The sequence below is a fragment of the Prevotella mikamonis genome (assembly GCF_055381405.1).
In genome coordinates this window covers 115,343-173,013 of sequence record NZ_AP035785.1, presented here as the reverse complement: position 1 = coordinate 173,013, position 57,671 = coordinate 115,343, and the positions used below count along the sequence as shown (strand labels likewise).

The window sequence follows — 57,671 nt, the reverse complement described above, 5'->3', positions numbered from 1 at the left end:
GCACCCTGTTGTCATCGTCGTCCATATCGCACGAAGACACCAGCATCGACGCCATTACCACCGCCAATAAAGATAACAATCCTGTTACTTTCATCCCATTAGCCTTCTTGATTAGTCTGAAGACAGTATTAGTCGTTTTCATATCCATTCTGTTTTTTGCGTTAATACTTATTTGTAGGTGAGTACTCAAACAGTAAATGCACAAACTACAGAACCTTGCATCTTAAAAACCTAAAGCATGTTAAATCTCTGTCTTACAGGCAGTAACAGCCTTATCTCATCCCAGCTCCATCAATTTTTGCAGCGACGACTCCTCGCCTACCACCCAGACCACATCGCCCACTTCGAAAACATGAGTCGGATTGACAACCGTCAGTGCCTGCTGGCCTTGCTCAGCTCCCACCACCATGCAGTTGTAACGGTCGCGGATACCGCTTTCCTTCAAGGTTTTCCCAGCCAGACAGCTGTTTTTCCCTATCACCAGTTGGCGCAGTTTCATCTCGCGTTTCTCTATCTCGACATCTTCGGGCACCACTTCGCCTTTCATCGCCGCAGAGAAATTGTGCAACTGCTCGTCGTTGCCAATCACCTGAATCTTGTCGCCAGGGAAGATTATCATGTCACCGTTAGGGATATTCAGTCGCTGCCTACCACGCAAGATACTGCTCACGTGTACGCCAAACCGATTGCGAAACTGTAATTGGCGAAGCGACCGGCCGGCCCATATCGAATCTTCAGGCACGACAACGTCGCCAATATGAATATCACGGTCTAGCAGATGACCCTCGAAGAGCGGACGCTTGCGTCCCTGTACACGGGCTTCTATGTCGCGCGACTGCAAGTTTTGGATGAACAGTCGTTCCAGTCTGATGCTGCGATGCTTCAACGATCGCGACAATATCATGAAAATAATCACAGACACGGCAATCGTTATCATCAGCGCGTCTGTAAATCTCGTCAGGTAGTTACAGATATAGAAGATGAAGCTCGATGCGATAATCACCTTCACCAGACTCGTGAACAGCAACGGCAAGCGATTGATTCGGTTCTCGGTCCACAGCAACTTGAACTCGTCGCTATGAAAGTGTCGCATCACCAACGCACGCAAGAAAGGCGAAATCAGGGCCACCGTCAGCACACCGCACACCCCGTTTGCCCACCAGTGGGGCAACAGCTGGCGTACAAAAGGCAAGAAAAAAGTGAGCATCATAGCGGTCAATGCGGCCGACAGCGTGCCATAGATGACGGTACTCACAAACTGTTTCCGCAGCAGTCGTTTCCATGTTCCAGTCTCATTAGTCGCATGACTGCCTGCACTCAAGTGGTCCAGACGTCGCAACCAACGCTTGGGCAGTCGTCTTTCTATCAGCGCATAGCAGGGTTCGGCAGCCCGCATCATATACGGCGTAAGGAAAGTTGTAATCACTGATACAGCCACCACCACCGGATAGAGGAATTTGCTTATCACACCTAGCGACAGTCCCAGCGAAGCGATAATGAAGGCAAATTCACCTATCTGCGCCATAGAGAAACCGCATCGCATGGCCGTTTTCAGCGACTGACCGCTAAGCAGAAAGCCAAATGTACCGAAAACGCCCTGACCAATGAGAATGGCCAGCACCAACACCACGATTGGAACGGCATATTTCATCATCACCACGGGGTCTACCAGCATGCCCACGGAGACGAAGAATATAGCTCCGAAGAGGTTTTTGATGGGTTCTACCACGCGGATAATCTTATCGGCTTCTACCGTCTCAGCCAAGATACTGCCCATCACGAATGCACCAAACGCACTACTGAACCCCACCTGTGTAGAGATGACAGCCATCAGGCAGCACAGTCCCAAAGCCACAATGACCAGTGTCTCACCATTCATCAGCTTGCGCGTCTTGCGCAGGAAACTGGGTATGACAAACAACCCCACTACAAACCAAAGTACCAGGAAATAACCAATACGGAACAACGAGCCGAACAGCTCTTCCCCATCGGGATTGCTACCGCTGGCCAACGTGCTCAGCATCACCATCAATACGATGGCCAATACATCCTCCAAAATGAGCACACTCATCACCAGTCCGGCAAATTTCTGCTGCCGAAATCCCAAATCATCGAATGCCTTATATATAATGGTGGTAGACGACATGGCCAGCATTCCGCCCAAGAAGATACAGTCCATCTTATCCCACCCGAAGGCATGACCGACGTTGATACCCAGCAACATCATACAGAAGATGATGGTGAGCGAGGCTATCACCGGCGCCAGCCCCATCTTCAGGATTTTCTTCACAGAGAAGTCCAATCCCAAAGCAAACAGGAGGAACAATACTCCGATGTCGGCCCAGGTCTGTATGTCGGCCTTGTCCACCACCGACATGGTGTAGGGCATATGGGGCGAGACGAGGAATCCGGCAAGAATATAGCCCAACACGAGGGGTTGGCGCAACTTCTTGAACAGCAGTATAACAAAGCCGGCTACGACCAATATCAAGGCTAGGTCGGCTATAAGGTGTGGCAGTTCGGCCATAAAAGTTTTCGATATTAAAAGGAGCTGAACAAGCGATACACGCTCATTCAGCTCCTTGCTTGCCTATAAATAGTTCTCTTGATTAATCCTCATAGTTTCCCGTAATCTCGCATATCTTCACGATGACGTCGACAGCCTTCTCCATCACCTGTACAGAGACAAACTCATAAGGACCGTGGAAGTTCACACCGCCGGCAAAGATGTTGGGACATGGCAAGCCCTTGAAGCTAAGCTGTGCACCGTCCGTACCTCCACGTATAGGAGCTACCTTCGGTGCTACACCGCTTTCCTGCATGGCTTTCAGCACAATATCAATGACGTGCATGTTCGGGTCAATCTTCTCCTTCATGTTGTAATACTGGTCTTTCAGCTCTATGCGTACCGTTCCCTCGCCGTATTTCTCGTTCATGCGCTTCACGCAGTCCTCCATGAAATCCTTGCGGTCTTCAAACTTATCGCGGTCGTGGTCGCGGATGATGTAGCTCAGCTTTGCTTCTTCCGTGCGACTCTCTATGCCCAGCAGATGGTAGAAACCCTGATAGCCTTCGGTCGTTTCGGGTAAGTCGGTCTCCGGAATCATGCTGTTAAACTCACAGGCCAATCGGTTGGCATTCACCATCTTGCCCTTGGCATATCCGGTATGCACGCTCACACCCTTGATAAACACCTTGGCGCCGGCCGCATTGAAGTTCTCGTATTCCAAATCGCCCAAATCGCCGCCGTCCATCGTATAGGCCCAGTCGCACCCAAACTTCTCTACATCGAAATGATGAGCACCCATACCGATTTCCTCGTCGGGATTGAAGCCCACACGGATGTCTCCGTGCTTGATTTCATTGTGGTCACGCAGATAGCACATCGCTTGTACTATCTCGGCTATACCGGCCTTGTCGTCAGCTCCCAGCAGCGTAGTTCCGTCGGTGACGATGATGTCTTCTCCCCTATGCTCCAGCAGTTCGGGAAATTTCTCAGTACTTGAGATGATGCCCGGCGACAGCTCTATGTCCTTACCGTCGTAATTCTTGATGACGCGCGCCTTCACTCCGTAGCCACTGGCATCGGGACTTGTATCGTAATGAGAGATGAAACCGATAGTCGGCAGCTTCTTCTTGGTATTGGCTTTCAGCGTGGCATAGATGTACCCCATGTCGTCCATCTCCACATCGCTGAGTCCTTCATTCTCCAATTCCTTTGCCAGATACTTGGCAAACTCTAATTGTTTCGCCGTACTCGGCACGGTCTCTGAATCTTCGGCCGACTGGGTGTCGAACTTGGTGTAATTGATAAATCTTTCGGTTATTTCCATTTGCTAAAATCGTCTTTATACATATATTACTGCAAACATACACAAAAATCTGCTAACTTCAAAACTTAGAAATATAAAAATGGCAAAACCCGATTTACTGCAAAGGCTTCGCAGCATCGCTGCAAGGGCCTAACAGCATTGCTGCCAAGCCCAAACAGCAACACTGCCGAGGCCTTGCAGTAGAATAGGCAAATTGATGAGTTGGCGAGTTTTTGAGTTAGTAAGTTTTTAATATCAGGTTTTTTGCCTAATTTTGCCGACATTATGATACTGAACATTGTTTTTATCCTCGCGGGCATCGTACTGGTGCTGTGGGGAGCCGACCGTCTGACCGACGGCGCAGTGGCGTTGGCCGAGAGAATGAATATACCCCAAATCGTTATCGGACTTACGATTGTGGCTATGGGAACGTCCATGCCAGAGTTTTGCGTGAGCCTGGTGTCGGCCCTGAAGGGTACACCCGACTTGGCTGTAGGCAACATTGTGGGCAGCAATATCTTCAATGCGCTGCTCATCGTGGGCACAGCCGCGATGGTTGCTCCCATGACCATCCTGCACTCTACAGTAAAAAAAGATATCCCGTTTGCCCTCGTGGCATCCGTCGTATTGCTGATGATGTGCATGGACGGCGACATTTCGCGCATCGACGCCATCATCTTACTAGTTCTATTCGGCATTTTCATGTATGCCACACTGAAAGGGGCGAAAACCGAAAACGACGCCGTTGAGCAACTAGCCAAGCAGCCCATGAACGTGTGGAAGGCCGTGGGATTCCTGTTATTGGGCCTGGCTTGCCTTATCGTAGGCAGCAACATTTTCGTCGACGGAGCTACCAATGTGGCACATACATTGGGCGTGAGCGACGCCGTGATAGGATTGACAATCGTGGCAGGCGGTACTTCGCTGCCCGAACTCGCCACCAGTGTGGTGTCGGCACGCAAGGGCCAAAGTGGTATTGCTATCGGCAACGTGCTTGGCAGCAACGTGTTCAACATCCTCGCCATCCTGGGTATCACGGGCATCATATCGCCGATGATGATTCAGGGCATCACCACGACCGATCTATCTGTGATGGTAGTAGCCATGATTATGCTGTGGCTGTTCTCCTTTACCAAATATACCATTGCGCGATGGGAGGGTGCTGTCCTCGCAGCCACGTTCATTGGTTATCTGACTTATCTGCTCTATCAGGTGGTATAAGTCCTCTGCAAGAAAAGGCTACAAAACTATCCATACAGCGACATGCGACAGGTATAGATGCGATAAACGCATTTTTGCTTGTCCATGTCGCTGATTTTAATTAACTTTGCAACCTCTTAAATAAGAACCGAGTGCTTGGTAAACCTCGTAAAAAACAAGAAAATGGAAAAAAAACGTAACATGGTGAGTGTGCTGTTTATGCTTTTCAGCATCCTCTTTTGCGTTTGCCTGATTGCGGCAAACGTACTCGAAACAAAGCAAATTGCATTAGGTCCTTTCACATTACCCGGTGGTTACACCACGGGTGCAATCAGCCTGACCGGCGGACTCATCGTCTTCCCTGTCTCATACATCATCAACGACTGTGTGTGCGAGGTGTGGGGATATGGCAAGGCACGCCTGCTGATATGGATAGGATTTGCCATGAACTTCTTCTTCGTGACGCTCGGCGCACTCTGCGACTGGATTCCCGGCGCTCCTTATTGGACCAATGATGCCGGCTTCCACGCCGTATTCGGCCTGGCACCTCGTATCGCTGCCGCTTCGTTCATCGCTTTCTTATGCGGTTCGTTCGTCAATGCTTATGTGATGAGTCGCATGAAAATATCGTCGAGAGGCAAGAACTTCTCTGCCCGTGCCATCCTAAGTACGGTGTTCGGCGAGAGTGTAGACTCAGTTATCTTCTTCCCCTTGGCCCTCTCAGGCATCGTTCCTACCAATGAACTGCCCGTGCTGATGATAGGACAGGTGATTCTCAAAACGCTGTACGAAGTCGTGGCATTGCCTTTGACCATCCGTATCGTACGTGCCGTCAAACAACATGAGGGCGAAGATGCCTACGATGACGGCATCAACTATAACGTGTTCAAACTGCTGAGTATCTAAAGACAGATTACAGAAGTATGGAAAACCAAGCAATCAAACAACAAGATAAACGCGAAGAAGAGGGGTTGCAGGCACTGGGTGCTGCAACCCACTATCGCATGGACTATGCTCCCGAAGTGCTAGAGACATTTCAAAACAAGCACCCGGAGAACGATTATTGGGTCAGGTTCAACTGCCCTGAGTTCACTTCTTTATGTCCCATCACCGGCCAGCCCGACTTCGCAGAGATTCGAATATCGTATGTGCCAGCCGAAAGGATGGTGGAAAGCAAGAGTCTGAAACTCTATCTCTTCAGCTTCAGAAACCACGGCGACTTCCATGAAGACTGTGTCAACACCATCATGAAAGACCTCATCAAACTGATGGAGCCTAAATATATAGAGGTGACGGGCATCTTCACACCGCGCGGGGGCATCAGTATCTACCCCTATGCCAACTACGGACGACCCGGTACGAAGTACGAACAAATGGCCGAACAACGCTTTGCCACTCACGAATAGCATCATCTAAACCCACCATACCATGCGACGACTCACACTACTTCTGGTCTTGACAACTGCATGCGCTGCCCTATGGGGGCAGCCTGTCAGCAAGAAGCGACCTAAAGTAGCTGTCGTCCTGTCGGGGGGTGGAGCTAAGGGAATGGCCCATATCGGTGCGCTCAAGGTGATAGAAAAGGCCGGCATCCCAGTCGACATCATCACCGGTACATCTATGGGCAGTATCATCGGTGGGCTCTATGCAGTGGGCTACGATGCCCATACGCTCGACTCACTGGTAAGAGAGCAAGACTGGTCGTTCGTACTTTCAGACAAGGTAGACGTCAGCAGTAGCAGCATCGACAACCGAAAGAAACAGAATGTCTACCTCTTGACACGCGACATGATTTTCTCTAAGAGGTCTGCCAATGTCGCAGGAATCATCCGTGGGAAGAATCTTTCAAAACTCTTTGCCCAACTGACATCTGCCTATCGCGACTCCATAGACTTCAACCAACTCCCGATTCCCTTTGCCTGCGTGGCTACGAACATCGTAGACAACACCGAATACGACTTCCATCACGGCGTATTGGCCGAGGCTATGCGTACCAGCATGGCCATTCCAGGGGTATTTTCTCCTGTCAGAAAGGGCAATATGGTATTGGTCGACGGCGGTCTTCGCAATAATTATCCGGTAGATATTGCCCGCCGAATGGGGGCTGACTACGTGATAGGAGTGACCGTACAAGGTGCTCCGAAGACCGCAGACGACCTGACGAACGGAGCTGCCGTGCTCAGTCAGATAGTCGATGTGAACTGCAAGAACAAGTATGATGAGAACATTACCAATACCGATGTGCTTATCAAAGCCAATACCACCGGCTATTCGGCTGCCAGTTTTACCCACGCTGCCATCGACACCTTGATAGCACGAGGCGAAGCCGACGCCATGAGACAGTGGGAACAACTGCTTGCCTTAAAAACCAAACTGGGATTGCCGCCCCACTACCGCCCCACAGCTAAGAACCTGCAACACGCCTCTCCCCTGCCCGACAGGATGAAGCTGGGAAGCATCAGCTTTGAAGGCGTGGACGCATCCGACCGTAATTATCTCGAACGGCAATACAGACTCAACCGGCGCGACAGCATCACAACGGCCGACATGGATGAGATTGTGAACACTATGCGCATGGATTTATACTACGACGATGCTGACGTGGCCTATCAACAAGCCGGCAACAGCTACGACATACACGTCGTGGCAAACACCAAGAAAGCCACAAAACTGAACTTAGGAGTGCGCTTCGATACCGAAGAGATAGTGGCGCTGCAAGCCAATGCGGGCTTCTTCATCAAGAGCAAGAGCATTCCTATGACGGCCGATTTCACCGTGCGGCTCGGCAAACGTATCATGGCAAGGGGCGATTTCTCTATTCATCCCTACTCTTGGGGACGCATGATGCTCTCCTATATCTTCCAACATAACGACATCAACGTGAACGAACGGGGAGACAGGATTTTCAACTTTACCTACAATCAACATTCCGTTCGCCTGAATATCTTTGATTTCAATATCCGTAATTTCAATGTGACCATCGGTCCACACTTTGACTATTACAACATCCACAACATCCTGTCTAACCAGGACATCGTCTCCGGTATCTCCGCCCTTCACCACCTTCATCTTCTAAGCTACCACGCCCACGTGACCTACAACTCCGAGAACAACTGGTATTTTCCTTCCCGTGGTGCCAATATGGAAGCCGGCTATGGATACTATACCGACGACTTCGCACGCTATCAAGGGCATCTGGGCTTCAGCGCACTGAATGCTTCGTGGCGTTGGGCATTCCCCCTGAACAGCCGACTGACCCTGCAACCGATGCTCTATGGGCGACTGTTGTTTGGTTCGGATATACCGGGCGTGAAGCAAAACAGCATCGGTGGCGACTGGGACTCGCATTACTTCGACCGTCAGATGCCCTTTGCCGGCATGGGGTATGTAGAGTTTACCGACAATCAATTCATCGCCTTACAGCTGAAACTACAGCAACGCATAGCCGACAACAACTATGTGATGCTAAAGATAACGGGCGCTCAGCATGCCAAGAAACTGAAAGGGCTGCTCGACCGCGGCCCGATGATGGGCTATCAGGCATCTTATTACTACAACAGTATGCTAGGACCACTCGGTGCAAGCATCGGTTTCTCCAACAAAACAGACCAACTCTACTTCCACATCAACCTGGGTTTTGTGTTTTAATCCCACCTCTTTCCTCACTCATTTTATCCTATCGGCATCTTTATCTCATGGCTTATTGCCGTCTTCTCAGATAAAAAACGTATCTTTGCAAAACACTGTAAAACCTAAAACGAGATGGAAGAATACATCGTTTCGGCGCGTAAATACCGCCCTATGAGCTTCGACTCCGTGGTAGGGCAATCTGCTTTGACCACGACATTGAAGAATGCGGTGAAGAGCGGTAAGCTAGCACACGCCTATTTATTCTGCGGTCCGCGTGGCGTAGGAAAGACCACGTGCGCCCGCATCTTTGCCAAAGCCATCAACTGCGAGCATCCACGTGAGGACGGAGAGGCTTGTAACGAGTGCGAAAGTTGCAGTTCGTTCAACGAACAACGCTCTTACAACATCTTCGAACTGGACGCTGCGAGCAACAACTCCGTCGAAAATATCAAGGCATTGATGGAACAAACACGCATCCCACCGCAAGTAGGACGCTACAAAGTGTTCATCATCGACGAGGTACACATGCTCAGCACCGCAGCTTTCAACGCTTTCCTGAAGACACTGGAAGAGCCTCCTTCGCATGTCATCTTTATTCTCGCAACGACCGAGAAACACAAGATTCTGCCTACTATCCTGAGCCGTTGCCAGATATACGACTTCGAACGAATGAGCGTTTCCAATACCATCGACCACCTGAAGATGGTGGCAGAGAAAGAAGGCATCACCTACGAAGAACGCGCACTGGAGATTATTGCCGAGAAAGCCGACGGCGGTATGCGCGATGCCCTGTCTATCTTCGATCAGGCAGCCAGCTTCTGCATGGGAAACCTGACGTACGAAAAGGTACTCGAAGACTTGAACGTACTCGATACCGAGAATTATTTCAAGGTGATAGACTTGGCCATCGAGAACAAAGTGAGCGACATCATGGTACTGCTCAACAGCGTTATCAGCAAGGGATTCGACGGCGGCAACTTCATCATCGGACTGGCCAGCCACGTACGCAACGTACTCATGGCCAAGGATAATCAGACCATTCCACTGCTCGAAGCAAGCGAACAACAGCGCAGACATTATCAGGAGCAGGCAGCTAAGTGCCCCACCCGATTCCTATACAACGCACTAAAACTGATGAATCAGTGTGACGTCAACTATCGACAGAGCAGCAACAAGCGTCTGCTCGTAGAACTTACGCTGATTCAGGTGGCGCAACTCACCCAGCCGGCCGATGAAGATGCTGGCGCGGGGCGTAGCCCTCACAGATTAAAATCCCTGTTTAAGAAATTGATTTCTTCCACACCTAAACCGGCATCGCAGGTAGCCGGGGTTGGAACGAATACTGGTGGAGCATGGCGAACGGACAGAGCAAAGGTAGCCACACAGCTCCACAACGAGACACCAAAGCCCACGGAGACGGCCCATGCCACCCCCGAAAGTTCACCTACTACTCCGAAGCCGCGCATCAAACTGAACAAATTGGGCTTCACATTCAAGGAGTTGAGAAACGGTCCGGACAAGATAGCCGAACAAGAGATTACCATTACCAATAGCCACGAGCACAACGAGTTCAGCCAAGAAGACCTGGAATTGCAGTGGCTGTCCATGTGCAACCGCATGCCGCAGTCGCTCACGGGCATGGCTTCACGCATGAAAAACATGCGGCCACGTATCACCGACTACCCCAACATCGAGGTAATCGTAGACAACCAGATACTGCTGAACCAGATACAAGACATCAAGTCGCGCATCAAGGTGACGATGGCGCAGGCCTTGCACAATGGAAACATCGAACTCACCCTACGCCTGGCCAAGGCCGAAGAGGTGACAAAGGTACTGACCAAACGCGAAATCTATGACGAGGTGAGACGCAAATACCCGGCTATGGAGAAACTTTGTGCGACCTTGGACCTAGAGTTGACCTAGCCCACTACGATACATACAAAACGCGGACAATCTTCCTACGAGATTGTCCGCGTTCGTTTTATATCCTCAAAGCCTAGATAAGCGGCATTCCCCCCTGCCTACATTCCTCGCGCATAGAGTCTGGCCAGATGCTGGCCTGGATTTCCCCGATATGCGCCTTGTGCAGCATGACCATACAAAGACGGCTCTGTCCGATACCGCCACCGATACTCAACGGCAGCTGGTCGGTCAGCAACTGATGGTGGAAATACAGTTTTTCGCGGTCTTCTTTGCCTTCGAGCGCCAACTGTCTCTTCAGGCTCTCCTTGTCAACACGAATACCCATAGACGACAACTCGAAGCTGCGCCCCAGCACTGGATACCATATCAATATATCGCCATTCAGTCCCGGCTTGCCATCCTCGCCCATTGTCGACCAGTCGTCATAGTCAGGAGCACGCCCATCGTGCTTCTCGCCGTTGCTCAACCGCGCACCGATACCGATGATAAACACCGCTCCATACTTTTCACAGATAGCATCTTCGCGCTCTTTCGGCGTCTTGTCGGGATACATCTGCAACAATTCTTCGCTGTGTACGAAGTGTATCTCTTCAGGCAAGAACGGTTTCAGCTGAGAATAAGTCTCACAAGCCAAATACTCCGTGCGCAAGATGGCCGCATAGATACGGTGCACCACATCCTTCAGGAAAGCTACATTGCGCTGTCCCTGAGTGATAACGGCCTCCCAGTCCCACTGGTCTACATAGAGCGAATGCAAGTTGTCCAGCTCCTCGTCGGCACGAATGGCATTCATATCCGTATAGATGCCGTATCCCGGTTCTATCTTGTATTCGGCCAGAGCCAACCGCTTCCACTTGGCCAATGAGTGTACCACCTCTGCTTGGGCATCTCCCAAATCCTTGACAGGGAATGCCACAGGGCGTTCAACACCGTTCAGGTCGTCGTTGATACCAAGCCCCTTCAGCACGAAAAGCGGTGCTGTGACACGACGCAGACGCAATTCCGTGGCCAGGTTCTGCTGGAAAAACTCTTTAATGAGCTTAATACCCTGCTCGGTCTGTCTCATGTCGAGCAATGCCTTATACCCTTCCGGTTTGATTAATTTAGCCATATTCTTTTCTTTTATCGTCTTCTTTTAGGCCACAAAGATAAGGCTTATATAGCTAAAACACAAGTATTATCCGTACAAAATCTGCAAAAAGACAGGAATACTTTTCTATTCCTATCTTTTTGTATCGACAGAAACCCGCGATTACAGAATTCTGTTAACCATCCATGCCCGCCAACTTCACTTTCTGACACAATCCATCCTGTCTTTCTGCTTTTTCAGTATAGGGATTTGGGTAATTCATTTTTTTTCCCTACTTTTGCAACGCTATCACAACAAGGTCCCGTAGCTTAGCTGAATAGAGCGTCAGATTCCGGTTCTGAAGGTCTTGGGTTTGAATCCCAACGGGATCACTTGTAGCCTCAACGAGGAGTCTTCCGATATGGAGGAATCCTCGTTGTTTTGTTTGAATACACACCGACTTACATTTCGCTTATCCTACACATCAAATACTGCAAAGCCTTGGCAGCGATGCTGTTTGGCCTCCGCAGCAATACTGTTCGGGCTTTGCAGCGATGCTGCCACGCCCTTGCAGTATTTTGAGTGTGAGTTTATTAGTTTTTGAGTTGATGAGTTTGTGAGTTGTAGGGACAAATTGATGATTAAGAGCTGATGATTGACTAGGTAGGAATTGAGAAGATTGTAGGGACGCGGCATGCCACGTCCCTACTGTAACACACTGCATGCTTATATATATTAGGATTGTAGGGGAGAATTGAGAATTGAGAATTGACAATTAAACTCACAAACTTAAAAATTCATAAACATTTGGAACTTATCAATATTTTTCCTATATTCGCATCGTATCATGAAGTAGTATCTTTTCAGGTCATAGACACTATCATATTTCAATAAATATTACGGTCTAATAAAAACAGTAGCCTATGAAACGAGATCTATTCATTTTCATGCTTCTGTGCTTTGCTTTTGCCAGCCAGGCACAGTCTACCATGTCATACGCTTATGACCAGGCAGGCAATCGTGTAAGTCGTGTTATAGTTCTGAAGTCACGGGCTGTGAAGTCGCAGTCTCATCACACTGATTCCATGAGTTTCCGGGAAATGTTGTCAGACCGCCAGATAAAAATCTGGCCCAATCCCGTACAAACAGAATTAACTGTCTCTATCTCTCAGTTTGATTCATCTTCGTCTGCTACCTATTCCCTTTACCATCCAGGAGGTAGCGTTCTTGAAGTGAATAAACCCTTAACACAATCTACTGCCATAGACATGACGAAGTATCCACGAGGTATCTATATCCTGCGGATTACTTTATATGGGCAATCGAGTAGTTGGAAAATCATCAAGCAGTAACCAAAACACCCTGGACTATGAATCATCGTCATTTGCGCTATGTAGGTCTGTCTGTTGGTCTTACATTTATAATACCGTCTTTATATGCGCAACAGACGACTCTGCCGGATAGCAGCTTCGTCATGCCAACCGACACTATAAGGTCTGGCATGGGCAATGATACAGTCTGTTATTATAAAAGCAGACCGTTTGATTTCGGTCCTATTACCTATGAGGGGCCGAAGAAGGTAAACAATGCTCCCGATACGTCTTCCGCTCATCGTAAGTTGAGACCCAGACGGAGTATGCCTTCCGGTCTGGATACCGGCAAACCTGCCACGACGATACATTACGATGCACTGGACCGAGAGATAAGGAAAGGCAGTCAGCGGTTCGACGGGCAATGGCAGTTCGTGGACCGTGTGTACGACCAGCGTGGACGGCTGGAGAAAGTGTCGCTCCCATTCAGAGGAGAGACAGCCAGCCATTGGAATACCTATTCCTATGACGCGTATAACCGCCCGGTCGGCCTGACGGAAGCTTCGGGCAAAACGTCGGCCTGGCACTATGGCAGACTGTGGACGATGGAGACGAAAGACGGAATCACCACTACCAGGACCTTTGACCAGCTGGGAGCTGTGGTGAAGGCGGAAGACCCCGGAGGCATTATCACCTACGAGATCAGGCCAGACGGACAACCATCCAGGATTGTTGCTCCGGGTAACGCCGTGACTTCGTTCAGCTATGACAATTTTGGCCGTCGCCTTATCATAGACGACCCCAGTGTCGGAAAGCAATATTTCTCAGAATCGTATGCTTCGGATGGCAGTCGCACGTTCCTGACCAGGGAGCCAAACGGACATATGATAACATCCAAGTACGACAAGTATGGGCGTCTCCTGGAATCGAAGCGGGATGAGCTGAATACGGAGTATCGGTATAATGCAGGCGGAGATTTGTCTACAGTCAAATCCAATAACGGAACGGCTGTCAGCTATACGTATGATGCCTACGGACGTATAGCCACAGCACGCACGGACGTACCCGACGGTGTGTTCCTCTCAAAGAGCTATAAGTATGCCAACGGCAACCTTGCCAGCATACAATATACTTCGCAAAAGGGTGGCATCTGTACGGAGAATTACGTGTATGCCAATGGGCATAACACAGAAGTGAAACTGAACAATACGACCAGTATATGGAAGCTGACAGAGGAAAACGGTCTGGGACAACCGACAAAGGCCGTAACGGGAGCGTTGGCCCGTACATACAGCTACGATGCTTTTGGGCTACCCACAGGCAGGACAGCCGGTAATATACAGAGTTTCTCCTTTCAGTTCAATGCGAAGATAGGCTCGCTGAGTAGCAGGAAAGACAATCGTCGAAACCTTGAAGAGACGTTTGTCTATGACAATCTGAACAGATTGCAGGTGATGACGGGAAAGGGTATTGATTTCGACGAGAAAGGGAATCTCACGGTGATGCCCAATGCCGGAACATTGGGTTACGGCAATAGCAGCAGGCCTTATCAGGTAACGGCGTTCACTCCGAGTTCGCCGACCGTCACACCGAGGGAGCAACACCTGCATTACAACTCTTTCCAGCGTCCTGACAGTATCGTGGAGAATGGCATCACGGCAACACTCGTCTACAACACCGATGGCAACCGCGTGAAGATGAAGGTAGTGCAGGGCAATCAAGAGTTGCTTACACGCTACTATATTGACGACGAATACGAGTTGGACGGGCCTAAAGGCGTGGAGCGTCTCTACCTGTATGGCGACGCCTACGATGCTCCGGCTGTATATGTAAAGGAGGGCGGTGCGTGGAAGCTCTACTATATCTGTCGAGACTGTCAGGGCAGTATCACCCATATAGCCAATGCCGACGGCACGTTGAAGCAGGAACTGAGTTACGATGCTTGGGGACGCCTGCGCCATCCGCAATCGCAAGAGATATATGAGCAAGGCAAAGAGCCGGAACTGTTTTTAGGTCGTGGCTATACCGGGCATGAACATCTGCGCTGGTTCGGTCTTATCAATATGAATGCCCGCCTGTACGACCCGATGCTGGGCCGATTCCTCAGTCCCGCCCCCTACGTGCAGATGCCCGACTTCACACAGAGCTTCAATAGGTACAGCTATTGCCTGAACAATCCGTTGAAGTATGTGGATAAGAACGGGGAATTCTTCATCTTTACTATCATTAATGCTGTCAAAGATTTTGTAGTCAATAGTTTTATAAAGGTTTGGGATCAAGGATTTAACGCTTGGTCAAATAGCAGTAACTGGCATTCTACCAGAATGGCTTTCAAAATAGATATGGGGTTAGTCAAGGGAAATATAGGACAGATTTTGTCTCGATTGACTTGGGAACTTCCTCAAACAGGCTTAGGACATCTTGCAGGAAGCGTTCAAAATACTCTTTATGGGGTGAAAGGCGTATCCTATTATGGTGGAGCTACTGCTATTGAATACTATAGTGAAGGATGGGGAGCATTTACATTAGGTAGTTTCGTAAACGGGCAAAGAGGATTACAAGCCGACCCTAATAATTCGTTGTTCCAACACGAATATGGACATTATCTTCAGAGTCAATGGGCAGGCCTCTTCTATCTGCAACGCTATGCTATTCCAAGTGCTATTGACGCAGCAAGCAAGAGCAATCACAGCTATCATGCCACGGAGCAGGATGCAAACATTAGGGCATTCAAATATTTCTCTAAACATGTTCCTAATTTCGAGAAAAACAATGAATACAATAATATTTTTAGCCCCAGATGGGATTTTAAAAATAATCCTATCATAGGGTATAACAGGACAAAATCCATTGATAGCCCCGAAAATCAGGCCGTACTGAGAAATGGTATAATGTCTTTGGGATGGGCAGATATTGCATTTGGTCATACTTCTATATCAATCATACTTAATGTATTAGAATTAAAACAATGAAATAATGAAACATAGTCTGTTTATATCTAAACTATTGCTGCTCTGTATATTTATCAGCTGTAGACCTATTGAAGATGAGAATCATCATCATCGTATTACTTTTTATAACAGCATAGCGTCGAAACTGTATGTAGTTGAAGAAATAAATTATCCGGATACTACTGTAAACCATTTGTATGTGCTTAGACAACCTGAGATTTACAGAGTAGACCCTTATAGTCTAAACAATGAAGCAATTTCCTTACACCCACATGACACATACGAAGCGGCTTTCAAAGAGTATAAAGGGTATAAAAGAATTCCGAGCGATACCTTAATGGTATTTGTGTTTGATGCTGAAAAACTCGAAAAAAAGAATCCTGATGCCAAGATTTACTTTTTGGCTAGATATGATTTAAGCCTAGAGGACCTAAAACACTGTAATTGGGTATTAACCTATCCCCCTACCGAGGCAATGAAGGATGTAAAGATGTATCCGCCATACGAGACGTTCGCAAAGCGAGACGGTACGGGGAAGGATAGTCGTCCCTAGAGATACCTTGCCCCCTGTAAGTTGACAGGTATGTCTCTGTAACATGTCGATTTGATGTGTTTAGACAGAAGAGCATATTGAGTTGGTAAGTTTGTAAGTTTGTGAGTTGATGAGTTTGTGAGTTTGTGAGTTTGTGAGTTGTAGGGACAAATTGATGATTAAGAGCTGATGATTGACTAGGTAGGAATTGAGAAGATTGTAGGGACGCGGCATGCCGCGTCCGAGGGTAAGTTTCATCCCTGCATGTAGGGGCGAATTGCATTCGCCCAATTACTCTGCATATCTCCCCCACTTCTTTGTCTGCGGACGCAAACAAGGCCCATAGGGGGGAATTGCATGGCGCAATCAATATAGGATGACGGTAGAGACGGAGTGTACTCCGTCTCCATAGTCAGTAATGGATTACTTACAAGACAACATAAGAGACGGTGTACACACCGTCTCTACATACAGGAAACAACCATAACCGCAAGCCCGATAGTAGAAACCTCTCCTTGGGAGAGGGCTGGGGAGAGGTTTCGCTTTTCTTGCCTGCGGACGCGGCATGCCGCGTCCCTACTGTAACACACTGCATGCTTAAATATATAGGATTGTAGGGGCAAATTGATAATTGAGAGTTGATAATTGGGAATTGGTAATTGAGAATTGATGATTGAGAATTTCCTAAACTCACAAACTTACAAACTTACAAACTCATAAACTCACAAACTTAAAAACTCATAAACATTTGGAACGTATCAATATTTTTCCTATATTCGCATCGTATCATGATATAACAGGTTTTTAGATTGGAAACATCACTCGCATGAGGACATATTAGCACTTCATAAAACAGTAGCCTATGAAACATGCCCTATTCTTTTCCGTTGTTTTGTGCTTCGAGTTTGTCGGATAAGCACAGACTACTGTTTCATATAAATACAATAAGACTATCTTCTGGTAAAAAAGTATTTTATGCACGTACGATATATATATTTACTGTTTATTTTTGTATTCTCTTCTTGTATATTTGGTGAGGACAGGTTTCACACTATAACAATACATAATGAAAGCGAAACAAGTTTCTATCTGTTTATAGACAGTTGCATGGCAGATAGCTTACCGAAAGTGATTGTCCCTTTAGATTTTTATTCTCCAGAAAGGGATGTTTGGTATTGGAATGATAATAGGGGTAAAACAGTAGAGCAGCTGAAGGGCTTCAAATATATCTTCTACTTTTTTACAGAGAATACAATAGAAGAGTATAGCTGGGATGAGATTAGGAAACGTAAGCTATATAAGAAGATGTCATGGAGTGCCGAAGCATTAGACCGCCAAGACTGGAATGTCATGATTACACCGGATGTTCTCAAGTAATATCATTTCAAAAAAACATTTGCTATGACAAAAGATACGATGAAGAGATATTGCCTAGCTATAGGCTCAGTGTGGATTCTTTTAATATTTTGTAGCAGTTGCTTGTTTATCGACCCTCCAAGGGGACGTCTAAGTTTCCGTAATCAGACGAAGGAAACCACCTTTATCTATCAGGATCATGATGGTATAGGACTGATACCTCAAGACAGATTACCCATATTATTAGGATTCCCAACAAAGGTTGGTGAGGAATATATAACGAATGTTGGAGGAACAAGAGAGCATCCTGCATTATCAAATGAACAGAAGATTATTGATATTTTGGTATTACCAGCCAGTACATTTAATCATCACAGCTGGGCAACAATCAGAAAAGACAGACTTTATAAAAGATTGCGGTTCACAGAAAAGCAATTACAAAAATGTCATTGGAAAATATCAATAAAAGATATCTGAACGCTTTTAATAATCCACTATCATAAAAGGGAGGATTCTCCCTTCAAATAATTGGAATATAGAATAGTATTAAATATAATAACTAACTTTAAAGGAAACTGAAACATGGAAATACTGAAGAGCTTGCTGTTATCAGCGTTTGTTGTCTTGTGTATTGCTGCCTGTCGCGATATTCATGGGCATGAAGAAATAACTTTTAGCTCTGTTTTTATATCAATATTGCCAGAAGTTGAAATTCGTAGACCTACTATCAAATAAGAATATATGATGAGAAAACTTTTGTTTATACTTATATCATTAAACTTCCTGAGTTTGGTACCTTGTGTTCATGCCACTAATAGTCCATCACTATGTGGCATAGACTCTACAAAGGAAGAACGGAAAGTATACGAACTGCCACCAGAGGTGAAGGAGGTTGAATTTCGTAAAAAAGGTGAATTGTTTATTGATCGATTGACTATGTTGCTTAGAAACAAATATCAGAAACAAATAAATACTATGCAGGATTATGTTATCATAGACTTTTGGGTAAATCCTAAAGGTTTGGTAGATAGCGTATATCTTATCAAGCCTAAGCCATGTCCTTTTGATAGTGTGATTGGATATATAAAAAGTTATGATTTTGAAGGTCCCCTGTATGAATATTATACAACAGAAATTATCAAGAACAGTTACCTGATGCGATTGAGATTCCGTAATAATAAAAATGCCAATGAACTTATGTTTTCATTTTATTGCAAAGATTATCGCAAGGAAGAATAAATAAGAGAGCCTGAATATTTTAATCGTCCAACAAAATCAAGTATAACAATCAATTTTAAGAGGAATAGAAACATGGAAATACTGAAGAGCTTGCTGTTATCAGCGTTTGTTATCTTGTGTATTGCTGCCTGCCGCGATATTCATGGGCATGAAGAAATAACTTTTAGCTCTGTTTTTATAATATTGCCAGAAGTTGAAATTCGTTAACCTAAAAAATAAGAATATATGATGAGAAGACTTTTGTTTATTATTATGTCATTAAACTTCCTGAGTTTAGTACCTTGTGTTCATTCCACTAACAGTTCATCACTATGTGGCATAGACTCTACAAAGGAGGAATGGAAAGTATACGAACTGCCACCAGAAGTGAAGGATGTAGAATTTCGTGAAAAAAGGGATTTTTTTATTCATCGATTGACAATGTTTCTTAGAAATAAATATCGAAAACAAATATATACTATGCAGGATTCTGTTATCATAGAGTTTTGGGTCAATCCCAAAGGTCTGGTAGATAGTGTATATCTTATCAAGCCTAAGCCATGTCCTTTTGATAGTGTGATTGGATATATAAAAAGTTATGATTTCGAAGGTCCCCTGTATGAATATTATACAACAGAAATTATCAAGAACAGTTACCTGATACGATTGAGATTCCGTTATAATAGAGAGGTCAATAAACTTATGTTTTCATTTTATTGCAAAGATTATCGCAAGGAAGAATGATAGCGGTTATATAAGAATAGCCCACCCCTAAGTTGTTGATGATAAGTGTACTATTTGTATTCATCACCAAAAAGACGATAAAAAGGTACAATATGAAGAGTTTATTTTATCTTTTCTTTTTATTTGTGGGAACTGTTATTCCTGCCTATTCCTTGAATCCCGAATTTGATTATTATAAAATATATGGTAAAGGAATCAAAAAATTAACGACCTCAATGTACGATAAATGGAGAGTTGTTTGTTATTTCGATAGACATGGCTATCTTATGCGTGAACAGGCATTTCACAAAAAAGAGTTGAAGTCCGATCATATATATGATTACATTGTTACGGACAGTCTTGTGACAATAAGAATAACTAATATAAGTGATTTGTATCCTAAGTTGGTAAAAAAATACGAAGACTTTTTTTCTCCTTTGGGAGTATGTTATAAACGTAGAGTGTATATGAATGGTTCAGATACGGCATCATTATACATTGACAATTTTGTATATGATGATGGTTTGTTGCTAAGTAATGAAGAGGCAACTGCTTGGCAAAGGAATAATAAAAAAATGACAAAAGTCTGCTACTATTATAATGAAAAGAAACAGAAGATTCTAAAAACCAAGCATTTTAATGAAACAGATAGCATATTCTATTCCTATGATAGAATGGGGCGATTAACTGATGAAATTAAAAAAGTAGATAGCACGTCAGTTCTAAGTGATATAGTCCCCTATGCCAACAACGAAGTGAATAAATTACATATATTATATTCTAATTATGATGGTAAAGGAAATTGGACAAAGAGTTATTTTGTTACCCCAAAAGGTAAGAAGCCTCGCTCAAAAAGGAAAATAAAATATTGGTAAATGTTTGGTGGGTAATGATGTTAAATATAGTAGAAGCCTGTGGTCTTTTTTCAATACAGGAAACCATATCAAACTATTACAAGAATAGGTATGATTAGCAGCCTTATTTTTATTTAGAAAATATTATTTACTAACAATCATATTTAATCATAATGAATACAAAAAAAATAACTTTGGGCTCTCTTTTTATATCAGTGTTACTACTGTTTATATTATGTTCTTGTATTATGGACAGAAAAACAACTTTTTTTATCAAAAACAGTACAAATGATACGTTATTAATAGAGCTGTCAGAGTCAGATACTCTTGTTAATAAAAAATATTGGAGTAAGCGAGATGAAGAAATCAAGATACCAGTTGATTCAAAAGAGTTGGAAACAGTATTAAGCAATTCTATTATTGGGCATTTCGCAATACCCAATGCTGTGTTATTTGTTAATCCAAGCGTATTCCTCCTTAACGATACTTGCTATATTTATGCCATAAAATGGTCGGAAGCAAAACACAATACATTTGATGAGATACGTACAAGAAGACTCTATGATAAAAGGGTGGTAACTAAAGATAACTTCAATAGCAATAATCTCTTTGAATACAAAAAGGAATAACCCACTTTAAAAAGAAACTGAAACATGGAAATATTGAAGAACTTGCTATTTTAGTTTGCAAGTTTTTGAGTTGAAGAGTTCGTGAGCTGTAGGGACGCGGCATGCCGCGTCCTACTGTAACACACTGCATACTTAAATATATAGGGGTGTAGGGGCAAATTGATAATTGATGATTGAGAGTTGATAATCTCCTAAACTCATTTACTTATCAACTTACAAACTAAGAAACTAAAAAACTATTTAACGTAAGTTCGACGAATGATAAGTCTTTGCAAATTTTGTGATTAGCGAATCTTGTTGTAACTTTATGCTCAATATAAATTTCGAATTGAAACATTAAAGAAATCCGGATGGAATCTTTAAAAAGAATAGAAACTGCTTGTAGGAGGTTTGAAGAAGCTGCGATAAAGCATGCTGAAGCAACAGAAGCTGGTACTTACACACAAGCAAACAAAAGCTATCAGGCAATAGCTAAAAGTACTCGTTATTTAAAAGAGACAAATAGCCTAAAGCTATTGTCCAAACTCCTAGATAGCGAATCTGTTGGTGCTCGTATGTGGGCTGCAACATATCTTTTGCCTGTTTTTGAACGCAATGCCGTGCAAATATTGCAAACTATTGCAAGTGGCAATAATATTCATTCGTTAACAGCTAAAATGACTATAGAGCAGTGGGAAAAAGGGAAATTAGTATTATAGCCTTTAAGATGACGATAGCAACCAAAGACAGTGTGGCCTAAGGACGAAAACGTGATGTTCTGTTCGGCGAAGCATTCATCCTGAAACGCAACAATACATGGAACAATTTAAATTAGATTTCTTTAGAAAAGACCATGAAACGGTAAATATTAATTTTATCACACTTTCAAAAAAGAAGTGTGATGATACCTTTATTTCTTTTTGTACAAAATATAAGATACAAGAAAACGAGCGGACGAATATTTTTAATTATATTCAGAATAAAGGACACTATATAAATTTTACAAATGCCGAAGACGCAGAATTTAATTTAGGTCGTTTGATAAATGATTTAAATATAAAAACATTACCAATCAACTTGTATGTATGCTGGGATTCTTTCTACAATATTGACGTTTTTAAATATGATGATGCCGTTAAGTACTTTGATTATATTTGGTATCCGATAGTCGATGATATCATTATTTTTGATAGTTCGTTTAATTTTTGTTTAATGATTAGGCACGATGGAATTATTTATACACTTAATTAAGAATCAACTACAAATACAAAGCCTATCGTTTCAAACAGTTACAGTTATGAAAGGGCATTTTAGTTCTTGATATTTCTCTTCCAGCATTCTCTCCAAATCCGAAGCCTTATATAGTATCCTCCCTGCAAACTGCGTGTAGGGAATAATCCCCTTGTCGCATAGTTCAGAAACTTATAAACTCACCAACTAAACATGTGTTTAAACAGAAAAACACAAGAGATAAAAGTAGATGTTTCGAGGGTGATGGAGAAAACTGCCCTAGAGGGTGAATACAATTCGCCCCTACAGGCTGGGAATGGTAGTTATCTTTGTTGGCTAACTCCGAAAGCTGACCTCTCTTCCATCTCTACTTACTCATAATAATAATAGACTGCAATAAAAAAGAGGCGATGCCATAGCATCGCCTCTGTCCTTTTATACCTATTCCCCCACTCCTTTCATCTTGGGGGAATCTATTTTACCTATTGAAAATTCTCCGGAGCCGTTATCCTATCTCTATCTGGCGGGCAATCTTCTGCTCCTCATGCTTTACCTTGGGCAGGTCTACAGTCAGCACACCGTCGTTTACACGAGCCGCAATCTTCTCCTTATCCACGTCTTCGGGCAAGATAAGTGTCTGCTCATACTTGGCGTAAGAGAACTCACGGCGCAGGTAATGCTCCTTTTCCTCCTTCACATTGCGCTTGTTCTCCATCTTGATAGTCAAGTCGCCATCGGCATTGATATTCACATCGAAGTCTTCCTTACACAAGCCCGGAGCTGCCAGTTCCACCGTATACTGAACATCTGACTCTTTCACATTGATGGCCGGAGCTGTCGCGTTGGCCTTAGGCATATCTACGTTGTTAAAGAAATCATTGAAAACAACTGGTAACCATGAATTTCTGTACATCATAATCTTATCTCCTTTACTTTAATTTGTTCTTGTTATTGAATCTGTAAAAGACTCTGCAAGTAACATACCAAGCTACGATATAAGCCATAATGACAGCCAAGTATGCCATTTTGACAAACTTCCCGATATAAACCTTCACTCTTACTTCAGCACTATACTCCTCTCCACATAGTTAACTCTCGTCAAGTTGATGACTTCGTGCGCAGCAGGATTTACAGTAATATGGTCTATACAGGTATCTTCTCCGATATTCACGTCGCCACTTCCATTCACTATCAAGTTTCGAATATACCCACCATCATTGCAAGACAGTTGATAATTGGACTCTGCATATTCTCTTGTTTGCCTACACTCAAGTTCCAATGTGTCCACTGCACAGGCATTCACTCTCAGACTTGGATGACCTTCCAACACCAGATGGCCTATCTTGGAATCTTTTTCCACATCCATATCAGCCCGCACATGGCACAGCAACTTAGGCAAAACGGCACGCGACAACACCAAGTGTTCCTGATTTCGCAGTCTGACTTGATGTAATGCCTCAGTCGTTACAACCTTGATAACAATCAGCCTAGCTCTATCGACATTGTTTTCTGTCAGCACCACTACACTGTCAGCATCTACCAACGGCGGTTCTTTCGTCCCCTTATCAGATACTACGAATTCCATTCCCTCCTTGACTTTACGCAAGAAAAAAGGCGAGAAGCGATAACTGAATTTGCCGTCTTTACAAACAATCTCCACTATATCAGCAGGATAACTTACCCTACACAGAGCCGGATTGTCGGTGACAGACACTTCCACCTGAATATTCAGACCTAAACTATCTTTTATCAACGCATCTACCTGCGACTCTATCTGCATAACAGGCATAACCTTTTCCTCTGTCATTTTTGTAATATTGACGAAGACAGGCTGCCGGTATGCAAACATATTGACAACTGCCGGTGCCAGTAAAGATACCAAGAAAGCAACTATGATATAAGCAAAAACTAAGATTGTAGAATTTTTCATTGCTGATATTTTTTCAAATCAAATTACTTCCAACTCTTTGAACCGCACATAGGAGAGCCACCACAGGAAAGGAATGGAAAGTCCCAAGAATACTCGATAGACTATCATGAGTACAGCTTCATCGGTGTCAAACCAAGAAGACATACTGCCTCCGGCTATAAAGAACACCCAGAAAAGAATAAACAGCGTGATAGAGGTCTTCAGAACCGGACGCTTCGGGAAGAACATACCGCCTACCAGGAAAAGCGAACTGCAAAGCAGAACCAGCTGGAATGTCCACCCAAAATCATTACTCCCAAAGAGATAGGGAGTGGCCCACAAGAAAACCGGACGAATAGGAACATGCGGAAAGAGGGGAGCACAGAGACCGACACGAATCAAGTCGGCCACCTGAAAGAGCAGCGTATATATAGTAATAGGTATAGGCACAGCCAGTAGCCAACGTACCAACCAATTCTCAAACGGCGTAACCGGTGTCGTAAGCATGGCTATACGCTTGCCCTTGCTCACGGCATCGGCTATTACCTGCGAACTCCAAAAGGCCATAACAACGAAAGCCAAAAGCACAGCACAGACCATCACAGTCTCTATAAAATCGTCATATCGTCCTGTTATTTCCGGATGAGTGGCAAAATATTTATTCGCCGCAGGATAGGTTGTCAATCCACCCCATAGCATCAATACCGTCCCTACCCCAAACAATATGCCCCAACGCAGCAGATTGATGCGCCACTGCTCGGTCCACAGTTTCACGAAATAGGCACGAAAACGTGGCCACGAGAAGTTATTCTGTTTACTATTCATAGTTGTTTCTCCTTTCCTTGCAAGTTGACATGCTCATTGAAGAACGTTTCCAAATCGAGCTGACCGCCCACAGAAATTTCCTGAGCATCTGCATCTATCAGCACCTTATTGCGTTCCAACAACAACACATGGTCGAGTATCTGCTCTACATCTTTCACCTGATGGGTGGAGACGACAAAGATACTGTCGTCTGTACGGCCCGCCTGAAGAAACTCACGGAACTGTGCTTTACCCGGAATATCGAGTCCGTTGGTAGGCTCATCCATCAGCAGCACTTGTGTATGGGCAGCCATGGCAAAACTCATAAAAACTTTCTTGCCCTGGCCAAGTGATAGTTCGCCCAAACGCACATCGTCTGTCATACCGAAGACTTGCAGATATTGCTTCATGTCTGCTTCACTAAAGCGCGGATAGAACACACTGTTGGTACGAATATATTGCGAGAGAGTGACCTTGGGCAACCGATACTCATCCGGCACCATGAAGATGTCGGACATCGTAATGGGCAACCGTTTCCGCACATTCACACCTTTGAAGGTGACCTGACCAGCCTGCGGTGTTAGCAAACCCGCCATCAAATAGAGCAACGTACTCTTGCCCACACCATTTACACCCAGCAATCCATGAATGTGACCGGGCGTAAATTCCATGGAAAAATCATCAAACAAGAACGATGAATTATGATAGCCAAACGATAGATTCTGAACTTGAAGCATCGACATATAATTGAGATTAATATATACTTACATACAAAGATAAATAATATAGGTATAATCTGCAAATATATTTATCATATATTCTGCACACCCACTGCCCAGGAATATCCGACAAAACAAACTTTCAAGGTATGGCGTTCTTACCCCTCTGTTATTTGGAATTATAATTCTGTTTTAGTATCTTTGCGTTGCAAATTAACGACAACTATGGATATTGAAAAGACAAAAGAAATACGCGGGAACGGTCCGGGCCTCTCACAAACACTGGGAATGGAGTTTTTTTCCACCCCGGAACCCGATACGGTGATGGCCCGTATGAAAGTAGACGATCGAAACAAGCAACCCTTCGGCTTCCTGAGTGGCGGCGCATCATTGGCACTGGCCGAGAACTTGGCCGGCGTAGGCAGCATGGCTCTCTGTCCGGGCAAGATATGCGTGGGCATCAATGTAAGTGGCAACCATGTCAAGGCCGTAGCTTACGGCGGATGCGTCACGGCGCTGGCCCGCATCAAAAGCAAGGGGCGGACACTGCACGTATGGAATATTGATATAACAAATGATGATGGCGACCTGATTTCGACCGTACAGGTAACCAATTATATTATGACGCCACGCAAGCATGAATAGCTTTGCACTCTACCGACTGCCACACTCCCACCAATATATAAGGGTGGTACAACATGGCGGACAACCGCTGCAACTGACATCGGTTGCCGACCTGAATGGGAGAAGTGGCTTCGTATTAGCTCCCTTCGCGCCTACGGCGGAATGTCCTATCTTGCTTCTACAGCCCGACGAAATTGAGACAAAACCAATTCCCACTGGCCTCTGGAAGACCTATAAACATGCGGAAAGGTTGGAAAACACGGCTGACAAGAAAGGCTATGCAGCTATGTTCGAGCTTTTCCACGAGCAGCTGAAGCGCGGAAACTTCAGGAAAATAGTGCTTGCACGGGCTACGGAGATAGAACTATCGAGCGTACATTCACCCGAAGAACTCTTCGTACAAGCATGCCACCGCTACCCACGCATGATGGTGATGCTGATACATACACCACAAAGCGGTACATGGTTCATGGCCACGCCTGAAATCCTGCTGGAAGGGAACAAGGGCGAATGGCACACAATGGCACTGGCCGGAACGATGCAACTGGACGCGTCGCAACTCGATTTCGACAATCCCTCCCATCCCGGCGAGGCCGAACAGATACGCTGGAGCCAAAAGAATATACAGGAACAACGCTACGTGGCACGCTACATAGAAGACTGTCTGCGACAACATGAGGCCGACTTCAGCGAGGAAGGCCCGTACACCACACGTGCAGCCAACCTCGTACATCTGCGCAGCGACTTCCGGTTCAAATTGTCCCAAACACAGAAACTGGGAGAATTGCTGGACAGCTTACATCCTACCCCGGCAGTATGCGGTATACCGAAAGATGCGTGCCGGCAGTTTATCATCGACCACGAGACGTCTGAACGCAAGTATTACTGTGGCTTTGCAGGACCAATCGACGCACAGGGAGAGACTCATCTGTATGTCTCACTACGCTGCATGCAGATAGAAGGCAAGCTATATCGGCTTTATGCCGGAGGCGGATTGCTGGCCGACAGTGTCTGCGAACAGGAATGGAAAGAGACGGAAGCAAAAATGGAAACAATGAAAGGACTACTATATGATGACACAACGCAATAGGATAACCGCTTTATTCGGTATTCAATATCCCATCATCCAAGGTGGAATGGTGTGGTGCAGTGGTTGGCGACTGGCCTCAGCCGTGAGCAATGCAGGCGGATTGGGCTTGTTGGGGGCTGGTTCTATGCACCCCGACAAGTTGCTGGAACACATCGAAAAAATGCGACAAGCCACCGATAGGCCGTGGGGTATCAACGTACCGCTGATATATCCGCAAATAGACGAACTTATCAATACTATTATTCGGGAACACGTTAAGGTTGTATTCACATCGGCTGGAAGTCCCAGGAAATATACAGCTCGGCTGCACGAAGCAGGCATCAAAGTGGCTCATGTGGTTTCCAGCAGCAGGTTTGCACGCAAATGTGAGGAAGCGGGAGTAGATGCCGTGGTGGCTGAAGGATTTGAAGCCGGAGGGCATAATGGCCGTGAGGAGTCGACCACCATGACGCTGATACCGCAAGTCAGACGCGCAACAACGTTGCCACTGATAGCAGCCGGTGGCATCGGAAGCGGTCAATCCATCCTCGCCGCACATGCTCTAGGTGCAGAGGGAGTACAGATAGGAACGCTGTTTGCCGTATCGAAAGAGAGTTCTGCAGCTGATAGTTTCAAGCGAAAATGTCTCTTACTGGGAGAAGGAGACACGATGTTGGCCTTGAAGAGACTTGCCCCTACCCGATTGGTATGTAATGACCTGTACGAACGCATTGCCGAAGCAGAAGCGCGTGGAGCCTCAGCCGACGAATTACGCGAACTGCTAGGCACGGCTGCATCGAAGCGTGGAATCTTCGAAGGAGACATTGAGAACGGCGAATTGGAGATTGGACAGATTGTAGCTTCGGTTGAGAGAATAGACTCTGTGGCCGACATCATGTACCGACTCATTGACGAATACACCGTTGCACGACAGCAGCTAATAGACCATGTATAGCAACAAAGCAAACATCAATATACTCACCGCCCTGTTGGTGGAACACGGTGTCAGTCATGCCGTGATTTGTCCGGGTAGTAGGAATGCCCCCATTGCCCACAACCTCAACACTTGTCCAGAGATAGAATGCTTCCCCGTAACCGACGAAAGATCAGCGGGGTTCTATGCTTTGGGCATCGCCCAATACACGGGCCAACCTACTGCGGTCTGCGTGACGTCGGGTACAGCACTGCTAAATGTGTTGCCGGCTGTAGCAGAAGCCTATTATCAACACGTGCCTATCATTGTCATATCGGCCGACCGCCCCTTGGCTTGGATTGATCAACAGGACGGTCAGACGATTCCACAGACCGATGCGCTGGGAAAATTCGTCAGGAAAGCGGTGTCATTACCCGAACCCCACGACGAGACAGAACATTGGCTATGTAACAGACTGGTCAATGAAGCATTGATAGCATGTAAAAAAAGTGGTGGCACACCCGTACATATCAATGTTCCTATCAGCGAACCGCTGTTCGATTTCAGCATCGAAACTTTGCCCACAGAGCGTGCATTCCAACTTAGCGAGAGTACGGAATCCGCAGAATGTTACCGAGATATAGAAGAGGAATTTCTGAAATCGCAGCGTCCGATGATTGTCATTGGGCAAATCAACCGTTTCGAGGCCGCGTATATCAGTGAATGTGTAGACTGCTTGCAGGATAAGATGACCGTCATATATGAGAGCCTTTCCATCGCTCCGGCACTACATATCGACAAGGTATTAGGCTCGATGGAATCTGAAGACGACTACCTGCCCGATGCCATCTTGTACATCGGGGGGACTCTGGTGAGCAAAAGACTCAAGCAATTCCTGCGCCATGCCACCAATGCAAAGACCTGGATAGTGAACCGAAGTGGCAATATATATGATACATTCCAAAATCTCTACCACGTCATAGAAGGCCGACCGGGATATATATTGGACAATACCTCCACGGCTATCAGGCGGAAAATAGAATTCGGCGACTTTGTCCTGAGCCATGAATTCCATGCCAAATGGCAACAGTTATTCGCCAATGCGGCACACCAAACACAGCTATTGACTCCTGAGTATTCACAGATTGCCGTGGTCAAGGAGTTCTGTAAACGGCTGTCTGTGGCCGAACCATACCATCTACATGCCGCCAACAGCATGTCGGTGAGACTCGTCGACACGTTCGCTGAGGAATATGTAAGCTGTAATCGAGGCACTAATGGCATCGAAGGTAGTCTTTCCACCGCTGCCGGATTCTCACTGATAGCAAGCCTACCTACCTATTGTGTGATTGGAGATTTAAGCTTCTTCTACGATTCCAACGCCCTGTGGAATCAAAATCTGCATGGAAACTTCCGCATACTATTGCTCAACAACGGGGGTGGAGGCATCTTCAACAAGTTTCCCGGACTGCAAGACAGCCCTGCCAGAGAGTCTCTGGTAATGGCTACCCACCACACTTCTGCCGAGGGATTGTGCCAAAGTTATCATATAGAATACCATGCTATTCACAACCTTTCCGAATTGAATGGCACAACCATGCAGGAGTGGATGTCCTCTGATTCCGACCGTCCATCGCTCTTGGAAATCTTCACCGATGCCGAGACCGACACGCGTGAATTCGCCAAATACATTTAACTCAAATTATTAATAACATCATGTTTAAGAATCTATCCATCCAAACTATCAAGGAAAAGTTGCTCGCTGGTTGCCAGCGTTTCCCCCTTGTCATCCTCTTTGCCGTCTTATCGACAATGGGATGTATCTATCTGAACCATCAAGAATATATCATGGAGGCGCAAGCTGCGACGCTGTTGGTCTACTACCCCATCACAGCCATGCTTCTGGCACTGGTACTCAAGCTATGGAGCGAGGAAGTGAAGAATCACGAGCGAAGCGCTATCATACAGGTGTTGCTGCATATAGGGTGGTTCGGATTAGTTTTTTGGCTTTCCAACAATATGCCAGTCGGTATCGTAGAATCCACAGCCATGATAGCCTTACCAGTGGTATTGCTGGTTATGTTATTCGTTGTTTCATTCCTGAAACGGCAAACTGAACTATGCCTATGGAACTTTACCTATCGCCTGTTGATAGGAATCATCATCTCTTTGCTTGCTGCAAGCGTGTTAATGGCCGGTATCCAAATGCTGATAGAAGCATTCAAGCAGCTCTTCGAATGGAATATAGACTATCGGTATCGTATAGATATTGTCTTCGCAAGCTACACATTCGTATTCCCACTCATCTTTCTGCAATTCATTCCTGAACAAGACCAGAAACACGACGAATCCTCAACAGGATTACCCTCAGTTTTATTGGGCATCGTACACTATGCGCTTATCCCCTTGCTTCTGGCCTATTTCCTCACCCTTTACAGTTATGCTATCAAGATTTTAGCCACTTGGCAACTGCCCAACGGCTGGGTTTCATGGTTAGTAACAGCCATGATGCTGGGCACATTGACCATCATGGGCTTGCTATACCCTTTACAATTCCACAAAGACAAGAAGTTCGATAAGTATCTTCTACGCTGGTTGCCCGTGGCAGCCCTGCCCCTTTTAGTGCTGATGTCGATTGGCATTGGCCGCCGACTCAGCGATTACGGCATCACCGTGGCACGTCTATATGTACTCACTTTCAATATCTGGTGCTACGCCGTATGTCTCTACCTGATTCTCAACAAGAGCCGTCGCATGCTTCTTGTGCCAGTTTCATTTGCCATGATAGCCTTGCTCACCTCTGTAGGACCACAGAGTTACGCCAATATCACGCTACACTCTATGAAAAATCAGGTGAAACAGATATTCGCCCAAGCTCCCAATCAGCAGTTACCCATTACGAAGGGAACACTTAGCAAGTTTATTGAAACATTACCGAAAGACCAACAGGAAGTGCTCATGGATAAAGGTCAATACCTTACCCAAAACTACAGAGCCGATCAGCAAGCAGATATGTGGAACAAAGAGAATCTGCTTTATTTCTTCATCAATAACACTATAGTTACAGATAATATTGCTACAGAAGAGAGCTATAGTATTGAGTGTATCTCTGAAAAACCAACGCCCATCCCGTCCGGGTACCGTTCGTTTATTTATGTGATTAATTCGCGCTGCGAAATTGTCAAGACCGAAGGCGACAATATTACAGCCGTAGTAGAAATAAACGACAAGAAATACGAGTTTACATTTTCCCAAAAGCAGCTGAAATCGGCTGCTCATGCCTCGAAGCCAAGTCTCCTTTATGCCAAGGGAGAGAACATGTTGCTTGCCATCAATTACCTTTACCTGACCATACAGGATGAGGTAACGGACATATCATCTATTCAAGGAATCATATTTATCAAATAACAGCCAATGGAAACAAGAGAATGGAAGAAGATAGAAGGATTTGATTTCAAGGAAATCCTTTTCGAGATGTATCATCATATTGCCAAAATCACCATCAACCGTGAGCGCTATCGCAATGCTTTCACCCCACTGACGACGTGGGAGATGAGCCAGGCATTCAGCTATTGCCGCGAGAGCAGCGAGGTAAGAGTGGTCATTCTTACCGGCGCAGGCGACAAAGCCTTCTGTGCAGGTGGCGACATGCACGTGAAAGGACGTGGCGGATACGTAGGCAACGACGGTGTGCCACGCCTCAATGTACTCGATGTGCAAATGCAGATTCGCCGTTTGCCCAAACCTGTCATTGCGATGGTCAACGGCTATGCCATTGGTGGCGGCCATGTGCTGCACGTGATGTGCGACCTAACCATCGCCAGCGAGAATGCCATCTTCGGCCAGACAGGCCCTAAAGTTGGTTCATTCGATGCCGGTTTCGGTGCTTCCTACCTGGCCAGAATGGTTGGCCAGAAGAAAGCCAGGGAGATTTGGTTTCTCTGCAGGCAATACACGGCAGAAGAAGCAGAACGCATGGGGATGGTGAACAAGGTTGTTCCTTTCGACCGTTTGGAGGACGAATGTGTAAAATGGGCAGAGACCATGATGGAGCGTAGTCCGCTCGCTCTGCGCATGATCAAGGCCGGACTGAATGCCGAGCTTGATGGGCAAGCAGGCATACAGGAGCTGGCTGGCGACGCCACCATGCTCTACTACACGATGGACGAAGCGCAAGAAGGGGGCAAAGCCTTCCTGGAAAAGCGCAAGCCCAACTTCGACCAATACCCCATATTGCCATAAAGCAAGCTGTTTAGGCAGATAGACAAACCGACAAAAGAACAGAAGGACAGAAGTGAATAAGAATATTCTATATACCTATGCCCTTCTGTTCTTCTGTCTAAAATCGTCTTTCTGCCAACAAAACTACACAATATGGATTATCAGATAACCATTACCCACAGGCAACTGCACTTCAAGCACCCCGCTGGAACATCGAGGGGAGTCTACACTACCCACGACATCTGGCTGCTCACCGTTACCCACAACGGTCTCACAGGTATCGGAGAGTGTGCGCCCCTGCCCGACTTGAGCTGCGATGCCATCCCCGAATACGAACATATACTGCGCGAAGTATGCCGAGTGGTAGAGACTACGGGCAGCATACCCTTTGATATGCTGCGCCCCTACCCGTCCATCCTTTTCGGTCTGGAGACTGCCTTTGCCCAGATAGCAGCCGGCGGAAGCATTGATTTCTTCGATACACCTTTCGGTAAAGGAGAAGAAGGCATCACCATCAATGGACTCGTGTGGATGGGTACTTTCGACGAGATGCGCCATCGCATCGAACAGAAACTGGAGCAAGGATTCCACTGCGTGAAGCTCAAAATCGGAGCAATAGACTTCGAGCAGGAGCTGGCGCTCATCCAGCACATACGCCGCCACTTCTCCAAGGAGCAGATAGAGCTGCGCGTAGACGCCAACGGTGCATTCACACCCGATAATGCCATGCGGCGACTGGAGCAACTGTCGCGCTTCGACATCCACTCCATCGAACAACCCATCCGGCAGCATCAGTGGGCCGACATGGCCAAGCTCTGTCGCAACACGCCCCTGCCCATTGCCCTCGACGAGGAACTTATCGGCGTCAACCTACCCCTGATGAAGGCCGAACTGCTCGAAACCATCCGTCCGCAATACATTATTCTGAAGCCAACCCTGCATGGTGGCATGCGCGGAACAGAAGAATGGGTCGATCTGGCACGCCAACGAGGTATCGGTTCGTGGATAACCAGTGCACTGGAGAGCAATGTCGGACTGAACAGCGTAGCCCAGCTGGCAGCCAAGCTCTACGGGCCGACAGTGCAGATGCCACAAGGACTAGGCACCGGACAGCTTTTCACCGATAACATCGACATGCCGATAGAAACGAGAGGAGAACAACTATGGTGCTTGAAGAATTCCTAGCCGAATGGCATAACGACAGCCCCACGATACTCGTACACACCAGTGGGTCGACGGGCAAGCCCAAGCCTATGTGGGTAGAGAAATACCGTATGCTCAACAGCGCGCGCATCACGTGCGATTTTCTGGGATTAAAAGAGGGAGATACTGCCCTCCTCTGCATGTCCCTCGACTATATTGCGGGCAAGATGGTCGTCGTGCGCAGTCTCGAACGCCATCTAAGACTCATCACCGTCGAGCCGTCCGGCCATCCGCTAAAAGGCCTGAAGACGTCGCCCGTCTTTGCAGCCATGATACCCATGCAAGTGTACAACAGCCTGCAAGTGGCCGAGGAAGCCGCGTGTCTACGTGGCATCCGCCAGTTGATTATAGGTGGTGGGGCTATCGACCCGTCCCTAGCCGAAGCTCTCAAAGACTTCCCCCACCATGTTTGGAGCACTTATGGCATGACCGAGACACTCTCTCACATCGCCCTGCGCCGTCTCAATGGGCCGCAAACTGACACATGGTACCAGACCTTCGACAGCGTCCATGTGTCGCTCAATGCCGATGGTTGTCTCGTCATCGATGCTCCACTGGTCTGCGCCAAGCCACTTGTCACCAACGACCTGGCCGAGCTGTCACCCGACGGACAACGATTCCGCATCTTCGGACGAAAGGACAACGTGATTGATACCGGCGGTATCAAAGTGCAGATAGAAGACGTGGAAAACCAGTTACGCCCACATCTGCACGACGCTTTCATCATTACGAAACGCCCAGACAAGAAGTTCGGAGAGATTATCGTGCTGCTCACGGAGTCGAAAGACCTGGAGCCAATCCGCCAAATCTGCCAACACGTACTGCCCAAGTATTGGCAGCCCAAGCTATTCAAGACCATAGACCATATTCCCACCACCGAAACAGGAAAGCCTGCACGCAAAGAAGCCGAGCTATTAGCAAACAACTAACAGCTCGGCTTTTTCGTTTCTATATTCTCATTCTATTTCTTTTTCACCACATTCACGACCACTACTCCCTTACTGCCATCCTCGTTCTCCAAGTAGTATTTATACTGTTTGGCCGCATAAGCCTGATTAATATAAACATGCAGCAAATCATAATCGCAATCTACGTTTCCACTCGGCAGGTGAATCACGTAGTCCGTAGGCCTATGCTCAGAGCTGTCCACCAGCTTCCATCCCCCACGCTTGCCATACTTGATGGGAAAATAAATCGTCGAAGGATTGGTACTCGTCACCTCCAGACTGTCGGTCGTCATGTCGTAACCCTCTTCCACGACCACCTGTAGTGAACGTGCCACACCCCTACCGTCGGCCACCGTGAAATACGAACTGCCATTCTTCTCGCTCTCTATTTTCAGTTCGTTGTTCTCATCAAACGACACACTGGCCACACGCTTATTGTCATTTCCTGACAAGACTCTCATATTGCCCAGCCCATACTTGAATTTCGGATAATGGAAAGTGCAGCCATACCACACATAATACACATTACTCTGCGACAGCAGGTCTTCATGCGAAGAGTGGATATTAAAAGAAATCTCCTGCCCGGCTTCATCGGTTACCGTCACATAGGTAAATTCCGCCAGCAGTCCTATGGTGACATGCTGCCCGTTGACTGTCACTTTGGGAGTTGCATATTTACTTGCCTCGCCCACTTTCACCTTGAAAGCACCACTGCTTTTCAGCACGTCGAATGTATAAACGGTATCTGCCGTCGCCACTTCCTGCATCGAAGCCAGTTGCTTCACAGGTATTGATAATTGCAGTTCCTCTTCTGTTGGGTCGTCAATCGTATCGTGACAGGCCGCGAAGAGAGTCAACAACCCGGCACACAGGCCAGTGAATAACCACGTCGCATAATTCCTTTTCATCTTTTCAATCATTTAGATTATTACGTTTCTTCGCTTACGCAAAAGTAAAGAAAACTGCATAAAACCGATATCCACCGCTCCCTATTTTAATATAAATGAACCTTTTTTAAACTTTGGAAATGCCGAATACAAACCATACGCTGTCCACCTCGATTTACTGCAAAGCCTTCGCAGCACTTCTGCCTAGGCTCGGCAGCAATGCTGAAAAGCCCAGACAGTGATGCTGCCAAGCCTTGGCAGTTTTTTTTAGTTGAATACTTCAAAACTCATCAACTCACTGAGCGAATGCAATTCGCCCCTGCAATTCCTCAACTTAACAACTCAAAAAACAATGAAAAGCCCCGATGTTTCAGAATTATTTATTACTTTTGCAGTGTTAGATAAAGAATATATTCTATAAGATTATAATATGAACGTATTGGAATTAAGCGAGCAGGAAATTATCCGCCGCCAAAGTCTTCAGGAACTGCGCGATATGGGTATCAATCCATACCCTGCTGCCGAGTATCCCACAAACGCTTTCAGCACCGATATTATCAATGATTTCCAAGAGGGAGAAGAGAAGGAAGTCGTGATTGCAGGCCGCATGATGACCCGCCGCGTGATGGGAAAGGCCAGTTTTGCCGAGCTTCAGGATTCAAAAGGAAGAATACAGGTCTATATAACTCGCGACGACATCTGCCCCGACGAGAATAAAGATTTATACAACAAGGTATTCAAGCGCTTGCTGGACATTGGCGATTTCATCGGTGTGAAGGGTTTTGTATTCAAGACCCAGACGGGTGAAATCTCTGTCCACGCCAAAGAATTGGTGCTGCTCAGCAAGAGTCTGAAGCCACTGCCTATCGTGAAATACAAAGACGGTGAGGCTTTCGACAAGTTCGACGACCCCGAATTGCGTTTCCGCCAGCGCTATGTAGACCTCGTTGTCAACGAGGGTGTGAAGGATGTTTTCCTGCAACGCGCCACGGTATTGCGCACCCTGCGCAATACACTCGACGAAGCCGGGTACACAGAGGTAGAGACTCCTACGCTGCAATCGATTGCCGGAGGTGCCAGTGCGCGTCCGTTTATCACCCATTTCAATGCGCTCAACGTAGACATGTATATGCGTATCGCCACCGAACTTTATCTGAAGCGCCTGATTGTAGGCGGTTTCGAGGGTGTATACGAAATCGGCAAGAACTTCCGCAACGAGGGAATGGACCGCAACCACAATCCGGAATTCACCTGTATGGAGCTTTATGTGCAGTACAAGGACTATAACTGGATGATGAGTTTCACCGAGCAGCTGCTCGAAAAGATTTGTATGGCTGTAAACGGTAAGCCCGAACGCGAGGTCGACGGCAAGACAATCAGCTTCAAAGCGCCTTATCGCCGCCTGCCCATCCTCGATGCCATCAAGGAGAAAACAGGCTACGACCTCAACGGCATGAGCGAAGACGAGATTCGCGAAGTGTGCCAGAAACTCCATATGGAAATTGATGATACAATGGGTAAGGGTAAGCTGATAGACGAAATCTTCGGCGAGTTCTGCGAAGGAACTTTCATCCAACCCACCTTCATCACCGACTATCCGGTAGAGATGTCGCCCCTGACGAAGATGCACCGCTCTAAACCAGGACTCACAGAGCGTTTCGAACTGATGGTGAATGGCAAGGAGTTGGCCAATGCTTACTCCGAGTTGAACGACCCACTAGACCAGGAAGACCGCTTCAAAGCGCAAATGGCACTGGCCGACAAGGGCGACGACGAGGCCATGATTATAGACCAGGACTTCCTGCGTGCACTGCAATACGGCATGCCACCAACCTCAGGTATCGGTATAGGTATCGACCGACTGGTGATGCTGATGACCGGTAAGACCAATATCCAAGAGGTGTTGTTCTTCCCACAGATGAAGCCGGAGAAGAAGATGCCACAGAGTACAGTTGCCGAATGGGGCGAGATAGGTGTACCCGAAGAATGGGTAGCCGTATTCCGTAAAGCCGGCTACAACATGGTATCGGACATCAGAGAGGTAAAAGCACAGAAACTCCAGATGGACGTTTGCGGTGTCAACAAGAAGTACAAACTAGGTTACGACAATCCGAAAGTGGATGAGTTCCAGACTTGGATAGACAGAAGCAATTCTTAAACAAACCCCTCATAACGAATATATCGAAGTGTTAGGCTGCGGTAAAATAGCGATTATTGGTGGTGGGAGCTGGGCTACAGCCATTGCAAAAATCATCGTCACACATACGCATCACATCGGATGGTATATGCGTCGCGACGACCGTATCGAAGATTTCAAGCGTCTGGGACATAACCCGGCTTATCTTACGAGCGCTCACTTCGACGTAGACGAGATATTCTTCTCATCGGATATCAATAAAATCATAGAGAGTTACGACACATTGGTGTTTGTAACTCCCTCTCCATATCTCAAGAATCATCTGCGTAAACTCAAATATCCGCTCCGCGACAAGTTCATCGTCACGGCTATCAAAGGCATCGTTCCCGACGAAAATCTGGTGTGCTCGGAGTATTTCCATGAAGTTTACGATGTTCCATACGACAATCTGGCCTGCATAGGCGGACCGTCGCACGCCGAGGAGGTGGCACTGGAGCGTCTCTCCTACCTTACCGTGGCTTGCGGCAACCGACAGAAAGCCCAGATGTTTACCGACGTATTGTCGAGCAACTATATCAAGACCAAGACCAATACCGACGTTATCGGTATCGAATACGCTTCGGTATTGAAAAATGTGTATGCCATTGCTGCCGGCATCTGCAACGGATTGAAGTATGGAGACAACTTTCAGGCAGTGCTCATGGCCAATGCCGTACAGGAGACCAACAGGTTTCTGACGGCCGTACATCCCATCGAACGGAGCATCTACGACTCTGTCTACATAGGCGACCTGCTCGTTACCGGTTACAGCAACTTCAGCCGTAACCGCACTTTCGGTACGATGATAGGCAAGGGCTATAGCGTAAAGAGTGCACAGATAGAGATGGAGATGATAGCCGAAGGATATTACGGTACGAAGTGTATGAAGGAAATCAACCGCCACATGCACGTCAATATGCCCATACTGGATGCCGTTTACAACATCCTCTACGAGCGAATCAATCCACAGATAGAAATCAAGCTGTTGACCGACAGCTTCAGATAGAAACAACAAATTAAAAAATACACGATAATGAAAAGTATCAGCTTAGACATTACAAAGGCTGCACAATTCCTGGAGAAGGGTGCAGTAGAGGCTTTCGAACCACAGGTAAAGGCTGCCCAGGAAGCACTTGAGAACGGTACATGCCCTGGAAACGACTTCCTGGGTTGGCTGCATCTCCCCTCTTCCATCACTCCAGCATTCCTCGACGAGGTACAGGCCGTGGCCGACACATTACGCGCAAAGTGCGACGTAGTGGTAGTTGCGGGTATCGGAGGTAGCTATCTGGGTGCACGTGCCGTGATAGAAGCCTTGTGTAATGCGTTCTCTTGGCTCATCAACGACAAGAAGAATCCTGCCATTCTCTATGCAGGAAACAACATAGGTGAAGACTATCTCGCTGAACTGACAGAATATCTGGCCGACAAACGATTCGGTGTCATCAATATATCGAAATCGGGTACGACCACCGAGACAGCTCTGACGTTCCGCCTTCTCAAGAAGCAATGCGAGGCACAACGCGGTAAAGAAGAGGCCAAGGATGTGATAGTAGCCGTTACCGATGCCAAGCGTGGGGCTGCACGTACATGTGCCGACAAGGAAGGATACAAGAGTTTTATCATCCCCGACAACGTGGGAGGTCGCTTCTCGGTACTCACGCCGGTAGGTCTGCTGCCTATCGCATGTGCCGGTTTCGACATCAAGGCACTGGTACAGGGTGCTGCCGACATGGAGAGAGCTACCGGTAAGGATGTTCCTTTTGCCGAGAATCTGGCTGCACAGTATGCTGCCGTACGCAACGGACTCTATAGTCAGGCTAGCAAGAAAATCGAGATTATGGTCAACTTCCAACCCAAACTCCATTTCATCAGTGAATGGTGGAAGCAGTTGTTCGGCGAAAGCGAAGGTAAGGACGGCAAGGGTATCTTCCCTGCATCGTGCGACTTCACTACCGACCTGCACTCTATGGGACAATGGATTCAGGAGGGTGAGCGCTCCATCTTCGAGACTGTCATCAGTGTAGAACAGCCTAACCGCAAGCTCTTGTTCCCTAATGATGAGGAAAACCTGGACGGCCTGAACTTCCTTGCAGGAAAACGCGTGGACGAAGTAAACAAGATGGCCGAACTGGGAACACGTCTGGCACACGTAGACGGTGGCGTGCCAAATATTCGCATCAGTGTTCCCGAACTCAGCGAATACTACATCGGACAGCTCATTTACTTCTTCGAAATCGCATGTGGTATCAGTGGTAATGTGCTGGGTGTAAATCCATTCAACCAACCGGGAGTAGAAGCATACAAGAAAAACATGTTTGCCCTGCTCGATAAACCTGGTTACGAGGCCGACAGCAAAGCTATCAAAGAACGCTTGGCTGCTGAATAAAGAGATGACAGATTAAAGACTAGGGATTAGTGCCAAGATGGGTTGCTAATCCCTTTTTAAGTTATATTCATGATAAAAACAGATCTTCAACTGCTGCGTACAGCACCCGAAGGATTCTCACCACGTGTGGCACTATTCGACATGGATGGGGTATTATACGATTCCATGCCCAATCACTCGATTGCATGGCAACGGTCTATGGCCTCATTCGGCATCCATATGACCGAGGAAGATGCCTATGCCACCGAGGGAATGCGCGGTATAGACACCATTCGCATGCTCGTAAAACAGCAACAAAACAAGGATATTGACGAGGCTGAAGCGCAGATGATGTACGACGAAAAGACCCGACAGTTCGGTCTGCTGCCCACCGCGCCCATCATGGAGGGTGTCATCGACCTGATGGGTAAGATGCAACGAGACGGTCTGCAGATAGGTATTGTTACCGGAAGCGGGCAACGTCCACTCATAGCCCGTGTACTCAACGACTTCAGGGATTTTGTAGACGAACAGCATATCGTGACAGCCTACGACGTAAAGCATGGAAAACCAGCACCCGATCCCTACCTCATGGGATTGCAAAAAGCAGGAAACATGCGCCCGAACGAGGGCATCGTGATAGAGAATGCACCGATGGGTGTACGCGCAGGAGTGGCTGCCGGTATCTTCACCGTGGCAGTAAACAGCGGTCCATTGCCCAATGAGACGCTGGCGAAAGAGGGAGCTAACATCGTTTTCGACAACATGCCGCAATTCAAAAAAAATTGGGAGTATCTCTTGGAATCCCTTGCCTGATTTGGTATCTTTGCAGTAGACTGCTCTAACCCAATCTCACTGCGTATGAATTTAGGTGTCAGATTCTTACTGAGTATCGTCTATGGTGTGCTTATATTGGTCGCCATCATACTCTCTTCACTGCTCAATCCGTGGTATCTCATCTACGGATTGCTCATTATCTCAGCACTCTATATACCTTATTATTATATATGGCAAAGACCAAGCCGCAGGTTTTGTAAAGTGATGACGGATGCGATAGACATACCTTTCGACGATACTGAAGGCGAAATATACATACAGCCTACACTCATCCCATGCAGTTATCAGCTTGAGTCAGAGGGAAGTATCTTTCATCGTCAATACACTATCCACCTGAAGTTCACTCTACCATTGCCCCCAGAGCATCCGCAAGCAGTTTACAAGGAGATAGATAGACTGCTAACCGATTATTTCTACCAGCTCCAACGTATTCAACAGTTTTACTACGAAACGGCATTGGCCCCCAACTTTCAGTTCATGACTGTAGTTATTGATGTACCATTGAAAGAGAGCAAAACCCTTATCAAGGGAGCATATCAGCGAATAATCTATCTTATACGGCAGTATCATTTGGCCAATATCAAGCGCTACCTCATGCTAAAGGGCGATGATATGGTGCAATATGCCATGTTTGAAGGAATGCTGCGAGCCTCTGCATTCGTCATCAAGGGCGAGAAGACCGAACGTGCAATGCAAGACAACTTCCAAATATCCCTATACAATTTCGATACTTGGGACCAACATCAACCCGTAAGCGAAGTTGTCTTCGAAGCCATCAGACATCAGTCGGCTCACTTGCCAATAACTTTTGAAACAATATACTGGGGCTTCTACGACGGAGAATTGGAGGTGCAGTTCTACTCTTCCAACTCCTATTGGGAATTAAGATATCGCAATCACGAATTCGTCTATATCGTTGACGAAGATGCGGATTTTTCTTTACTGGTACAAGAGCTTGATTTCGAAGATACCGTACTGGGTATTCGAACAGACCAGAACGGCTACCCCATCTTACATTTAAAGGATAACGGCCTCATTAGCTTCCGTCCTCAGAGGCAAGATACAGGGGATATTATAGAAGCACCAGCCTTTATTTCTCAACACAATGCAGAATACGCGGAATTAAGGCAGGCATACAAGGAAGGACAGGATATAGAAATAAGCATACAGGATTAATCTTTCAAAACGATGAAAATTAAAATCAGCAAACGATTTGATGCTGCACCGAAATGGTTGCAAGCTTATCTCACACTCTCGTTATTGCCAACGCTGGCAGCCCCACTGGTCTACTTCGGTTCTATATTCATCTTCGACAATCCACCTAACGAGACTTTGGGATGGCTGCTTTTCCTCACAATCAACTCTTACACCTTTCTCTTAATAGGTGCTGCCAAGTTGAGTTTACGACTCTACGAGCGTTTCCATCAGGCTTTATGGGCCTTCTTGCCACAGATAGGTGTGGTATTATTGCTGTCAACGGTCTTCATTTTCTACGATTACATAGCCTAAAAAGATGGCTTGTCTACCAAAACCATCGAAGACATAGCCGAAGAACGACTGAAAAAGGGTGATAATTCGCCTACATTGAAGCAGATTATCACCCTCATGAAAGCCTACAAAACTCCAACTAACGAGGCTCAATAAGATTCAAGAAATACTGATGTACCCGTAAATCGGCCGTCAGTTCGGGATGAAAAGCAGTGACTAACTGGTGTCCTTGTCGTGCAGCAACGATATGTCCATCGACTTCTGCCAACACTTCTACGCCATCACCCACTGCCTGAATATACGGGGCGCGGATAAAAGTCATAGGCACTTCGCCCGGAATACCAGCCATCACATGCTGCGTATGAAAGCTTCCAAGCTGCCTACCATAGGCATTTCGGCAAACGGTCATATCTATCGTGGCCAATCGTTCCACTTCATCGCCCACCACATGACGTGCCAATAAAATCAGTCCGGCACATGTTCCGAATACTGGAAGTCCGTGATTGACGGCCTCTCGAATGGGCTGAAACAAGCCTAAATCATGCAGGAGCTTCAGCTGAACCGTACTCTCTCCGCCCGGAATGACAAGGCCTGACATCGACTGCTGGAAGTCTTTGAGCTGTCGTATTTCCACCGTCTCAACTCCAAGACGTTCCAACATCTGCTCATGTTCAAGGAAAGCGCCTTGCAACGCCAATACTCCAATCTTCATTACTTGCCTCTCTCTGCCATCAACAGGCTTATTTCCTGTTCGTTGATACCTACCATTGCCTCGCCCAAATCCTCAGAAAGGGCAGCCAGCATCTTGGCATCCTGGAAGTTGGTAACAGCCTGAACGATGGCACGCGCACGCTTTGCAGGGTTGCCACTCTTGAAGATTCCGCTACCTACAAATACTCCCTCTGCACCTAATTGCATCATGAGAGCAGCGTCGGCAGGTGTAGCTACGCCACCGGCAGCGAAGTTTACGACAGGCAATTTACCATGTTCATGCACGTAACGAACAAGTTCCAGAGGGGCTTGCATCTGCTTGGCAGCCTCGAACAACTCATCCTCCTGCATCGAAACCAAGCGACGCATCTCGCTCTGCATCATCCGCATGTGGCGTACAGCCTGCACAACATCGCCCGTCCCCGGTTCACCTTTGGTACGAATCATGGTTGCTCCTTCGGCAATACGACGCAACGCTTCATTCAAATTCTTAGCCCCACAGACAAACGGAACATCAAATTTTGTCTTGTCGATGTGGTACACATCATCGGCCGGAGAGAGCACTTCGCTTTCGTCGATATAGTCTATTTCGATAGCCTGAAGTATCTGTGCCTCAGCGAAATGACCGATACGGCACTTTGCCATCACCGGTATCGACACAGCTTCCTGTATACCACGTATCATTTTAGGATCGCTCATACGCGACACACCACCCGCTGCACGAATATCAGCCGGTATACGTTCCAATGCCATCACGGCACATGCACCAGCCTGTTCGGCTATACGAGCCTGTTCGGGCGTCGTTACATCCATGATAACACCGCCCTTCAACATCTGGGCCAAGTTGCGATTCAACGTCTGTCTATCTTCCATTTCTTTGTTTTTTAGTGGTTATTTTAGTTTTAACTTTACTGTTTATTCTGTCGGAAAGCACTGGGTGTCATCCCTTTCTGCTTCCTGAAATATCGTGAAAAATGTGCCTGCGAGGAAAATCCATACTCGTATGCTATCTCCTGTACAGTCTTGCTGGTAGTCGACAGTTGCCTGACCAGTTCCTCTATCAGGCAGTCATCAATCATCTCCTTGGGCGATTTGCCGGCTATTCTACGCGTCACCTGCGCCAGATATCGGCTGCTTACGTTCAGATAATCGGCATAGAAAGCCACATCACTGTTGGTATGGCAATGCAGACGCACAGCATCAATGAAGTCGTTGTATAACTCCGGACTCCTACCTTGCAGATTTTCGGCTCGCATAACCTGCTGAGAAATATACGAACGGGCCTGTGCCACAGCCTGCTCTACGGTGTTCCCCTGCGCCAGATAAGTGGCGATGGCAGAAGAAAGCGCATTGCTCTGACCGTGCAGAATAGGCGAACGATTGTCCATCAGCAGCACTTCGCGACACCCGAAAGCCCGCAACCGTTGCAATATTTCCTGCTCTTCGACCGACTGACGCCCCTTGATACCTACCATACAAGCGGCATCATGAGGCTTCACGATGACGAGCGAGCAGAGCGGCAACAGCGATTGGCGCACCTGAGCCAGCACATCATCGCCCATCAAACGCTCACCACGCGAAGAATATACTATCGGATCGTAGATGACATGGCGCGGCTGATGGCGCACGATAGCATCTATCAGCACACGCAGAATATCCACACTGCGCACCATACCAATCTTGAATACAGACGGCTGCACATCGTTGATGATGGCCTCTATCTGACCGCTGACCACGTCGGCCGGTATGTCAAAGAAACGCTGAATGCCTACCGTATTCTGCACCGTGACGGAGGTAATGACCGAAACGGCATACCCTCCCAAGGCCGAAACCGTCTTGATGTCGGCCTGTACACCCGATTCTCCCGTGCCGTCGGAACCGGATATGGTCAGTATGGTTTGAATATGGCTGTTCATTCCCCCATTGCTTTATGGATTACAAAGGAAACAAAATTCCGTCAACAAGCGAAATTTTGTTCCCATTTGTGCAAACTTTACAACAATATTGGAAAAGAACTACGTCAATGTCCGTCTTCTCCGAGATAGCTGTCCTTAAATCCAAGGAAGTAGAGAATACCATCCAAACCGATGGTACTGATAGACTGTTCGGCATTGGCCTTTACACGCGGCTTGGCATGGAAGGCAATACCCAGACCCGCTTCCGAAATCATAGGCAGGTCGTTGGCACCGTCTCCCACGGCAATCGTCTGCGCCAGATTTACCTTTTCCACCTGGGCAATGAGCTTCAGAAGTTCGGCTTTGCGGTGTCCATCAACTATCTCGCCCACATAGCGTCCCGTCAACTTACCGTCGTCGCCTATTTCCAGCTCATTGGCATAAACATAGTCGATGCCGTAACGACGCTGCAAATACTCGCCGAAGAACGTAAATCCACCACTGAGAATAGCTATCTTATAGCCACAACGCTTCAATACCGACATCAGTCTGTCCGTACCTTCGGTAATGGGGAGGTGTTCGGCAATATCCTGCATCACGCTCGCATCCAACCCTTTCAGCAGTGCCACGCGCTCGGTAAAACTCTCCTTGAAGTCTATCTCGCCACGCATGGCACGCTCAGTGATGCTGCGCACCTGCTCGCCCACGCCCGCACGAGCTGCCAACTCGTCGATACACTCGGTCTGGATAAGCGTGGAATCCATATCAAAGCATATAAGCCGACGCATACGGCGATACATCGTATCTTCCTGGAAGGAGAAGTCGATGCCCATCTCTGCCGACAACTTCATGAATTCGGCTTGCATCACGGCACGGTCGTCGGGCGTACCGCGAAGCGAGAACTCTATACATGCACGCACATTACGCTCGGTATGCTTAATGCTCGGACGCCCTGTCAGGCGCAGGATGGAGTCGATATTGAGGCCTTGCGAGGCTACTACCTTGGTATAGGCAGCTATCTGGGCCGCCGACAGACTGCGCCCTATCAGCGTAAGGATGTAGCGATTCTTGCCTTGCCGGTTCACCCAATCCTCATATTTGTCGTCGGGGATAGGCGAAAAGCCTATGTTCACACCCAGCTCGGTGGCCTTGAAAAGGAGTTCTTTCATCACCTGTCCCGACTGCTTCTCGCCCAATCGGATGAGGATACCCAGTGAGAGGGTGCTGTGAATATCGGCCTGTCCGATGTCGAGGATGTCGGCACCATGACTGGAAAGTATCTCCATAATCGAAGCCGTGAGACCGGGACGGTCCTGCCCCGTAATGCTCACGAGTATTTGCTCTTGCTTATTAGCCTTAGACATACGTATATATTGGTTGATGACAACGCGAAGTTAGCCCTTTTTAAGGGAAGTGCCAAACAAATCGGCAAGATGTATTGAAAAAATATAGTATATTTGCAACCTATATCAAATCAACGACAAGGATGAAGATAGCCATTGTAGGCGGAGGGGCGGCAGGCTTCTTCGCTGCCATCACTGCCAAGAGCCGGCATCCCGAAGCCGATGTCTGTATACTCGAACGAGCCAGCCAAGTGCTGGCCAAGGTGGGCGTGTCGGGCGGTGGACGATGCAATCTCACCAACTCGTTTGAAGACGTCACCGACCTGAAGCAAGTTTATCCGCGCGGTCATAAGCTCATGAAACGCCTGTTCAAGAGCTTCAACGAGCGCGACGCATACGAATGGTTCGAGGCGCACGGCGTAAAACTCGTAACGCAAGCCGACCACTGTGTGTTTCCACAATCGCAGCGTTCGCAAAGCATCATCGACTGCCTGGTAAACGAGGCACACCGACTCGGTATCCACATCCTGACTCGCCACGAGGTGAAAAACATCGTACCACAGACCAACGGACAGCTATCCCTGGCACTGGCCGACAAGCAAATGACCGCAGACAGAGTGGCCATCACCACCGGGGGATCGCCACATGGTAAAGGATTGGCCTACTTAGAAGCACTGGGACACAGCATAGAAACTCCTGTACCCTCGCTCTTCACTTTCAACATAGCCGACAAGTCGCTCCGTCAACTCATGGGCACGGTGGTAATAGATGCCATCGTCCAGATGCCGGGAACGAAGTTTCGGACAAGCGGACCACTGCTCATCACGCACTGGGGCATGAGCGGACCGGCTATTCTCAAGCTGTCATCGCATGCAGCCCGATACTTGGCCGAACACGAATACAGGTTGCCTGTGGCCGTGAACTGGACGGGATGTACCAACAACAGCGACGTGCAGACACAGCTCACGGAGCTGGCCTTACGCCATGCGCAGAAGCAACTGGGTACTATTCCTCCCTTTCAACTACCCTCCAGACTGTGGCAATTCATCATCGAGAGAGCCAACCTGAGTACAGAAAAAAAATGGGCTGAGGTGGGCAAAAAAGGATTGAACAAACTCGTAGAAACACTCGTCAACGACCAGTACAACATCAATGGCAAAGGGGCTTTCAAAGAAGAATTCGTCACATGCGGCGGCATAGCCCTGAGCAACGTCAATCTCAATACGCTCGAAAGCAAGGTTTGCCCCCATCTTTTCTTTGCCGGCGAAGTGTTGGATATAGATGCCATCACCGGAGGATTCAACCTCCAGGCAGCCTGGACCACCGGCTATACCGTGGGACAAAGCATAGCCGACTAAGCAGACGTTACGGTATCAGCCTTCGATGCCCACCTGTCCTACCCCCTCCCAACGACCTATTCACCCTTAACTTAATACTTACAAACTCAAAAGCTCGCCTACTAATATATCCTTGACTCGTCTATGAAAATACTGCAAGGGCCAAACAGCAATGCTGCAAAGCCCAGTCAGCAACGCTGCCAAGGCTTTGCAGTTTTTTGAATTTGTGAGTTGATGAATTATTGGGAGTCCATACCAACCCTAACTTTTGCCAATCTACCCGTCAGGAATAAACATACAGGACAGTGCAGACGGTAAGAATGCCAAGAAAGAGAATACTGAACTGATTGCTCAGCAGTGGGCAAAAACAAAGCATCAATGAACAATAGCCTGGTCCATTGATGCTTGCCTATAGATGGGGATAGGATTTGCATGACCGGCACGAAGATGTATCCCCACATCTACGGCCATCCTATTGCCTATTCGGCAGGCTGCTGATTCTTGCGGTCGTCTACATTGTCGCCTTCCGTGGGAGCCAGAGACTCCTTGAAATTGGTAATGCCGTTGTTCACAAGGATGTCGTACCACTGAATCAGCTTCTTGATGTCACTGTCGTGTACACGCTCCTGGTCGAAGCTGGGCAATACCTCTGCGAAGTAACTGCGAAGCTCTTCGCTCTTCGCCTTCTTGTAGTTGAGCGAAGAAGGTTTGCTGTCTTCCTTCTTGCCTAAGTTTTCGAGTACTTGCCACAATGGCACATCGTCTGCGTCGGTATACATGGCTATATCGCCAAGACTTGTCACACGGTCGGTGGCAAACGCCGGCATGCGCTTGTGAGTAGCGTCGAGTGCCTCTACTATAAGATTCATCTTACCACGTGATACCAAGCGGTAAAGTCCCGGTTTACCTGCTATAGAAAGTATTGTTTCCATTTTAATAATGTATTATAATTGTTTGATAATTCGTTTTATCTGTTGTTTTAAATCTGCCTGTCCGTCGTTGACGATTTCAAAATCAGAGCGCCCGACGACCTCCTCTTGTGGCAGTTGCCGACGAATCCAGTCGAGGGCTTGCTCCCTTGTAAGGCTGTCGCGCTGCATGATACGGTCAATCCGCACTTCGAGTGGCGCCGACACGCAGACCACCCGGTCGAAATGTACACGGCGATAAAATCCGCTATCGAACAGAATGGCGCTCTCCAACCAGTCGAGTCCCGATGCCTCGAAGTCGCGAGCTACGGCAGGATGCACCACCTCATTGATAGCTTCGCGGTTGGCATCGCTCTTCATCAGAAACGCAGTCAATACCGATTTTTGCAACACTCCGTCCTTATAGACCTCTTCGCCTACCAACCTTTGCAACTCGCATTGCAATTCGGGCGATGTGCGCATGAGACGCTTAGCCCCCTCGTCGCAATCATACACCTGAATACCCTGCTCGGCCAGCAATTTGCACACATAGCTTTTACCGCTACCCATGCTACCCGTAATGGCAACCTTGAGACGCTGTTTCATGCTGAAAGGATTATTGCTGCTCGATGAGATAATCTATCTGGGAAATCTCCAGCTTCACTCCACGCACACCGTGTGGATAAACGCGCAAATGAAGTGGACACTTATCAGTGTGCTGACTGACAATATCGTTGTAGTCGGCAACCACCCTGAACTGTTCCGGACCAATCCTGCGGAACATGCTTGCACCCACCGTAAAAATGACATTCACGCGCGATGGGAATGTGCGCAATATCTTACCGGCCGGCATATTAACAGCCTCTATCGGCACAGACACGGTCTCCTCGGTCAGAATATCTGGATAGAAACCTACCTTGACAACTGCCGGAATGCACTTCGCACCTTGGATATGGCGCAAAGCAACACGCTCTATCAGGGTGTCCTGGAGATGAGTATGTGTGATTGGGACGGTGTAAACCGACTGGATACTATCCAATATCTGACGGCTGGCATACACAGTTACATACTCCGGCCAGAAGCGTGTCTGGGCCAGATAATAACTTTTGCCGGCCTTGATGTTGCCATGCAGGCGTACCGGCACTTTCTTAGACTCTCCATAATTGAAGAAGAAAGAGAGTCTGTCCGGCTTCAGCGAAGTCATACGCGTAGAACCATACAACATCGGGTACAACTGCTTTTGCAAATCAGACGCACTAATCGCGCCCTTGCCCGCAGCCGTATTGGCATAGGCAGAGAAGTTGAACACAAGCGGACGTATGCGGTCTGAATGCAGATACGTGGCTATGGTAAAGCCCTTATCGCGGACCATCACACGGACGGTATCGGTCATGTCGTTGGTAATCACCACATTGCGCGGTACGCCGACAAGCCTTACCGGCACTGCCACCTCGGCCTCGTAAGTCTCGTTCAACGATGTCAAAAGCCAGAAGCCCCCACTCAACGCGAGGAAAAACAAAAAAACCAGAAACTCCCTATTCACCAAACTGAACAGGAAGTTTCTGGTTTTCTGATATATTTGCCTCATGGCTTTCAACATAGACAGGAATTATGCGTTGGGTGTAACAGCGTTTACATCTGCAAAGACACCGGTCTTGTCAACGGTGAGGACCACTCCGCGAGCCACCTCAACATCCACAGTATGCTTCTCGATATCTACACGCTTTACAGTTCCATAGATACCGCCACCGATGACAACGGCTGTCCCTTCTTGCAGAGAGTTCTGGAAATTACGGGTTTCCTTCTGCTTCTTCTGCTGAGGACGAATCATGAAAAACCACATAATAGCGAAGATTGCTACCATCATGACGAGCATACCCATGCCGCCACCACCTTGGGCTGCCTGTGCAGCCAGAACGATTGAATTCATTTTCGTTAGTATATTTAGTTATTGTTATTCTCTTCCTGTGTTTCTTCCGCGACATCCTCGACCTGCTCGCTCTGACGTTCCATGCGAGAGATGTGGTCTGCCTGACGCTTGTCGCGAGGCTCGTCAATAGCCTTCATCAGGTGGCCCGAATTGATAAGATAACGCGCTATGGTGTCGAGCATGCCGTTGATATAGCCACCACTACGATAAGTGCTGTAGAGCTTGGCAAGATCTACATACTCATTAATGGTCACACTCACCGGGATATTAGGGAACGTAAGCATCTCGGCAATGGCTATCTGCATGATGACGACATCCATGTAAGCCAGACGGGAGAAGTCCCAGTTGCGGCTGGCATCGCTCATGTAACGCTGATATTGGGCAGCATTGAGAATTGTTGCGCGGAACAGTTTGCGGGCAAAGTCCTTGTCTTCCTCGTCCTTATATTCAGGCAAAAGCTCCTGCTTGCTGCTGTTTTTCGGGTCGAAACGCTTGATAGTCTTCAACACGAATGTATCTACCACCTCTTTGTCATCATTCCAGTACAGGCTCTTCTCTTCCAAAAGGGCATCCAGCTCAGCATTATCCAGAAAAAGAGTCTTGTATAGTTTGCGCCAGATTTCGCGGTCGTTCTCATACGAATCGTCCTCGCTCGCCATGTATTCCTGATAGATGGCGCTCTGCTCAATGAGGTTACAGAACTTACGAACAAACTCGATATCCTCCTCCCAAGTCTGCTTTTGGGTCTCCACAAACTCCTGCAACATCTTGTTTTCCTCCAGTTGCACGGCGAATTGATTGTAAGCAAACTTGGTCGAAGGAACTTCCGTGCCCTCTCGCTGTGCTCGCTGTGTGGCAATATCTATGCGATGTCGCTCCTCACGCGTGATGGCTACAATAAGCTCCAGCAGGAAATTATATAAATCATAAGCTTTGGACAAGCTGAAAAACAATTCTTTTTCAGCAGTATCAATGTTCTTGTTCCCGTTTTGATAGTATGCGTAGGTTAACTGAACTATCTTTATTCTAATAAGTTCCCGATTAATCATTCTCTAATAATTTGGTTATCTTATGTTCGTGTTGTTGTTGATGCAAATGTAACTAAAATCCTTTGAACTGGCAAACATGGACTCGTAAAAACTGACTTTTTTAATTGTTTTTTTGCCCAATCGGAAGAAAAGCATTAACTTTGCACAGCTTTTTCGCAAAGCGCATCTCGTGTAATGGCGAATTAAGGCATTCTATTTAATTCAAACTTAATTTAGAGTAACACAATTATGAAAGAGATTAATGTAGCAGGTAAGAAGCGTACAGACCTTGGAAAGAAAGCTTCTAAACAACTCCGTAAGGAAGGTTTTGTTCCTTGCAACTTGTATGGTGAGAAGAAAGACGGAAACGGTGCTCCCGAAGCATTTGCATTCCAGATTGCTTTCAGCGAGCTTCGCAAGATTATCTACACCCCCCACATCTATGTAATCAATCTGGATATCGAGGGTGAAGCCCACACAGCTATCCTGAAAGAAGTTCAATTCCACCCCGTAACAGACGCTCCCTTGCACGTAGACTTCTACGAAGTTAACGAGGAGAAGTCTATCACTATCGGTATTCCCGTTAAGTTGGTTGGTTTGGCACAGGGTGTACGTGACGGTGGTCGTATGAACCTCTCTATCCGTAAGATTAATGTAACAGCTCCTTACAAGCAGATTCCTGAGCATCTCGATGTAGATGTTACAGCTCTGAAGATTGGTAAGAGCATCAAGGTAGGCGAACTCTCATTCGAGGGTCTTGACATTGCTACAAGCAAGGACGTTATCGTTTGCTCAATCAAGATGACACGTCAGGCAACTCTTGCAGCAGCTGCCAACGCTGAAGCATAAATGCAGGTAAGCCTTTATTAATGGACAAATATTTGATTTGTGGGTTGGGGAATCCCGGTGATGAATATCAGGACACCCGACACAACACAGGATTTATGGTATTGGACGCTTTTGCTAAAGCGTCCAATATTGTTTTTGAGGATAAGCGATATGGCTTCATCGCCGAAACTTCCATCAAGGGGAGGAAGATTATTCTGCTCAAGCCCACCACATTCATGAATCTCAGTGGCAATGCCGTGAGATACTGGCTTACCAAAGAGAATATCGACCAGAGTCGACTGCTTGTCATCAGTGACGATGTAGCCCTGCCCCTCGGAGCTTTCCGACTGAAAGGAAACGGAAGCAACGGAGGCCACAATGGCCTGGGCCACATACAGCAACTTATCGGGCAGAACTATGCCCGGCTGCGCATGGGCATAGGCAATGAATATCCTCGCGGTGCACAGGTAGACTGGGTATTGGGACATTACGACGATGAAGACATGAAGACCTTGCAACCAGCTATCGACACCGCTTGCGAGATTATCAAGAGCTTTGCACTCGCCGGCATAGATATTACGATGAACCAATTCAACAAACTAGGAAAAAAATAATTCATGGCAGAAACTGCAAGAATAGATAAATGGCTGTGGGCAGCGCGCATCTTCAAGACGCGTTCCATTGCTGCCGACGCCTGCAAAAACGGCCGCGTCTCGGTCAATGGAACGACTGTCAAGCCCAGCAGGACTGTGAAAGTAGGCGAAACCATCAGCGTCAGGAAAGCACCCGTCGTCTATTCTTTCAAGATACTGCAATGTATTGAAAACCGCGTCGGCGCCAAGCTTGTACCCCAGGTCTACGAGAATGTGACCGAAGCCAAGCAATACGAACTGCTCGAAATGAGCCGCATCAGCGGCTTTGTAGACAGGGCACGCGGTACAGGACGCCCCACCAAGAAAGAACGTCGGGCTCTCGACTCTTTCGTAGAGCCTTCCATCTTCGGATTCGACGACGACGAAGGATGGGACGAAGAGGAATGACAGACTTCCACATATACAGATTCTAACACATAGGCAATGTCTCAGATAGCAATATTTGTTTCGGGCAACGGTTCGAACTGCGAGAATATCATTCGCTATTTCAGCGAGCATTCCGCCGTTCGGGTGGCCCTTGTGCTCAGCAACAAGGCCGATGCCTATGCACTCATCCGCGCCCGCAAGTACCACATCCCCACCGAGATTGTCCCCAAATCGGCATTCAACGACGAAGCCGTCTTGATGCCGTTGCTGCACAAGTATCGGATAGACTTCATCGTATTGGCAGGATTTCTCCTCATGATTCCACCATTTTTAATCTCTGCCTACGACCATCGGATGGCCAATCTCCACCCGGCCTTGCTGCCTAAGTTCGGCGGCAAAGGTATGTACGGACGGCATGTCCACGAGGCCGTAAAGGCTGCCGGAGAGACAGAGACAGGCATGACCGTGCATTGGGTCAGCAACGAATGCGACGGCGGAGAGATTCTGGCACAATACAAGACGCCCCTTCTCCCAACCGACACCCCCGACGATATTGCCGCCAAGGAGCAACTGCTGGAACAGGAATATTTCCCACAGGCAATAGAGAAGATTATTGCCCGACAGACGAAAGTATAGCATAAGAAAAGCGATATGGCCCTACCGACCATATCGCTTTTTTCATTTGGCAAAACTGCAAGGCCTTAACAGCAATGCTGCCTAGCCCGTTCAGCAAAACTGCCAAGCCCATGCAGCATTGCTGCAAAGGCCCGGCAGTAAAACCATATAAATATCCCTGCTCATCAGAAGCGTCCCGGACCGCCGCCGAACCGGCCATGCCCGAATCCGCCAAAGCCTCCGGGACGACGGCCACGACCACCATCGCGCGGACCATCAGGACCTCCACGGCGTCCGCCGACACGCGCATCTTTACCACCAAAGACATTCAGACGATAAATCACATGGAGCATGGCATAGCTGTTGATGCTGTTATACCATGTGTCGGTACGCTGGGTTGCACTGATGGCACGACTCAGGTTGCTCTGCTTGTTGAGTATATCATAGAATTGCAGAGAGACCGTCAACGGCTTACCTTTGAGGAATCCCTGCGACAGCTGTGCGTTCCATACCAATTCGTTGGTATTCATCGACGCGTCGCTATAACCCCGACGACTGTTCTCGTGCAGCCCGGTAGAGACACTCATTCCCCACGGCAGCGTGACATTCACCGAACCACCGTAAGCAAACTGCCATGTATTGAGATTGCTCAAACGCTGCAACTGGTTCTTACTACGCGTAAAATTGAGCGACCCGTCGAGTCCCAATTCCAACCAACCATTGCGATAGGTCGTCTCCAGACGCTCGCCAAGCGAGAGCGAACGGGTGGTATTCTTGACCGAACTGGAAGTACGGTCTACAGCCAGATAGCCCACATAATTATTATATCCTACATTGGTAAATGTATTCACGTTGAAGAATCCGGCTGAGTCTATCGGCGTATTATACATCACAGCCCCCATCATATTCCAGTTGCCGTTGATATTCTGCGGTTGCACGATGCGCCCACCCGTCTTCTCATCGTAGGTCACCATATTGCTGATACTGTTGCGCGTATTGCTGTAGTTGAGGAAAGTCATGAATGCACGCTGTTTCTTCTCGTCGAAATTATTATAGAAGAAGCGGAAGTTATTGGTAAATGCAGGCTTCAGACCTGGATTTCCTTTCGAGATATTCAGCGGGTCACTGTCGTCGGTTACATCGAGCAACTGGCTCATAGAGGGTTGCGACGTCGTACCCCGATAGCTGATTCGGAGATTACTGACATTGCTGAATTTATAGCGGAAATCAAACGTCGGAGTCACGTTTACCACCGAGCGCGTAGTGTCTACATGTATGCCCAGATAGTCTTGTTGGTAACTGGTATGCTGCGGTTGCACCATGACACCTACGTTCAATCTATACTTTTCCCGAATCACACGAAGCATTAAGTTGAATTCGTGGATATAGTTCTTATATGCAGAGTAGCGACTCAGGTCTTTGTCCTCGTAAGTTTCAAGCTTGTCAGGAAGCATCCCCAGGTAGTTGTCCCATCCTCTGAAGAGCAAGGGAATACTACCGAAAAAACCGTTGCCCAGATGGCTGAAGTCGTAGGTAGAGCGATCGCTCTTCGTATATTTGTATTGGAACTGGTAAGAGAACTGTAGGAATACAGCACGCCAGAGAGGTTCGCTATACGTGAACTCGGCACTATACCCCCAGTTGCGGGTAGGCATGAGATTCCAACGATAGGTCTGATAAGTGGAGTCGTTGCCCAATGCGTTCATCAACTGATAGAGATGAACATCGCTCAGAGACAGATTTTTGGAATCGCTCGACCCGTAATTGCCAGCCACGCGCAGCGTAAAGTTGCGTCCATTATGCCCCAGCTTACGATTATATTGCAATACGCCGTTCACGTTTTTATTGTTGCCGTAGCCCAGACTGCTTGTATTGCGCGTGTTGACCATCAGACTGTCCGAGGCCAACAGGGCTATCGATTCTGCCAACAACGGAGAGCTGACAAGTGTATAAGGGTCAACATTATACGATGCCGAGGTTTGTACCGAACGGCTATCGTTCGTGGAATATGTGAACGACGGGCGGAACATGATGTTGGTCATGCTGTCGGGCGTCCACTCCAGACGCATCCGTCCATCCCAACTGTTGCTGCGCGTATAGTTCTGACTGTTGGTATTCGAGTAAGCACCCGACTTAGCCATAAAGTTCTGGACGGATGTTTGGGTATTGGCATCGCCGTCCGAATGGTTCCACCGCATGCTGGCATCAATGACCAATTTACCCTTATCCTCGTAATTGAAGTTAGCCCCAATCATCTTTGTGGCTATCAATCCCTGCCTGCCCATACCGAAATTGCCTCTTCCACCACCACCGGGAAATCCCATATCATTGGTGTTGTTGGCATTGGCAAAGAGCATGAAGCGGTATTTCTCGTTGAAGTAAGCACCCATCATCCGGTCGGAATAGCGGCTGTTCGTTCCCACCGACAGGTCTATATTGCTGAACATACCTTTGTGCATGCCCGGCTTGAGTCCGAAGTCGAGTACTGCCTGCTCCTCGCCGTCGTCAATACCCGTCACCCGCGAGAGGTCGCTCTTCTGGTCGTATGCCTTGATGCGGTCTACGATAGAGGTGGGCAAGTTCTTCAATGCCGTTTTGGTGTCGCCCGTCATGAACTCCTTGCCGTCTATCAGTATCTTCTTGATTTCCTTCCCGTTGACCGTTATCGTGCCGTCGCTCTTCACCTCTGCACCCGGCAGACGCTTCACCAGCTCTTCGATGGTCGACCCTTCTGGCGTGCGATAGGCCGCTGCATTATACATAAAGGTATCTTCGTGGAGTACCACCTTGGTAGCATGCCCCATGACAGTAGTCCCTTTCAGCATGATGGCATCGGCATTCATCACTATCGAGCCCAGTGCCACATTAGTCCCATTGGCTACCGTTACCGGCTTGAAGACGGTCAGATAGCCCACACTCGAAATCTTGACGATATAACGCCCGTCCGCAGGTGCAGCTACCGAGAACTCTCCGCTCTCATTGGATATAGCCCCCGACACAAACGTACTGTCCTTCTGTCGCAACAGCTGAACGGTCGTCTGTACCAGCGGTTCTTTCGTATCTTTGTCTGTCAATGTACCCGTTATATTTCTATTCTGGGCAAACAATGCCGTTGTTGTCAGCAACAACAGCATCGTCCAAAGGAATCTCTTCATACTTGCTAGTTGTTTATTCTTCAATTAAGTCTTTGCTTTCTTAGACGTCGCACGTCATTATTAGTTTAATACCCTGACGAGAAAAAATGCTGTTTTTCTTGTCTGTATTACGGGAATGATATACTTTTGTGCGCAGAAAGCATCATCTACGTAAGTATAATATGGAACAGAGTATCATCATTTCAGAACATTTGGAGCAAGAACTGGCCGTTGCCATCTCTGAATGCGAACACGACAAGCTCTTCATCTTATTCGATGAGACCACCCACCGCACCTGTTGGCCCATATTGCAACACTACGTGGGTCTCAGAACGGCAC

General features: G+C 47.3%; 57 protein-coding genes and 1 tRNA gene (2 of these 58 running past the window's edge). 39 read left to right on the top strand and 19 right to left on the bottom strand.

From position 1 onward, the window contains the following. From ACZ42L_RS00695 to pepT, 3 genes are all read right to left on the bottom strand, one after another. A protein-coding gene (locus ACZ42L_RS00695; protein WP_464716347.1) for a NigD-like protein crosses the window boundary here: on the bottom strand, nucleotides 1-142 show its beginning. The gene continues 629 nt to the left of window position 1, outside the view; 142 of the gene's 771 nt are visible here — the first part of the coding sequence; the start codon lies at nucleotides 140-142; its stop codon lies off the left edge, out of view. Between the two features lie 135 nt (nucleotides 143-277). Further along, nucleotides 278-2,527, bottom strand: a complete 2,250-nt coding sequence (locus ACZ42L_RS00690; protein WP_464716346.1) for a cation:proton antiporter — start codon at nucleotides 2,525-2,527, stop codon at nucleotides 278-280. Nucleotides 2,528-2,609: 82 nt separating this feature from the next. Next, nucleotides 2,610-3,833, bottom strand: coding sequence for a peptidase T (pepT, locus tag ACZ42L_RS00685; protein WP_464703102.1), 1,224 nt, complete (start codon nucleotides 3,831-3,833; stop codon nucleotides 2,610-2,612). A 264-nt stretch (nucleotides 3,834-4,097) separates the two neighbouring features. Here pepT and ACZ42L_RS00680 point away from each other — a divergent pair, with 264 nt between their 5' ends. The 5 genes from ACZ42L_RS00680 (at nucleotide 4,098) to ACZ42L_RS00660 (ending at nucleotide 10,568) form a co-directional block, all read left to right on the top strand. Then, nucleotides 4,098-5,033 (top strand): calcium/sodium antiporter, encoded by a 936-nt coding sequence (locus ACZ42L_RS00680; protein ID WP_464716345.1) that lies wholly within the window; start codon nucleotides 4,098-4,100, stop codon nucleotides 5,031-5,033. Nucleotides 5,034-5,195: 162 nt separating this feature from the next. Then, entirely contained in the window at nucleotides 5,196-5,918 is a 723-nt protein-coding gene (locus ACZ42L_RS00675; RefSeq protein ID WP_464699805.1) for a queuosine precursor transporter, read from the top strand. A 17-nt stretch (nucleotides 5,919-5,935) separates the two neighbouring features. Next, complete coding sequence (gene queF, locus ACZ42L_RS00670) at nucleotides 5,936-6,418, top strand: preQ(1) synthase (protein ID WP_464699803.1); 483 nt, start codon at nucleotides 5,936-5,938, stop codon at nucleotides 6,416-6,418. Between the two features lie 22 nt (nucleotides 6,419-6,440). After that, a complete protein-coding gene (locus ACZ42L_RS00665) occupies nucleotides 6,441-8,660 on the top strand; it encodes a patatin-like phospholipase family protein (RefSeq protein ID WP_464716344.1) in 2,220 nt (739 codons plus the stop codon). Nucleotides 8,661-8,774: 114 nt separating this feature from the next. Then, nucleotides 8,775-10,568 carry a DNA polymerase III subunit gamma/tau gene (locus tag ACZ42L_RS00660; RefSeq protein ID WP_464716343.1) on the top strand — a complete coding sequence of 598 codons (1,794 nt, stop codon included), beginning with the start codon at nucleotides 8,775-8,777 and terminating at the stop codon, nucleotides 10,566-10,568. Between the two features lie 73 nt (nucleotides 10,569-10,641). Here ACZ42L_RS00660 and asnA read toward each other — a convergent pair whose 3' ends face one another. Continuing rightward, the gene (asnA, locus tag ACZ42L_RS00655) at nucleotides 10,642-11,679 is read right to left on the bottom strand and encodes an aspartate--ammonia ligase (RefSeq protein WP_464699799.1); all 1,038 of its coding nucleotides are present in this window, start codon (nucleotides 11,677-11,679) and stop codon (nucleotides 10,642-10,644) included. A 276-nt stretch (nucleotides 11,680-11,955) separates the two neighbouring features. Here asnA and ACZ42L_RS00650 point away from each other — a divergent pair. The 14 genes from ACZ42L_RS00650 to ACZ42L_RS00585 all read left to right on the top strand — a co-directional run bounded on the left by ACZ42L_RS00650 (nucleotide 11,956) and on the right by ACZ42L_RS00585 (nucleotide 22,440). After that, a tRNA-Arg gene (locus ACZ42L_RS00650) sits at nucleotides 11,956-12,029 on the top strand. Nucleotides 12,030-12,560: 531 nt separating this feature from the next. Then, nucleotides 12,561-12,989, top strand: coding sequence for a T9SS type A sorting domain-containing protein (locus ACZ42L_RS00645; RefSeq protein WP_464716342.1), 429 nt, complete (start codon nucleotides 12,561-12,563; stop codon nucleotides 12,987-12,989). Nucleotides 12,990-13,006: 17 nt separating this feature from the next. Then, nucleotides 13,007-15,919 (top strand): RHS repeat domain-containing protein, encoded by a 2,913-nt coding sequence (locus tag ACZ42L_RS00640; RefSeq protein WP_464716341.1) that lies wholly within the window; start codon nucleotides 13,007-13,009, stop codon nucleotides 15,917-15,919. A 4-nt stretch (nucleotides 15,920-15,923) separates the two neighbouring features. Then, nucleotides 15,924-16,451, top strand: coding sequence for a hypothetical protein (locus ACZ42L_RS00635; RefSeq protein ID WP_464699793.1), 528 nt, complete (start codon nucleotides 15,924-15,926; stop codon nucleotides 16,449-16,451). Nucleotides 16,452-17,537: 1,086 nt separating this feature from the next. After that, nucleotides 17,538-17,807 carry a hypothetical protein gene (locus ACZ42L_RS00630; protein ID WP_464699789.1) on the top strand — a complete coding sequence of 90 codons (270 nt, stop codon included), beginning with the start codon at nucleotides 17,538-17,540 and terminating at the stop codon, nucleotides 17,805-17,807. Between the two features lie 24 nt (nucleotides 17,808-17,831). Next, a complete protein-coding gene (locus tag ACZ42L_RS00625; protein WP_464716340.1) occupies nucleotides 17,832-18,263 on the top strand; it encodes a hypothetical protein in 432 nt (143 codons plus the stop codon). A 105-nt stretch (nucleotides 18,264-18,368) separates the two neighbouring features. Then, nucleotides 18,369-18,521, top strand: coding sequence for a hypothetical protein (locus ACZ42L_RS00620; RefSeq protein WP_464703093.1), 153 nt, complete (start codon nucleotides 18,369-18,371; stop codon nucleotides 18,519-18,521). A gap of 6 nt (nucleotides 18,522-18,527) precedes the next feature. Next, nucleotides 18,528-19,025, top strand: a complete 498-nt coding sequence (locus ACZ42L_RS00615; RefSeq protein ID WP_464699786.1) for a hypothetical protein — start codon at nucleotides 18,528-18,530, stop codon at nucleotides 19,023-19,025. Nucleotides 19,026-19,097: 72 nt separating this feature from the next. Continuing rightward, on the top strand, nucleotides 19,098-19,232 hold the full coding sequence (locus ACZ42L_RS00610) for a hypothetical protein (protein WP_464699782.1): 135 nt from the start codon (nucleotides 19,098-19,100) through the stop codon (nucleotides 19,230-19,232). Between the two features lie 18 nt (nucleotides 19,233-19,250). Beyond that, nucleotides 19,251-19,748: an energy transducer TonB gene (locus ACZ42L_RS00605; protein WP_464699780.1), complete on the top strand. Its 498-nt coding sequence runs from the start codon at nucleotides 19,251-19,253 to the stop codon at nucleotides 19,746-19,748. Between the two features lie 92 nt (nucleotides 19,749-19,840). Next, nucleotides 19,841-20,602, top strand: a complete 762-nt coding sequence (locus ACZ42L_RS00600; RefSeq protein ID WP_464716339.1) for a hypothetical protein — start codon at nucleotides 19,841-19,843, stop codon at nucleotides 20,600-20,602. 152 nt (nucleotides 20,603-20,754) lie between these two features. Next, complete coding sequence (locus ACZ42L_RS00595) at nucleotides 20,755-21,210, top strand: hypothetical protein (RefSeq protein WP_464716338.1); 456 nt, start codon at nucleotides 20,755-20,757, stop codon at nucleotides 21,208-21,210. Nucleotides 21,211-21,560: 350 nt separating this feature from the next. Then, on the top strand, nucleotides 21,561-21,908 hold the full coding sequence (locus ACZ42L_RS00590; protein WP_464716337.1) for a hypothetical protein: 348 nt from the start codon (nucleotides 21,561-21,563) through the stop codon (nucleotides 21,906-21,908). Between the two features lie 97 nt (nucleotides 21,909-22,005). Next, nucleotides 22,006-22,440, top strand: a complete 435-nt coding sequence (locus ACZ42L_RS00585; protein ID WP_464716336.1) for a hypothetical protein — start codon at nucleotides 22,006-22,008, stop codon at nucleotides 22,438-22,440. 484 nt (nucleotides 22,441-22,924) lie between these two features. Here ACZ42L_RS00585 and ACZ42L_RS00580 read toward each other — a convergent pair whose 3' ends face one another. The 4 genes from ACZ42L_RS00580 to ACZ42L_RS00565 form a co-directional block, all read right to left on the bottom strand. Further along, entirely contained in the window at nucleotides 22,925-23,332 is a 408-nt protein-coding gene (locus ACZ42L_RS00580) for an Hsp20/alpha crystallin family protein (RefSeq protein ID WP_464701615.1), read from the bottom strand. 144 nt (nucleotides 23,333-23,476) lie between these two features. Next, the gene (locus ACZ42L_RS00575; protein WP_464716335.1) at nucleotides 23,477-24,349 is read right to left on the bottom strand and encodes a hypothetical protein; all 873 of its coding nucleotides are present in this window, start codon (nucleotides 24,347-24,349) and stop codon (nucleotides 23,477-23,479) included. Nucleotides 24,350-24,367: 18 nt separating this feature from the next. After that, nucleotides 24,368-25,153 (bottom strand): hypothetical protein, encoded by a 786-nt coding sequence (locus ACZ42L_RS00570; protein WP_464716334.1) that lies wholly within the window; start codon nucleotides 25,151-25,153, stop codon nucleotides 24,368-24,370. Beyond that, complete coding sequence (locus ACZ42L_RS00565; RefSeq protein WP_464716962.1) at nucleotides 25,150-25,869, bottom strand: ABC transporter ATP-binding protein; 720 nt, start codon at nucleotides 25,867-25,869, stop codon at nucleotides 25,150-25,152. The genes ACZ42L_RS00570 and ACZ42L_RS00565 overlap by 4 nt, the downstream gene beginning before the upstream one ends. Before the next feature lie 207 nt (nucleotides 25,870-26,076). On the opposite strand from ACZ42L_RS00565, the gene ACZ42L_RS00560 reads away from it, so the two are divergent. From ACZ42L_RS00560 to ACZ42L_RS00525, 8 genes are all read left to right on the top strand, one after another. Further along, nucleotides 26,077-26,496 carry a PaaI family thioesterase gene (locus ACZ42L_RS00560; protein WP_464716333.1) on the top strand — a complete coding sequence of 140 codons (420 nt, stop codon included), beginning with the start codon at nucleotides 26,077-26,079 and terminating at the stop codon, nucleotides 26,494-26,496. Continuing rightward, nucleotides 26,489-27,565, top strand: coding sequence for an isochorismate synthase (locus tag ACZ42L_RS00555; protein WP_464716332.1), 1,077 nt, complete (start codon nucleotides 26,489-26,491; stop codon nucleotides 27,563-27,565). Before ACZ42L_RS00560 ends, ACZ42L_RS00555 begins: the two co-directional genes overlap by 8 nt. Then, a complete protein-coding gene (locus tag ACZ42L_RS00550; RefSeq protein WP_464716331.1) occupies nucleotides 27,546-28,499 on the top strand; it encodes an NAD(P)H-dependent flavin oxidoreductase in 954 nt (317 codons plus the stop codon). The genes ACZ42L_RS00555 and ACZ42L_RS00550 overlap by 20 nt, the downstream gene beginning before the upstream one ends. Continuing rightward, nucleotides 28,492-30,153: a 2-succinyl-5-enolpyruvyl-6-hydroxy-3-cyclohexene-1-carboxylic-acid synthase gene (gene menD / locus ACZ42L_RS00545; protein ID WP_464716330.1), complete on the top strand. Its 1,662-nt coding sequence runs from the start codon at nucleotides 28,492-28,494 to the stop codon at nucleotides 30,151-30,153. Before ACZ42L_RS00550 ends, menD begins: the two co-directional genes overlap by 8 nt. Nucleotides 30,154-30,173: 20 nt before the next feature. After that, nucleotides 30,174-31,865: a DUF4153 domain-containing protein gene (locus ACZ42L_RS00540; protein ID WP_464716329.1), complete on the top strand. Its 1,692-nt coding sequence runs from the start codon at nucleotides 30,174-30,176 to the stop codon at nucleotides 31,863-31,865. 6 nt (nucleotides 31,866-31,871) lie between these two features. Next, nucleotides 31,872-32,699, top strand: a complete 828-nt coding sequence (menB, locus tag ACZ42L_RS00535) for a 1,4-dihydroxy-2-naphthoyl-CoA synthase (RefSeq protein ID WP_464716328.1) — start codon at nucleotides 31,872-31,874, stop codon at nucleotides 32,697-32,699. A gap of 132 nt (nucleotides 32,700-32,831) precedes the next feature. After that, nucleotides 32,832-33,863: an o-succinylbenzoate synthase gene (gene menC / locus ACZ42L_RS00530; protein ID WP_464716327.1), complete on the top strand. Its 1,032-nt coding sequence runs from the start codon at nucleotides 32,832-32,834 to the stop codon at nucleotides 33,861-33,863. After that, nucleotides 33,842-34,810, top strand: a complete 969-nt coding sequence (locus tag ACZ42L_RS00525; RefSeq protein ID WP_464716326.1) for an AMP-binding protein — start codon at nucleotides 33,842-33,844, stop codon at nucleotides 34,808-34,810. Before menC ends, ACZ42L_RS00525 begins: the two co-directional genes overlap by 22 nt. Nucleotides 34,811-34,842: 32 nt before the next feature. Here ACZ42L_RS00525 and ACZ42L_RS00520 read toward each other — a convergent pair whose 3' ends face one another. Next, a complete protein-coding gene (locus ACZ42L_RS00520) occupies nucleotides 34,843-35,736 on the bottom strand; it encodes a hypothetical protein (RefSeq protein ID WP_464716325.1) in 894 nt (297 codons plus the stop codon). Between the two features lie 409 nt (nucleotides 35,737-36,145). Here ACZ42L_RS00520 and lysS point away from each other — a divergent pair, with 409 nt between their 5' ends. The 6 genes from lysS to ACZ42L_RS00490 all read left to right on the top strand — a co-directional run bounded on the left by lysS (nucleotide 36,146) and on the right by ACZ42L_RS00490 (nucleotide 42,605). Continuing rightward, nucleotides 36,146-37,873, top strand: a complete 1,728-nt coding sequence (lysS, locus tag ACZ42L_RS00515; RefSeq protein WP_464716324.1) for a lysine--tRNA ligase — start codon at nucleotides 36,146-36,148, stop codon at nucleotides 37,871-37,873. A 28-nt stretch (nucleotides 37,874-37,901) separates the two neighbouring features. Further along, on the top strand, nucleotides 37,902-38,897 hold the full coding sequence (locus ACZ42L_RS00510) for an NAD(P)H-dependent glycerol-3-phosphate dehydrogenase (protein WP_464699752.1): 996 nt from the start codon (nucleotides 37,902-37,904) through the stop codon (nucleotides 38,895-38,897). 27 nt (nucleotides 38,898-38,924) lie between these two features. Next, entirely contained in the window at nucleotides 38,925-40,280 is a 1,356-nt protein-coding gene (locus ACZ42L_RS00505) for a glucose-6-phosphate isomerase (protein ID WP_464716323.1), read from the top strand. A 69-nt stretch (nucleotides 40,281-40,349) separates the two neighbouring features. Next, on the top strand, nucleotides 40,350-41,075 hold the full coding sequence (locus ACZ42L_RS00500; RefSeq protein ID WP_464716322.1) for an HAD family hydrolase: 726 nt from the start codon (nucleotides 40,350-40,352) through the stop codon (nucleotides 41,073-41,075). 45 nt (nucleotides 41,076-41,120) lie between these two features. Next, nucleotides 41,121-42,272 (top strand): hypothetical protein, encoded by a 1,152-nt coding sequence (locus ACZ42L_RS00495; RefSeq protein WP_464716321.1) that lies wholly within the window; start codon nucleotides 41,121-41,123, stop codon nucleotides 42,270-42,272. A gap of 12 nt (nucleotides 42,273-42,284) precedes the next feature. Further along, on the top strand, nucleotides 42,285-42,605 hold the full coding sequence (locus ACZ42L_RS00490; protein ID WP_464716320.1) for a hypothetical protein: 321 nt from the start codon (nucleotides 42,285-42,287) through the stop codon (nucleotides 42,603-42,605). A gap of 118 nt (nucleotides 42,606-42,723) precedes the next feature. Here ACZ42L_RS00490 and pdxT read toward each other — a convergent pair whose 3' ends face one another. The 4 genes from pdxT to serB all read right to left on the bottom strand — a co-directional run bounded on the left by pdxT (nucleotide 42,724) and on the right by serB (nucleotide 46,554). Beyond that, complete coding sequence (pdxT, locus tag ACZ42L_RS00485) at nucleotides 42,724-43,296, bottom strand: pyridoxal 5'-phosphate synthase glutaminase subunit PdxT (protein ID WP_464716319.1); 573 nt, start codon at nucleotides 43,294-43,296, stop codon at nucleotides 42,724-42,726. Then, the gene (gene pdxS, locus ACZ42L_RS00480; protein WP_464716318.1) at nucleotides 43,296-44,168 is read right to left on the bottom strand and encodes a pyridoxal 5'-phosphate synthase lyase subunit PdxS; all 873 of its coding nucleotides are present in this window, start codon (nucleotides 44,166-44,168) and stop codon (nucleotides 43,296-43,298) included. The genes pdxT and pdxS overlap by 1 nt, the downstream gene beginning before the upstream one ends. A gap of 35 nt (nucleotides 44,169-44,203) precedes the next feature. Then, nucleotides 44,204-45,211, bottom strand: coding sequence for a bifunctional hydroxymethylpyrimidine kinase/phosphomethylpyrimidine kinase (locus ACZ42L_RS00475; protein ID WP_464716317.1), 1,008 nt, complete (start codon nucleotides 45,209-45,211; stop codon nucleotides 44,204-44,206). Between the two features lie 104 nt (nucleotides 45,212-45,315). Then, complete coding sequence (gene serB / locus ACZ42L_RS00470; protein WP_464716316.1) at nucleotides 45,316-46,554, bottom strand: phosphoserine phosphatase SerB; 1,239 nt, start codon at nucleotides 46,552-46,554, stop codon at nucleotides 45,316-45,318. Nucleotides 46,555-46,676: 122 nt separating this feature from the next. Between serB and ACZ42L_RS00465 the strand changes: the two genes are divergently transcribed. Continuing rightward, nucleotides 46,677-47,891, top strand: a complete 1,215-nt coding sequence (locus ACZ42L_RS00465) for a BaiN/RdsA family NAD(P)/FAD-dependent oxidoreductase (RefSeq protein WP_464716315.1) — start codon at nucleotides 46,677-46,679, stop codon at nucleotides 47,889-47,891. Between the two features lie 458 nt (nucleotides 47,892-48,349). Here the strand turns inward: ACZ42L_RS00465 and ACZ42L_RS00460 are convergent, their stop codons facing one another. From ACZ42L_RS00460 to nusB, 5 genes are read right to left on the bottom strand one after another with little or no spacing between them, the layout of a single operon-like run. Continuing rightward, nucleotides 48,350-48,802: a DUF5606 family protein gene (locus ACZ42L_RS00460; protein ID WP_464716314.1), complete on the bottom strand. Its 453-nt coding sequence runs from the start codon at nucleotides 48,800-48,802 to the stop codon at nucleotides 48,350-48,352. Nucleotides 48,803-48,814: 12 nt separating this feature from the next. Further along, nucleotides 48,815-49,384: a dephospho-CoA kinase gene (gene coaE / locus ACZ42L_RS00455; protein ID WP_464699733.1), complete on the bottom strand. Its 570-nt coding sequence runs from the start codon at nucleotides 49,382-49,384 to the stop codon at nucleotides 48,815-48,817. 10 nt (nucleotides 49,385-49,394) lie between these two features. Beyond that, entirely contained in the window at nucleotides 49,395-50,366 is a 972-nt protein-coding gene (locus ACZ42L_RS00450) for a YbbR-like domain-containing protein (RefSeq protein WP_464716313.1), read from the bottom strand. 21 nt (nucleotides 50,367-50,387) lie between these two features. After that, nucleotides 50,388-50,708, bottom strand: coding sequence for a preprotein translocase subunit YajC (gene yajC, locus ACZ42L_RS00445; protein ID WP_464699731.1), 321 nt, complete (start codon nucleotides 50,706-50,708; stop codon nucleotides 50,388-50,390). A 14-nt stretch (nucleotides 50,709-50,722) separates the two neighbouring features. Beyond that, nucleotides 50,723-51,757 (bottom strand): transcription antitermination factor NusB, encoded by a 1,035-nt coding sequence (gene nusB / locus ACZ42L_RS00440; protein ID WP_464703069.1) that lies wholly within the window; start codon nucleotides 51,755-51,757, stop codon nucleotides 50,723-50,725. Between the two features lie 228 nt (nucleotides 51,758-51,985). Between nusB and ACZ42L_RS00435 the strand changes: the two genes are divergently transcribed. The 4 genes from ACZ42L_RS00435 to purN are packed head-to-tail and all read left to right on the top strand — an operon-like array spanning nucleotide 51,986 to nucleotide 54,219. Next, a complete protein-coding gene (locus ACZ42L_RS00435; RefSeq protein WP_464703068.1) occupies nucleotides 51,986-52,585 on the top strand; it encodes a 50S ribosomal protein L25/general stress protein Ctc in 600 nt (199 codons plus the stop codon). A 20-nt stretch (nucleotides 52,586-52,605) separates the two neighbouring features. After that, nucleotides 52,606-53,178, top strand: a complete 573-nt coding sequence (gene pth / locus ACZ42L_RS00430) for an aminoacyl-tRNA hydrolase (protein WP_464699725.1) — start codon at nucleotides 52,606-52,608, stop codon at nucleotides 53,176-53,178. 3 nt (nucleotides 53,179-53,181) lie between these two features. After that, entirely contained in the window at nucleotides 53,182-53,604 is a 423-nt protein-coding gene (locus ACZ42L_RS00425; protein WP_464699723.1) for an RNA-binding S4 domain-containing protein, read from the top strand. A 36-nt stretch (nucleotides 53,605-53,640) separates the two neighbouring features. Beyond that, nucleotides 53,641-54,219 carry a phosphoribosylglycinamide formyltransferase gene (purN, locus tag ACZ42L_RS00420; protein ID WP_464716312.1) on the top strand — a complete coding sequence of 193 codons (579 nt, stop codon included), beginning with the start codon at nucleotides 53,641-53,643 and terminating at the stop codon, nucleotides 54,217-54,219. 164 nt (nucleotides 54,220-54,383) lie between these two features. Here the strand turns inward: purN and ACZ42L_RS00415 are convergent, their stop codons facing one another. Beyond that, nucleotides 54,384-57,353, bottom strand: coding sequence for a TonB-dependent receptor (locus tag ACZ42L_RS00415; protein ID WP_464716311.1), 2,970 nt, complete (start codon nucleotides 57,351-57,353; stop codon nucleotides 54,384-54,386). A 161-nt stretch (nucleotides 57,354-57,514) separates the two neighbouring features. Between ACZ42L_RS00415 and aroB the strand changes: the two genes are divergently transcribed. Next, nucleotides 57,515-57,671, top strand: the 5' end (the start) of a protein-coding gene (gene aroB / locus ACZ42L_RS00410) for a 3-dehydroquinate synthase (protein ID WP_464716310.1). The gene runs 908 nt beyond the window's last position; only the first 157 of its 1,065 coding nucleotides appear in the window; its start codon is at nucleotides 57,515-57,517; its stop codon lies beyond the right edge, outside the window.

Excerpts from the sequence above, each read along its gene's own strand:
- ACZ42L_RS00690 (WP_464716346.1), bottom strand. The coding sequence starts at position 2,527 with ATGGCCGAACTGCCACACCTTATAGCCGACCTAGCCTTGATATTGGTC.
- pepT (WP_464703102.1), bottom strand. The coding sequence starts at position 3,833 with ATGGAAATAACCGAAAGATTTATCAATTACACCAAGTTCGACACCCAG.
- ACZ42L_RS00680 (WP_464716345.1), top strand. The coding sequence starts at position 4,098 with ATGATACTGAACATTGTTTTTATCCTCGCGGGCATCGTACTGGTGCTG.
- ACZ42L_RS00675 (WP_464699805.1), top strand. The coding sequence starts at position 5,196 with ATGGAAAAAAAACGTAACATGGTGAGTGTGCTGTTTATGCTTTTCAGC.
- queF (WP_464699803.1), top strand. The coding sequence starts at position 5,936 with ATGGAAAACCAAGCAATCAAACAACAAGATAAACGCGAAGAAGAGGGG.
- ACZ42L_RS00665 (WP_464716344.1), top strand. The coding sequence starts at position 6,441 with ATGCGACGACTCACACTACTTCTGGTCTTGACAACTGCATGCGCTGCC.
- ACZ42L_RS00660 (WP_464716343.1), top strand. The coding sequence starts at position 8,775 with ATGGAAGAATACATCGTTTCGGCGCGTAAATACCGCCCTATGAGCTTC.
- asnA (WP_464699799.1), bottom strand. The coding sequence starts at position 11,679 with ATGGCTAAATTAATCAAACCGGAAGGGTATAAGGCATTGCTCGACATG.
- ACZ42L_RS00645 (WP_464716342.1), top strand. The coding sequence starts at position 12,561 with ATGAAACGAGATCTATTCATTTTCATGCTTCTGTGCTTTGCTTTTGCC.
- ACZ42L_RS00640 (WP_464716341.1), top strand. The coding sequence starts at position 13,007 with ATGAATCATCGTCATTTGCGCTATGTAGGTCTGTCTGTTGGTCTTACA.
- ACZ42L_RS00635 (WP_464699793.1), top strand. The coding sequence starts at position 15,924 with ATGAAACATAGTCTGTTTATATCTAAACTATTGCTGCTCTGTATATTT.
- ACZ42L_RS00630 (WP_464699789.1), top strand. The coding sequence starts at position 17,538 with ATGGCAGATAGCTTACCGAAAGTGATTGTCCCTTTAGATTTTTATTCT.
- ACZ42L_RS00625 (WP_464716340.1), top strand. The coding sequence starts at position 17,832 with ATGACAAAAGATACGATGAAGAGATATTGCCTAGCTATAGGCTCAGTG.
- ACZ42L_RS00620 (WP_464703093.1), top strand. The coding sequence starts at position 18,369 with ATGGAAATACTGAAGAGCTTGCTGTTATCAGCGTTTGTTGTCTTGTGT.
- ACZ42L_RS00615 (WP_464699786.1), top strand. The coding sequence starts at position 18,528 with ATGATGAGAAAACTTTTGTTTATACTTATATCATTAAACTTCCTGAGT.
- ACZ42L_RS00610 (WP_464699782.1), top strand. The coding sequence starts at position 19,098 with ATGGAAATACTGAAGAGCTTGCTGTTATCAGCGTTTGTTATCTTGTGT.
- ACZ42L_RS00605 (WP_464699780.1), top strand. The coding sequence starts at position 19,251 with ATGATGAGAAGACTTTTGTTTATTATTATGTCATTAAACTTCCTGAGT.
- ACZ42L_RS00600 (WP_464716339.1), top strand. The coding sequence starts at position 19,841 with ATGAAGAGTTTATTTTATCTTTTCTTTTTATTTGTGGGAACTGTTATT.
- ACZ42L_RS00595 (WP_464716338.1), top strand. The coding sequence starts at position 20,755 with ATGAATACAAAAAAAATAACTTTGGGCTCTCTTTTTATATCAGTGTTA.
- ACZ42L_RS00590 (WP_464716337.1), top strand. The coding sequence starts at position 21,561 with ATGGAATCTTTAAAAAGAATAGAAACTGCTTGTAGGAGGTTTGAAGAA.
- ACZ42L_RS00585 (WP_464716336.1), top strand. The coding sequence starts at position 22,006 with ATGGAACAATTTAAATTAGATTTCTTTAGAAAAGACCATGAAACGGTA.
- ACZ42L_RS00580 (WP_464701615.1), bottom strand. The coding sequence starts at position 23,332 with ATGTACAGAAATTCATGGTTACCAGTTGTTTTCAATGATTTCTTTAAC.
- ACZ42L_RS00575 (WP_464716335.1), bottom strand. The coding sequence starts at position 24,349 with ATGAAAAATTCTACAATCTTAGTTTTTGCTTATATCATAGTTGCTTTC.
- ACZ42L_RS00570 (WP_464716334.1), bottom strand. The coding sequence starts at position 25,153 with ATGAATAGTAAACAGAATAACTTCTCGTGGCCACGTTTTCGTGCCTAT.
- ACZ42L_RS00565 (WP_464716962.1), bottom strand. The coding sequence starts at position 25,869 with ATGCTTCAAGTTCAGAATCTATCGTTTGGCTATCATAATTCATCGTTC.
- ACZ42L_RS00560 (WP_464716333.1), top strand. The coding sequence starts at position 26,077 with ATGGATATTGAAAAGACAAAAGAAATACGCGGGAACGGTCCGGGCCTC.
- ACZ42L_RS00555 (WP_464716332.1), top strand. The coding sequence starts at position 26,489 with ATGAATAGCTTTGCACTCTACCGACTGCCACACTCCCACCAATATATA.
- ACZ42L_RS00550 (WP_464716331.1), top strand. The coding sequence starts at position 27,546 with ATGATGACACAACGCAATAGGATAACCGCTTTATTCGGTATTCAATAT.
- menD (WP_464716330.1), top strand. The coding sequence starts at position 28,492 with ATGTATAGCAACAAAGCAAACATCAATATACTCACCGCCCTGTTGGTG.
- ACZ42L_RS00540 (WP_464716329.1), top strand. The coding sequence starts at position 30,174 with ATGTTTAAGAATCTATCCATCCAAACTATCAAGGAAAAGTTGCTCGCT.
- menB (WP_464716328.1), top strand. The coding sequence starts at position 31,872 with ATGGAAACAAGAGAATGGAAGAAGATAGAAGGATTTGATTTCAAGGAA.
- menC (WP_464716327.1), top strand. The coding sequence starts at position 32,832 with ATGGATTATCAGATAACCATTACCCACAGGCAACTGCACTTCAAGCAC.
- ACZ42L_RS00525 (WP_464716326.1), top strand. The coding sequence starts at position 33,842 with ATGGTGCTTGAAGAATTCCTAGCCGAATGGCATAACGACAGCCCCACG.
- ACZ42L_RS00520 (WP_464716325.1), bottom strand. The coding sequence starts at position 35,736 with ATGAAAAGGAATTATGCGACGTGGTTATTCACTGGCCTGTGTGCCGGG.
- lysS (WP_464716324.1), top strand. The coding sequence starts at position 36,146 with ATGAACGTATTGGAATTAAGCGAGCAGGAAATTATCCGCCGCCAAAGT.
- ACZ42L_RS00505 (WP_464716323.1), top strand. The coding sequence starts at position 38,925 with ATGAAAAGTATCAGCTTAGACATTACAAAGGCTGCACAATTCCTGGAG.
- ACZ42L_RS00500 (WP_464716322.1), top strand. The coding sequence starts at position 40,350 with ATGATAAAAACAGATCTTCAACTGCTGCGTACAGCACCCGAAGGATTC.
- ACZ42L_RS00495 (WP_464716321.1), top strand. The coding sequence starts at position 41,121 with ATGAATTTAGGTGTCAGATTCTTACTGAGTATCGTCTATGGTGTGCTT.
- ACZ42L_RS00490 (WP_464716320.1), top strand. The coding sequence starts at position 42,285 with ATGAAAATTAAAATCAGCAAACGATTTGATGCTGCACCGAAATGGTTG.
- pdxT (WP_464716319.1), bottom strand. The coding sequence starts at position 43,296 with ATGAAGATTGGAGTATTGGCGTTGCAAGGCGCTTTCCTTGAACATGAG.
- pdxS (WP_464716318.1), bottom strand. The coding sequence starts at position 44,168 with ATGGAAGATAGACAGACGTTGAATCGCAACTTGGCCCAGATGTTGAAG.
- ACZ42L_RS00475 (WP_464716317.1), bottom strand. The coding sequence starts at position 45,211 with ATGAACAGCCATATTCAAACCATACTGACCATATCCGGTTCCGACGGC.
- serB (WP_464716316.1), bottom strand. The coding sequence starts at position 46,554 with ATGTCTAAGGCTAATAAGCAAGAGCAAATACTCGTGAGCATTACGGGG.
- ACZ42L_RS00465 (WP_464716315.1), top strand. The coding sequence starts at position 46,677 with ATGAAGATAGCCATTGTAGGCGGAGGGGCGGCAGGCTTCTTCGCTGCC.
- ACZ42L_RS00460 (WP_464716314.1), bottom strand. The coding sequence starts at position 48,802 with ATGGAAACAATACTTTCTATAGCAGGTAAACCGGGACTTTACCGCTTG.
- coaE (WP_464699733.1), bottom strand. The coding sequence starts at position 49,384 with ATGAAACAGCGTCTCAAGGTTGCCATTACGGGTAGCATGGGTAGCGGT.
- ACZ42L_RS00450 (WP_464716313.1), bottom strand. The coding sequence starts at position 50,366 with ATGAGGCAAATATATCAGAAAACCAGAAACTTCCTGTTCAGTTTGGTG.
- yajC (WP_464699731.1), bottom strand. The coding sequence starts at position 50,708 with ATGAATTCAATCGTTCTGGCTGCACAGGCAGCCCAAGGTGGTGGCGGC.
- nusB (WP_464703069.1), bottom strand. The coding sequence starts at position 51,757 with ATGATTAATCGGGAACTTATTAGAATAAAGATAGTTCAGTTAACCTAC.
- ACZ42L_RS00435 (WP_464703068.1), top strand. The coding sequence starts at position 51,986 with ATGAAAGAGATTAATGTAGCAGGTAAGAAGCGTACAGACCTTGGAAAG.
- pth (WP_464699725.1), top strand. The coding sequence starts at position 52,606 with ATGGACAAATATTTGATTTGTGGGTTGGGGAATCCCGGTGATGAATAT.
- ACZ42L_RS00425 (WP_464699723.1), top strand. The coding sequence starts at position 53,182 with ATGGCAGAAACTGCAAGAATAGATAAATGGCTGTGGGCAGCGCGCATC.
- purN (WP_464716312.1), top strand. The coding sequence starts at position 53,641 with ATGTCTCAGATAGCAATATTTGTTTCGGGCAACGGTTCGAACTGCGAG.
- ACZ42L_RS00415 (WP_464716311.1), bottom strand. The coding sequence starts at position 57,353 with ATGAAGAGATTCCTTTGGACGATGCTGTTGTTGCTGACAACAACGGCA.